43 protein-coding genes, 2 tRNA genes, 2 rRNA genes, 1 riboswitch and 1 other annotated feature (2 of these 49 only partly in view) are annotated in these 57,671 nt (G+C 39.7%); of the genes, 33 read left to right on the top strand and 14 right to left on the bottom strand.

Annotated elements, in window-relative coordinates; genetic code table 11:
• From BN6559_RS09330 to mqnE, 8 genes are all read left to right on the top strand, one after another.
• Positions 1–691: the 3' portion of a DUF871 domain-containing protein gene (locus tag BN6559_RS09330; protein ID WP_199883891.1), read on the top strand. It extends 473 nt beyond the left edge of the window; 691 of the gene's 1,164 nt are visible here — the last part of the coding sequence; the start codon falls outside the window, past its left edge; it ends in the stop codon at positions 689–691.
• On the top strand, positions 669–1,577 hold the full coding sequence (locus BN6559_RS09325; RefSeq protein ID WP_110954459.1) for an N-acetylglucosamine kinase: 909 nt from the start codon (positions 669–671) through the stop codon (positions 1,575–1,577). Before BN6559_RS09330 ends, BN6559_RS09325 begins: the two co-directional genes overlap by 23 nt.
• A 27-nt stretch (positions 1,578–1,604) precedes the next feature.
• A complete protein-coding gene (murQ, locus tag BN6559_RS09320; RefSeq protein ID WP_199883890.1) occupies positions 1,605–2,525 on the top strand; it encodes an N-acetylmuramic acid 6-phosphate etherase in 921 nt (306 codons plus the stop codon).
• 637 nt (positions 2,526–3,162) lie between these two features.
• A 16S ribosomal RNA gene (locus BN6559_RS19860) occupies positions 3,163–4,828 on the top strand.
• Positions 4,154–6,265 (top strand) — a sequence feature (mutual gap in cmsearch alignment for this rRNA model is longer than 100). (Overlaps the previous rRNA gene by 675 nt.)
• Positions 5,076–5,152: transfer RNA gene (locus tag BN6559_RS19245), tRNA-Ile, on the top strand. Its footprint overlaps the feature before it by 77 nt.
• Positions 5,187–5,262: transfer RNA gene (locus BN6559_RS19240), tRNA-Ala, on the top strand. It lies within the feature at positions 4,154–6,265.
• A gap of 104 nt (positions 6,266–6,369) precedes the next feature.
• Positions 6,370–6,486: ribosomal RNA gene (gene rrf, locus BN6559_RS09305) — 5S ribosomal RNA — on the top strand.
• Between the two features lie 192 nt (positions 6,487–6,678).
• Positions 6,679–7,764 carry an aminofutalosine synthase MqnE gene (mqnE, locus tag BN6559_RS09300; protein ID WP_110954458.1) on the top strand — a complete coding sequence of 362 codons (1,086 nt, stop codon included), beginning with the start codon at positions 6,679–6,681 and terminating at the stop codon, positions 7,762–7,764.
• Positions 7,765–7,918: 154 nt separating this feature from the next.
• On the opposite strand, the gene BN6559_RS09295 is transcribed toward mqnE, so the two are convergent.
• Entirely contained in the window at positions 7,919–8,986 is a 1,068-nt protein-coding gene (locus BN6559_RS09295; protein ID WP_267886726.1) for an IS4 family transposase, read from the bottom strand.
• Between the two features lie 189 nt (positions 8,987–9,175).
• Between BN6559_RS09295 and BN6559_RS09290 the strand changes: the two genes are divergently transcribed.
• A complete protein-coding gene (locus BN6559_RS09290) occupies positions 9,176–9,457 on the top strand; it encodes a hypothetical protein (RefSeq protein WP_110954456.1) in 282 nt (93 codons plus the stop codon).
• Position 9,458: 1 nt separating this feature from the next.
• A complete protein-coding gene (locus BN6559_RS09285; RefSeq protein ID WP_110954455.1) occupies positions 9,459–9,956 on the top strand; it encodes a DUF2076 domain-containing protein in 498 nt (165 codons plus the stop codon).
• 200 nt (positions 9,957–10,156) lie between these two features.
• Here BN6559_RS09285 and BN6559_RS09280 read toward each other — a convergent pair whose 3' ends face one another.
• From BN6559_RS09280 to ilvA, 3 genes are all read right to left on the bottom strand, one after another.
• Entirely contained in the window at positions 10,157–10,915 is a 759-nt protein-coding gene (locus BN6559_RS09280) for a C40 family peptidase (RefSeq protein WP_199883889.1), read from the bottom strand.
• 12 nt (positions 10,916–10,927) lie between these two features.
• Entirely contained in the window at positions 10,928–11,233 is a 306-nt protein-coding gene (locus tag BN6559_RS09275) for an ArsR/SmtB family transcription factor (protein ID WP_199884208.1), read from the bottom strand.
• Between the two features lie 397 nt (positions 11,234–11,630).
• Entirely contained in the window at positions 11,631–12,875 is a 1,245-nt protein-coding gene (ilvA, locus tag BN6559_RS09270) for a threonine ammonia-lyase (RefSeq protein WP_110954453.1), read from the bottom strand.
• Between the two features lie 375 nt (positions 12,876–13,250).
• On the opposite strand from ilvA, the gene BN6559_RS09265 reads away from it, so the two are divergent.
• From BN6559_RS09265 to BN6559_RS09255, 3 genes are all read left to right on the top strand, one after another.
• Positions 13,251–13,688 carry a universal stress protein gene (locus tag BN6559_RS09265; RefSeq protein WP_110954452.1) on the top strand — a complete coding sequence of 146 codons (438 nt, stop codon included), beginning with the start codon at positions 13,251–13,253 and terminating at the stop codon, positions 13,686–13,688.
• A gap of 41 nt (positions 13,689–13,729) precedes the next feature.
• Positions 13,730–14,152: a universal stress protein gene (locus tag BN6559_RS09260; protein WP_110954451.1), complete on the top strand. Its 423-nt coding sequence runs from the start codon at positions 13,730–13,732 to the stop codon at positions 14,150–14,152.
• Positions 14,153–14,232: 80 nt separating this feature from the next.
• The gene (locus BN6559_RS09255) at positions 14,233–14,532 is read left to right on the top strand and encodes a putative quinol monooxygenase (RefSeq protein WP_110954450.1); all 300 of its coding nucleotides are present in this window, start codon (positions 14,233–14,235) and stop codon (positions 14,530–14,532) included.
• Between the two features lie 67 nt (positions 14,533–14,599).
• Here BN6559_RS09255 and nrdG read toward each other — a convergent pair whose 3' ends face one another.
• The 3 genes from nrdG to BN6559_RS09240 all read right to left on the bottom strand — a co-directional run bounded on the left by nrdG (position 14,600) and on the right by BN6559_RS09240 (position 18,709).
• A complete protein-coding gene (nrdG, locus tag BN6559_RS09250) occupies positions 14,600–15,109 on the bottom strand; it encodes an anaerobic ribonucleoside-triphosphate reductase activating protein (protein ID WP_110954449.1) in 510 nt (169 codons plus the stop codon).
• A complete protein-coding gene (locus tag BN6559_RS09245) occupies positions 15,093–17,432 on the bottom strand; it encodes an anaerobic ribonucleoside triphosphate reductase (RefSeq protein ID WP_110954448.1) in 2,340 nt (779 codons plus the stop codon). Before BN6559_RS09245 ends, nrdG begins: the two co-directional genes overlap by 17 nt.
• Before the next feature lie 224 nt (positions 17,433–17,656).
• On the bottom strand, positions 17,657–18,709 hold the full coding sequence (locus BN6559_RS09240) for a mechanosensitive ion channel family protein (RefSeq protein ID WP_110954447.1): 1,053 nt from the start codon (positions 18,707–18,709) through the stop codon (positions 17,657–17,659).
• Between the two features lie 198 nt (positions 18,710–18,907).
• Here BN6559_RS09240 and BN6559_RS09235 point away from each other — a divergent pair, with 198 nt between their 5' ends.
• Together BN6559_RS09235 and BN6559_RS09230 are read left to right on the top strand one after the other, a co-directional pair.
• Positions 18,908–19,426 (top strand): GNAT family N-acetyltransferase, encoded by a 519-nt coding sequence (locus tag BN6559_RS09235; protein WP_110954446.1) that lies wholly within the window; start codon positions 18,908–18,910, stop codon positions 19,424–19,426.
• A gap of 22 nt (positions 19,427–19,448) precedes the next feature.
• On the top strand, positions 19,449–20,759 hold the full coding sequence (locus BN6559_RS09230; protein ID WP_110954445.1) for a helix-turn-helix domain-containing protein: 1,311 nt from the start codon (positions 19,449–19,451) through the stop codon (positions 20,757–20,759).
• A gap of 49 nt (positions 20,760–20,808) precedes the next feature.
• On the opposite strand, the gene BN6559_RS09225 is transcribed toward BN6559_RS09230, so the two are convergent.
• The 3 genes from BN6559_RS09225 to dcuC form a co-directional block, all read right to left on the bottom strand.
• Positions 20,809–22,068: an S-layer homology domain-containing protein gene (locus BN6559_RS09225; protein ID WP_199883888.1), complete on the bottom strand. Its 1,260-nt coding sequence runs from the start codon at positions 22,066–22,068 to the stop codon at positions 20,809–20,811.
• A 92-nt stretch (positions 22,069–22,160) separates the two neighbouring features.
• Positions 22,161–23,465 (bottom strand): amidohydrolase, encoded by a 1,305-nt coding sequence (locus tag BN6559_RS09220; protein ID WP_110954443.1) that lies wholly within the window; start codon positions 23,463–23,465, stop codon positions 22,161–22,163.
• A gap of 56 nt (positions 23,466–23,521) precedes the next feature.
• On the bottom strand, positions 23,522–24,778 hold the full coding sequence (gene dcuC, locus BN6559_RS09215; protein WP_110954442.1) for a C4-dicarboxylate transporter DcuC: 1,257 nt from the start codon (positions 24,776–24,778) through the stop codon (positions 23,522–23,524).
• A gap of 376 nt (positions 24,779–25,154) precedes the next feature.
• Between dcuC and BN6559_RS09210 the strand changes: the two genes are divergently transcribed.
• From BN6559_RS09210 to malQ, 8 genes are all read left to right on the top strand, one after another.
• Positions 25,155–25,787: a CYTH domain-containing protein gene (locus BN6559_RS09210; RefSeq protein ID WP_199883887.1), complete on the top strand. Its 633-nt coding sequence runs from the start codon at positions 25,155–25,157 to the stop codon at positions 25,785–25,787.
• A gap of 122 nt (positions 25,788–25,909) precedes the next feature.
• Positions 25,910–26,965, top strand: a complete 1,056-nt coding sequence (locus tag BN6559_RS09205; protein WP_199883886.1) for a M48 family metallopeptidase — start codon at positions 25,910–25,912, stop codon at positions 26,963–26,965.
• A gap of 246 nt (positions 26,966–27,211) precedes the next feature.
• Positions 27,212–28,372, top strand: coding sequence for a glucose-1-phosphate adenylyltransferase (locus tag BN6559_RS09200; RefSeq protein ID WP_110954440.1), 1,161 nt, complete (start codon positions 27,212–27,214; stop codon positions 28,370–28,372).
• Between the two features lie 36 nt (positions 28,373–28,408).
• The gene (gene glgD / locus BN6559_RS09195) at positions 28,409–29,515 is read left to right on the top strand and encodes a glucose-1-phosphate adenylyltransferase subunit GlgD (RefSeq protein ID WP_110954439.1); all 1,107 of its coding nucleotides are present in this window, start codon (positions 28,409–28,411) and stop codon (positions 29,513–29,515) included.
• 89 nt (positions 29,516–29,604) lie between these two features.
• A complete protein-coding gene (locus BN6559_RS09190) occupies positions 29,605–32,028 on the top strand; it encodes a glycogen/starch/alpha-glucan phosphorylase (protein ID WP_110954438.1) in 2,424 nt (807 codons plus the stop codon).
• Positions 32,029–32,104: 76 nt separating this feature from the next.
• Positions 32,105–34,024, top strand: a complete 1,920-nt coding sequence (gene glgB, locus BN6559_RS09185) for a 1,4-alpha-glucan branching protein GlgB (protein ID WP_110954437.1) — start codon at positions 32,105–32,107, stop codon at positions 34,022–34,024.
• A gap of 3 nt (positions 34,025–34,027) precedes the next feature.
• Positions 34,028–35,467 carry a glycogen synthase GlgA gene (gene glgA / locus BN6559_RS09180; protein WP_110954436.1) on the top strand — a complete coding sequence of 480 codons (1,440 nt, stop codon included), beginning with the start codon at positions 34,028–34,030 and terminating at the stop codon, positions 35,465–35,467.
• A gap of 42 nt (positions 35,468–35,509) precedes the next feature.
• Complete coding sequence (malQ, locus tag BN6559_RS09175) at positions 35,510–38,959, top strand: 4-alpha-glucanotransferase (protein ID WP_110954435.1); 3,450 nt, start codon at positions 35,510–35,512, stop codon at positions 38,957–38,959.
• A gap of 181 nt (positions 38,960–39,140) precedes the next feature.
• Here the strand turns inward: malQ and BN6559_RS09170 are convergent, their stop codons facing one another.
• From BN6559_RS09170 to BN6559_RS09160, 3 genes are all read right to left on the bottom strand, one after another.
• Complete coding sequence (locus BN6559_RS09170; protein WP_110954434.1) at positions 39,141–41,240, bottom strand: diguanylate cyclase; 2,100 nt, start codon at positions 41,238–41,240, stop codon at positions 39,141–39,143.
• A gap of 453 nt (positions 41,241–41,693) precedes the next feature.
• Positions 41,694–43,121 (bottom strand): DHA2 family efflux MFS transporter permease subunit, encoded by a 1,428-nt coding sequence (locus BN6559_RS09165; protein ID WP_407656772.1) that lies wholly within the window; start codon positions 43,119–43,121, stop codon positions 41,694–41,696.
• 89 nt (positions 43,122–43,210) lie between these two features.
• Positions 43,211–43,723 (bottom strand): MarR family winged helix-turn-helix transcriptional regulator, encoded by a 513-nt coding sequence (locus BN6559_RS09160; protein ID WP_110954432.1) that lies wholly within the window; start codon positions 43,721–43,723, stop codon positions 43,211–43,213.
• Between the two features lie 610 nt (positions 43,724–44,333).
• Positions 44,334–44,460, top strand: a riboswitch (FMN riboswitch).
• A 115-nt stretch (positions 44,461–44,575) separates the two neighbouring features.
• On the opposite strand from BN6559_RS09160, the gene BN6559_RS09155 reads away from it, so the two are divergent.
• Together BN6559_RS09155 and BN6559_RS09150 are read left to right on the top strand one after the other, a co-directional pair.
• Positions 44,576–45,163, top strand: coding sequence for an ECF transporter S component (locus BN6559_RS09155; RefSeq protein ID WP_110954431.1), 588 nt, complete (start codon positions 44,576–44,578; stop codon positions 45,161–45,163).
• 476 nt (positions 45,164–45,639) lie between these two features.
• Positions 45,640–47,622: a methyl-accepting chemotaxis protein gene (locus BN6559_RS09150; protein WP_110956351.1), complete on the top strand. Its 1,983-nt coding sequence runs from the start codon at positions 45,640–45,642 to the stop codon at positions 47,620–47,622.
• A 388-nt stretch (positions 47,623–48,010) separates the two neighbouring features.
• Here BN6559_RS09150 and BN6559_RS09145 read toward each other — a convergent pair whose 3' ends face one another.
• Entirely contained in the window at positions 48,011–49,183 is a 1,173-nt protein-coding gene (locus tag BN6559_RS09145) for an MFS transporter (RefSeq protein WP_110954430.1), read from the bottom strand.
• Positions 49,184–49,371: 188 nt separating this feature from the next.
• On the opposite strand from BN6559_RS09145, the gene BN6559_RS09140 reads away from it, so the two are divergent.
• From BN6559_RS09140 to BN6559_RS09105, 8 genes are all read left to right on the top strand, one after another.
• Positions 49,372–49,962, top strand: coding sequence for a TetR/AcrR family transcriptional regulator (locus BN6559_RS09140; protein ID WP_110954429.1), 591 nt, complete (start codon positions 49,372–49,374; stop codon positions 49,960–49,962).
• 375 nt (positions 49,963–50,337) lie between these two features.
• A complete protein-coding gene (gene dcuS / locus BN6559_RS09135; protein ID WP_199883884.1) occupies positions 50,338–52,029 on the top strand; it encodes a DcuS/MalK family sensor histidine kinase in 1,692 nt (563 codons plus the stop codon).
• Positions 52,022–52,726 (top strand): response regulator, encoded by a 705-nt coding sequence (locus BN6559_RS09130; RefSeq protein WP_110954428.1) that lies wholly within the window; start codon positions 52,022–52,024, stop codon positions 52,724–52,726. The genes dcuS and BN6559_RS09130 overlap by 8 nt, the downstream gene beginning before the upstream one ends.
• 466 nt (positions 52,727–53,192) lie before the next feature.
• Positions 53,193–54,692 carry a methylmalonyl-CoA decarboxylase subunit alpha gene (gene mmdA / locus BN6559_RS09125; protein WP_407656771.1) on the top strand — a complete coding sequence of 500 codons (1,500 nt, stop codon included), beginning with the start codon at positions 53,193–53,195 and terminating at the stop codon, positions 54,690–54,692.
• A 47-nt stretch (positions 54,693–54,739) separates the two neighbouring features.
• The gene (locus BN6559_RS09120) at positions 54,740–55,123 is read left to right on the top strand and encodes an OadG family transporter subunit (RefSeq protein WP_110954426.1); all 384 of its coding nucleotides are present in this window, start codon (positions 54,740–54,742) and stop codon (positions 55,121–55,123) included.
• 35 nt (positions 55,124–55,158) lie between these two features.
• Positions 55,159–55,548, top strand: a complete 390-nt coding sequence (locus tag BN6559_RS09115) for a biotin/lipoyl-containing protein (RefSeq protein ID WP_110954425.1) — start codon at positions 55,159–55,161, stop codon at positions 55,546–55,548.
• A gap of 35 nt (positions 55,549–55,583) precedes the next feature.
• On the top strand, positions 55,584–56,714 hold the full coding sequence (locus BN6559_RS09110) for a sodium ion-translocating decarboxylase subunit beta (RefSeq protein WP_110954424.1): 1,131 nt from the start codon (positions 55,584–55,586) through the stop codon (positions 56,712–56,714).
• A 67-nt stretch (positions 56,715–56,781) separates the two neighbouring features.
• Positions 56,782–57,671: the 5' portion of an SLC13 family permease gene (locus tag BN6559_RS09105; RefSeq protein WP_110954423.1), read on the top strand. The gene runs 394 nt beyond the window's last position; only the first 890 of its 1,284 coding nucleotides appear in the window; it begins with the start codon at positions 56,782–56,784; its stop codon lies off the right edge, out of view.

The raw sequence follows: 57,671 nt of genomic DNA, 5'->3' as shown, positions 1-57,671 counted from the left end.
CAACTATTATCCTCGTCCGGAAACCGGATTGTCGTACCGCCTTTTTGCCGAGCGGTCACAGCTTTTTCGCAGTTATGGTATACCGGTAGCGGCTTTTATTGCTTCACATAGCAATCCTCGGGGGCCGATCTATGAGGGGGTACCGTCTTTGGAGCAACATCGACATATGAATCCGGTCACTGCCGCAAAACATTTATTTGCCAGTAAACTGGTTGATGCAGTAATTTTCGGTGATCCGTTTGCAGCCCTTGAAGAGCTGTCCGGCGTGGCTGCCTTGGATGAAAGCTGTATTGAACTCGCGGTTGAAATCAAACCTGACATCAGCAGCATGGAAAGAGCGATACTTTTAGGTAGACATACCAATCGTAATGATCCGGGTGAACATGTTATCCGTTCCCAAGAAGCTCGAAGTTTATGTTATGAGACTATTAGGAAACAGTCACCTTTACCCAGGCCTTGTGGTGCGGTCACGATTGATAATGTCGAGTATCTTCGTTACATGGGTGAATTGCAAGTGGTATGTCATGAATTGCCGATTGACGCGAGAATAAATGTAGTGGCTCAAGTAATCAAGGAGGAATTATTTCTGTTGGAGTATATTCAGCCTGGCCGCTCATTTTGCTTTAAGGAGAAATGCGCAACGATAGGACAGGAGGGATTTATAAACCATGGAATGGGTATTAGGGATTGATGGAGGCGGCAGCAAGACCCACGGTTGGGCTGCGGATCGGCATGGGAATATCCTGGCGAAAGTGGAAAGAGGTGCCTCGAACCATCATGTGATTGGTATAGCCAAATTTGGTCAACTGATCAGCGACATGCTGGATGAATTTGCGACCATTGGTTTGGAACGTAGTGATTTACGGTTCATTTCTTTAGGTTTGGCAGGTGTCGACCGACAGCAGGATAAGGTGAGTATTGGCACGACTCTGGATGATTTGGGGTTAAAAGGACGTTATGGCCTCTACAATGATGCGGAGATTGCTTTGGTTGCCGGAGCTGGTACAATGGAAGGTATTGTGGCTATTTCTGGTACAGGTTCTATTGCCTATGGAGTAAATGCACAAGGTGAATGCTTTCGGGCTGGTGGCTGGGGGCATGTAGTCAGCGATGAAGGAAGTGGCTACGACATTGCTCGACAAGCCTTGGTGCGAGGTATTAAAGCAGCAGAGGGTATGGAGCAGCCTACCGTATTGTTAGATAACATCCTGAATTTCTTACAGTTGGTATCCTTTGATGATTTAATTACTTTCATATATGATCCCAAGACAACTAAAAAGCAGGTAGCCGTACTCAGCGAAGTAGTGGTTAACGCCGCAACGAATGGAGACGCGGTGGCTATTGCTATTTTAAAGGATGCAGCGGATGAAATAATAGCTTTGATCGAGGCTGTTGTTGCCAGAGGTTTTGCTGCTGCTCCAAAGATAAAGGTTGTATTATTGGGCAGTATTCTGCGAAAGATCCCCCAGGTAAGAGAGCGAGTTATTGCGAAGCTGCAAGACAAGGTGGATATCAGATGTTCTGAGGTTGAACCTGTAGCAGGTGCGGTAATACTGGCATTGCAAGCATTGAAGTGAATGGATCGTAGGTAAGGAATACGAAATATGAATGAGGTGAATCGTTTGACAGTAAATATAGAGAGTTTGTTGACGGAACAAAGAAATTCTAAAACGGGAAATATTGATCAGTTAAATACTGTGGAAATGTTACAGTTGCTTAACGATGAAGACAAGACAGTGGCATATGCTGTGGAGAAGGAGTTACCCAATGTTGCATTAGCTGTCGATAAAGTAGTTGAAGCACTGCGGCAGGGAGGGCGGCTGGTGTATATAGGTGCAGGGACAAGCGGCCGGCTAGGCGTGTTGGATGCTTCTGAATGCCCGCCAACCTTTGGAGTTGATGACAATGTGGTTGTCGGTTTGATTGCCGGTGGTGACCTTGCTTTGCGTAATGCTATCGAAGGTGCTGAAGATGACGAGGATGAAGCGGTTAGACAATTGCAAAATATCGGTTTGTCAGCGGCCGATGTTTTAATCGGCATTGCCGCCAGTGGGCGCACGCCTTACGTTATGGGGGGGCTAAAGTATGCGAATAGATTGGGTGTGACTACCGTAGCGATTAGTTGTTCGCCAGATTCAGCCATTGGCGATATCGCTGGAATTGCCATTACGCCAGTGGTCGGTCCGGAAGCCATATCCGGCTCTACCCGCTTAAAATCTGGCACAGCGCAAAAGATGGTACTGAATATGATTACAACCGGTGCGATGATCAAGATAGGTAAAGTGTACGGAAATTTGATGGTGGACGTGAATGCAAGTAATGTGAAACTTATAGAACGAGCAAAAAGAATTGTAACCCAGGCTACCGGAGTTTCCATAGAACAAGCTAAGGAAGTTTTGGAACAGGTTAACTATAATCCTAAACTGGCAATCGTTATGCTAAAAAAAGCATGTACGCCGGAAGAAGCTAAAATTCAGTTAGAAAAAGCCCATGGGGTTATTCGTAAGGTATTAAGCATCGAATAACCTTAATGTTGGACAGATAGGCCGCGGGGCAGGGATAAGCACACATCTGCGTCGCTACAGTAAGGTGCTGCTCGTCGACGTACGAAAGTACGACTCCATCACAGCCGCCCCTTACTGTACCTAGCATATGAGCACTTTTCACCAATCGGCAGCATAGCTTCGTACTAGCTTATAAGTGGAGCAGATGTCGATATTTTTTAATCATCGACACAAATATTTTGTTTTGTCTACAGCTCGCAGCAAGTATTGATATATTTCACAAAGTCTTTAATTCATTCAATATTGATAAGCTATTTTAAAAAATTACAGAAATCAAATAATTATTTTCAAAAACATATTGACATAACGGAACAAAGCGTGTAACATAATACAAGTCGCTGATGAGACATCGTCGCGATGAATGAAATTCTTCTAAAAAAGATTTAAAAAATATATTGACAACAACTTTTTGATTGTGTTAATATAAATGAGCTGATATTGCAGATGTCAGTCAAGTGTTCTCTGAAAACTAAACAATGTAGATGTAATAAATGCCAGATGTGCGGTGTCTATCGTAAGATAAACACAAAACAAAAACAATTTCTTTTAAAAAGAAACAAGATATTAATTGAGCCTTTTAGGCTTTCTAATAATAAATTTATTGGAGAGTTTGATCCTGGCTCAGGACGAACGCTGGCGGCGTGCCTAACACATGCAAGTCGAACGGAATTACGCTTAACACCGATTTCTTAATAAAAGGTTGGATGTTAAGTCGCTTATGCGGTGAATGAACGAAGTGAATTCACCACGCATAAAAAGTGCCAACCCCATAAGAATTGGGTGTTGAGCGTAATTTAGTGGCGAACGGGTGAGTAACGCGTAGACAACCTACCCTTAAGATGGGGACAACAGATCGAAAGGTCTGCTAATACCGAATATTATAGAAGAAACGCATGTTTCTTCTATAAAAGATGGCCTCTATATATAAGCTATCGCTAAAGGATGGGTCTGCGTCTGATTAGCTAGTTGGTGAGATAAAAGCTCACCAAGGCAACGATCAGTAGCCGGTCTGAGAGGATGAACGGCCACACTGGGACTGAGACACGGCCCAGACTCCTACGGGAGGCAGCAGTGGGGAATCTTCCGCAATGGACGAAAGTCTGACGGAGCAACGCCGCGTGAGTGAAGAAGGTTTTCGGATCGTAAAGCTCTGTTGTTAAGGACGAATGTATAGATTGTAAATAATGATTTATAATGACGGTACTTAACGAGAAAGCCACGGCTAACTACGTGCCAGCAGCCGCGGTAATACGTAGGTGGCAAGCGTTGTCCGGAATTATTGGGCGTAAAGGGAGCGCAGGTGGGAATGTAAGTCAATCTTAAAAGTGCGGGGCTCAACCCCGTGATGGGATAGAAACTACATTTCTTGAGTGCAGGAGAGGAAAGTGGAATTCCTAGTGTAGCGGTGAAATGCGTAGATATTAGGAGGAACACCAGTGGCGAAGGCGACTTTCTGGACTGTAACTGACACTGAGGCTCGAAAGCTAGGGGAGCGAACGGGATTAGATACCCCGGTAGTCCTAGCCGTAAACGATGGGTACTAGGTGTAGGAGGTATCGACCCCTTCTGTGCCGGAGTTAACGCNCATAAGTCAAGCTACTAAGGGCATACGGCGGATGCCTAGGCGCCAAGAGCCGAAGAAGGACGCGATAAGCTGCGAAAAGTCATGGGGAGCCGCAAGTAGGCATTGATCCATGAATATCCGAATGGGGGAACCCAGCAGTCGTAATGGACTGTTACCCATGCCTGAGAGCATGAGGAGGTAGACCCGGGGAACTGAAACATCTAAGTACCCGGAGGAAAAGTAATCAATTGAGATTCCCTAAGTAGCGGCGAGCGAACGGGGAAGAGCCCAAACCAGCCAACTTCGGTTGACTGGGGTTGAGGACTGACATAAATCAGAAATGGCTTAGCTGAACGATCTGGGAAGGNCGATGGACAACTGGCAAAAATTCCAGTACCACCAATAATTGTTTGAGTGATGGAGTGACACAGAAGGAAGTTCGAGCATACTGATGGAATAGTATGTCTAAGCTTGTAGGGTGAGAGACAGGTAAATCCGTCTCTTGAATACCTGAGGAGTGATGGGTATCTAAGGCTTTGGCCGAGNCTTGTACACACCGCCCGTCACACCACGAAAGTCAGTCACACCCAAAGCCGGTGGGGTAACCGTAAGGAGCCAGCCGTCTAAGGTGGGGCCGATGATTGGGGTGAAGTCGTAACAAGGTAGCCGTATCGGAAGGTGCGGCTGGATCACCTCCTTTCTAAGGAGACAAGAAAGTTTAAATGTACTTTCGTAATCCAAGGTCGACACATTTGGCACTACATTGTCTAGTTTTGAGGGAATACTCTTTTATGTCCATATAACGAGGAATTGTGTTAACAGGTTGCAAAGTTCACAATTGATGTTTGTTGAAATTTGAGAGTGCTAAATATTCCCGTAAGAGAGTCGTCATAACGAGTATCGCTCAGCAACACGGCGAGGATGAGTTGTAGGAACGACTTGAAGATGGGCCTATAGCTCAGCTGGTTAGAGCGCACGCCTGATAAGCGTGAGGTCAGTGGTTCAAGTCCACTTAGGCCCACCATTTTATTTTTGCAAATAAATATCTGTTCTCATATGGGGGCGTAGCTCAGCTGGGAGAGCACCTGCCTTGCAAGCAGGGGGTCAGCGGTTCGATCCCGCTCGTCTCCACCATAAAATATCTTAAACAGATAATTATGAAAAGCGGAGCTTTTTAGTCTCTGCGGATGTTCTTTGAAAACTACACAGAAGAAAATAAAATGTATGAAAACCTCTCTATATTTTAGAGAGTGAATTAACGAGCATTTTAGGATTCAAAAAAGATTAAATTAAGCATTTAAGTATAAACTTAATGGCTAAATTGATTTANTTGAATTTTGGTAAATGATGTACAGGATAGGTGGGAGACTGAGAATATAGAACGCAAGTTTTGTAGGAGTCATTGTTGGGATACCACCCTTCATTTACTGGAATTCTAACTGTAAGAGTAACGAAATTCAAGACAGTGTCAGGCGGGCAGTTTGACTGGGGCGGTCGCCTCCGAAAGAGTAACGGAGGCGCCCAAAGGTTCCCTCAGCGCGGACAGAAATCGCGCGAAGAGTGCAAAGGCAGAAGGGAGCTTGACTGCGAGACGGACAGGTCGAGCAGGGACGAAAGTCGGGCTTAGTGATCCGGTGGTACCGAGTGGAAGGGCCATCGCTCAACGGATAAAAGCTACCCTGGGGATAACAGGCTAATCTCTCCCAAGAGTCCATATCGACGGGGAGGTTTGGCACCTCGATGTCGGCTCATCACATCCTGGGGCTGAAGTAGGTCCCAAGGGTTGGGCTGTTCGCCCATTAAAGTGGTACGTGAGCTGGGTTCAGAACGTCGTGAGACAGTTCGGTCCCTATCCATCGCGGGCGTAAGAAACTTGAAGGGAGCTGCTCCTAGTACGAGAGGACCGGAGTGGACGAACCAATGGTGTACCAATTATTCCGCCAGGAGTACAGTTGGGTAGCTACGTTCGGAAAGGATAAACGCTGAAAGCATCTAAGCGTGAAACCAGCCTTAAGATGAGGTTTCTCATAGAGTAATCTAGTAAGACCCCTTGAAGAAGACAAGGTTGATAGGCCAGGAGTGTAAGTACAGTAATGTGTTCAGCTGACTGGTACTAATAGGTCGAGGGCTTGACTTAAAAAAAGCCAGACACCAGAAGGTGTCTAGAGAAGAAGAACTAAAATGCAAGAATCATACAAAAATAAAACTTCTGTATAGTTTTCAGAGAATAACTCTGAAGAATCTGGTGACGACAGCTATAGGGATCCACCTGTTCCCATACCGAACACAGTAGTTAAGCCTATAAACGCCGAAAGTACTTGGGTGGAAACGCCCTGGGAGGATAGGTAGTTGCCGGTTAAGATGGAAAGCACTCACAAACGTGAGTGCTTTTTTGTTATATAAAATTTAAAAAAATAAATCTTTTGAAAAACAATTATAAATACTATTTATTAACATTTCTTTTTATTATATTGGTAGCGGTTGTTTGTTTGTAAAAAATAAGGTAGAATAATGTAGTTGACGTTTATTGTATACAAAGGAAGTGGCATTTTGACTATAAATTTGAAACAGATTGAGAATAAGATATTGACTGGTAAGCGTCTTACCCGTGAAGATGGATTAGCATTATATGAATGCAATGATTTAGCTTGGCTAGGATATATGGCGGATACAGTTCGTAAAAGAATAAGCGGTGATTACGTTTATTATAATGTCAATCGTCATGTAAATCTTACGAATATATGTACTTCACGATGTAAATTTTGCGCCTTTGGGTGTGATCGTGACAGCAAGAATGCTTATGCAATGGATAAGGAAAGGGTTTTAGATTTAGTAGCGAATGCAGCGAAAGATCCAGATTTAAAAAGCCTTCACATTGTGAGTGGGCTTCATCCGGATTGGCCTTTTGAATATTATGTTGATATGATTCAAACAATTAAAGAGAAGTTTCCTGAATTGCATTTAAAAGGCTTTACAGGTGTTGAAATTACACATTTCGCGAAAATATCCGGGAAATCTATTCGTGAAGTTTTAAAAGCGTTAATCGATGCAGGGCTAGAGGCCATGCCTGGTGGCGGTGCAGAGATTCTATCAGATCGAGTGAGAAATGAATTATGTCCGAATAAGGCGACGGCTGCTGAATGGTTAGAAGTTGCTAGGACTGCACATGAGCTTGGAATTAAGACGAATGCAAGCATGCTATATGGACATATTGAGACGATTGAAGAGAGAATCGATCATTTGCTAGCTTTACGGACTTTGCAGGATGAAACTAGTGGATTCCAAACTTTTATTTGTTTTCCTTTTCATCCTGATCATACAGAGTTGGCAGGACAAATCAAACGAACAACTTTGTGGGATGATTTAAAAACGATGGCAATTTCGCGGTTGATGCTTGATAATATTAATAATATAAAAGCATATTGGGTGATGCTCACGTTACCAGTTGCGCAATTGGCTTTAGGGTTTGGTGCCAATGATATCGATGGTACAATTCAGGAAGAAAAAATTATGCATGCAGCTGGTGCTAAATCTAGTACGGCATTAACCAAAGAAAAATTGGTAGAGACAATAAAAGAAACTGGGCGTACCGCTGTTGAGTGTGATTGTAATTTTAATATTATTAAGATTTTATAAGGGATACAAGGAATTTGTATATTTTCAGTAGAATATATATAATATATAGAAAATAAATTATTTTGAATAGTAGTGAAGGCAATCTTTGTAACGAATATATATCCAAAATATTTTAACACGCGTGTTGATTAACCAATAATATACAAATAATTAACTAAAGCAAAAGCAACGTATGACAAAATTGCTGAATGTAAAAGTGCCATTCAAGCGGAAGGGTATTTTCTAGCAATCGTCTTGTAAATCCCAATAAGGAAAGTGGTTTATCAATGATTTTTTTAGTAATTGTTGTATAAGTAAATTTCAGTATTATGTATGCCAATAGTGCTGAATAAAGCTGATTGTAGACTGCATTTTTCGTGGTTCCAAACAATCTTGGGACATTAAGATTTTGCTTTATCCAGCGAAAAAATAGTTCTACTCCCCAGCGAGCCTTATATATATTTGCTACCATTTCTGCTGATACATGATATAAATTAGTAACCACTCGAATTAATTTACTTTCATAATCAGTAAATTCAACAATTCGATGTCTACGTACAGAGCGTTTTTGCGCCGTTCCCAATTGACAAGTGTAGTCATTGATAACGTTAGAATTGCTATTAAAAGTGCGTTTTAAGGTTTTCTTTTTTGAAATTTCAACATTTGTTTTTAATCGAATTACAAAATGTTGTTTCTCTTCTAAGAATGTATCGGAACGATCAATTTGAAAGTACGCTCGGTCAGCAACAATAATGCATGTATTATCAAGGAGCTCATCAAGAACAGGGCTATCATGTTGTAAACCGGTCGTTTCTACAACTTTTTTGGGGATTCCAGTAGCTAAGTTCAAAGCTGTGTGAAGTTTAACTCCTGCACGTTCACCATGATAAGGTGCCCATAGCAAACGCGTTTTGCCAACAGTTATGGTGGTTGAATCAACTAACAGCAATTCTTTCGGAAAGTTTAATTTACGTCGGATGTTTCTATTACAGCGAGAGCAGGCAAGAGCAAATAAATCTTTAAAAATCTCAAAAGGAACATCTTTAGCTTTTTTTGAAATAGTAGAATAATCGCTAATTCGCAATCCAAAATCAGAGGCAACATCAGCACCATGTCGGAAACTTTTCCATTGGTTAACGGCTGCATTGGTGAAAAAATCTAGTAATGCCGATACTGTGAATTTACGTGCTATATCAATATACTCATGCTTTTTGAGTAAGTTATCAATATCTTCATCTGTAATAAGTTGTTTAAAAATGTTTAGAAAGATGGTAGACTGTTTTATAAAGGACGCCTCTTTTCTGTTCGTTTGTTTCGCAACTACGATTTTACAGGAAATGCGTCCTTTTGTATTTACTTTTCTTGGTTAATCAACACGCGTGATATTTTAATGTATTTTGTTATATAGCTAAATTTATTTTTGGAGGTTAAAATGTCAGAAAGATTGAATTTGCAAGATGTTCTTAGAGACTATGGCGTTCCTTTGATCAAATTGGACGTACATGCAAATCGCGAAGAGTGCTTGGCGCTGCGTGAACGATTGATGGCAATCAGGAATGTTAGTCAAGGTAAAGAACAAGGCTATTTAGAGGTTGATTGTACATTTTATGTTGATGTGCATGATATTGATCGCTATTTGTCAGGTGAACTTGATACTTTAAGCGAAATTTATGCTTTTCCAGAAGATGTAAAAGCAGCTCAGGAGGAAGAATAATTTGATGAAAATAAAAAAAATATTTGCAATTGCGTTGGTATGTTTCTTTGCAATGTATTCAGTTAGTTTTGCGGCGATTGGTGGAGGAAAAGCAAAATTTTCAGCGCCAAAACCTTCTACTTCGCAGTCTGCACCGAAAGCAGCGGATACAGCTAAAAGTGGTTACAAATCTTCTGCTCCGGCGAAAAATTATAGTGATAAAGCGCCAGAGGCAAATAGTAAAGCAAATGTACAACAACAGGCTGGGGCTAAAGCGCAGTCAGGTTCCTTTATGGGAAGCGCAATGCGTAATATTGGTTTATTGGCTGGCGGGATGATGTTAGGCAGTTTACTTGGAAGTATGTTTGGTATGGGAACAGGCTTATTTGCAGATATCTTAGGATTGGTAGCAAATATTTTTATCTTTGGTGCAATTTTTATGCTAGGCAGTATTCTTTGGAGTAAATATAAGAATAGAAATAATGATAGAGATCGTTATGAGCGTAATAATCGCAACTGATTGTAACTATGATGAAGATCTTAAATTTATACGATAAATCGTTATTCTGGGTAGCGGATCGTATGTGATTTTCCTGGGAAATGTTGCAGTATGAATATACCAGCGTATATGTTTTGCTGGATTTACAAACGATTTTGTGTACTTAGACTCAAAAGAGATAGATGAATGAATTTCATCTATCTCTTTTTATATGTAATGCTTTATTTTAGAATTCGTTTTGCACCAGCAAAACGTGTTTTCCAATAAGAATTATTTAATTCATCAATACGGACGCCTTTGCTAGAGGAGGCATGAATGAATTTTCCATTGCCTATATATAATCCACAGTGAGAAATCTCTTTCGTGTCCGTGGTGAAGAAAACAAGATCTCCGGCAATAAGTTTATTTCGTGCGATTGTTGTTCCAATTTTATATTGCTCATCAGCGGCACGGGGTATTTTTATGCCATGCTGGGCAAATATGTATTGTAAGTAACCTGAACAATCGAAACCCTTGGGGGTTGTGCCTCCAAAAACATAGGGAGTTCCAGTATATTTTTGAGCAGTACGGATGATGGTGGCAGCGGTTGGTGAGGTTTTTTGATTTAATTCAATGGATGGGATTGGATCTGGAGCATGCTTTTTTGGAGCATCTTTTTTATTGGTTTTATTTAAAGAAGGTTGCTGGTTTTTGATCGAATTCCACGTTTTTGTATCTACAATACCTGTTGGTCTAAGCTGGTTGTCACGTTGAAAGGCAATAACGGCACGATGTGTTTCTATGCCGAATACTCCATCGATTGTGGTAATGTAATTTAAAGCGGTTAAACGCTGTTGAAGCGTAGTTACAGAACTGCCTTTTGCATTCATTTTAAGCAAAACTGCGGCATGGGTAGTATTCATTGTAGTAAGAAGCGTGATAAAAGTAGTTAAGATTAAGAAGAGAATAAATTTACGTAATCTTATAGGTTGGGAATTCATTTGCATCATCCTTTAGCTGTGATTTATGTGTTCTAGCCCTTGGTTGATCAGGGAAACGACGTGTTCGTCATCAAGTGAATACCAGGCAGCTTTGCCGTCCTTACGAAATTTGACTAGTCTAGCACTTCTTAATACCCTGAGTTGATGTGAAATAGCAGATTGTCCCATTTGTAACGTCTCGGCAATATCACAGACGCACATTTCATTATCAATGAGTAAACTTAAAATTTTTATACGTGTCTGATCTCCTAAAATTTTAAAAGTATCAGAAAGGCTTTGGGTAACTTCATTAGGCAGAAGGTGTAATTTCGCATTCATAATTTTATCAGTATGTTTAATATATGCATCACAGGTATCATCACAAGTATCTTCATTTTTTAGAATTTTCATAGTAGCCTCCATTTAGAGATAAATAACCTATTCTAAGTATAAACAAAAATTGAAATTTTGAAAATATAAATACGAATAAAATTAAAATTTTGTTTATAAATTATTATATTAGCAAATCGTTGAATGACGAATTCATATATTGAAAAATTTTTAATAAGTTATCCCCATAGAAGTCTACATTGTACAGAATTTTGGGGATATATACAATAGGAATATTGTTAAAGCGTGATACAAGAATTAAAATTAGGTGAGCATCTTAAACGCAACAGTCAATATTAGAAAATAAAAGAAAAAAGTTCGTAGACAATACTGCCTACGAACTTTTTTAATATATTTTTTGAATATGAAACCCATTGGCTTCTAATGCATGTGCTACACGGTTTACATGGTCTTGTCCGTGAGTTTCTACGGTTACTTCGAGTTGTACTTGCTTAAAGCTGTCTGTTACTTTAGCTTGGTTATGGTCCAGTTTAATTACATTCGCATTTTCGCTGGCCAAAATTTCTGCGACTTTCAGAAGCTGGCCTGGTTTATCTGGTAAATTCACCGCGAAGCAGAAGACACGACCGCGTGCGATTAATGCTTTATTAATGAGTGCGGAGATTGTTGAGATATCGATGTTTCCGCCGCTGACGATGGCTACAACTTTTTTATCTTTGAACTTTAATTGATTTAGAGCAGCTAGGGAGAGAACTCCAGCACCTTCGGCAATGAGTTTATGTTTTTCGATCAAGGATAATAGTGCAGACATTATTTCGAATTCAGAAACCGTAATTACTTCGTCGACATATTTTTTTATAAATTCAAAGGTTAATTTTCCCGGTGTTTTAACGGCTGTACCTTCAGCGACTGTATCAATTTTGGAGAGTGAGCTGACTTTGCCTTTCTCCAGAGAGTGTTTGATACAAGCAGCACCTGCAGGTTCGATGCCAATGACTTTGACGTTAGGATTAATAAATTTACTTGCAAGGGCAACCCCGCTTGCGAATCCACCACCGCCAATTGGGACTAATATGGCATCTACATCCTTTAATTCATCGTATATTTCTAATGCGGTAGTACCTTGTCCAAGTAAGACTTCGAGGTCGTCGAAAGGGTGTATGAAGACGTAACCATGTTCTTTCTGAAGCTCGACTGCCTTGCTGTAGGCATCATCATAGCTGTCGCCGTGTAAAACAACTTCAGCACCATAGCTGCGGGTTGCTTCAACTTTAATAATTGGTGTGGTTGCAGGCATGGCAATCACTGCTTTTACGTTAAGCTGCTGTGCAGCATAAGCAACGCCTTGTGCATGATTACCAGCGGAGGCTGCAATGACGCCTTTTGCTTTTTCTTCTTCGGAAAGTTGACTGATTTTATTGTAAGCACCGCGTAGTTTAAATGAACCGGTATTTTGGAGATTTTCTGGTTTAATGAAAACTTTGTTACCAGAATTTAAGCTAAAATATGGACTATAAATCAATTCAGTTTTTTTGGTAATACCAGCTAGTTGTTTTGCGGCTCGGTAAACATCGGCAATCGATGTGTTTTCAATGATTGATGAAAAATCTGTTTTGGCTTTGTCTGTCATATAAGATATCCTCCTATTTATAAACATGAGATCCTACCAAGCAATAAAAATTAAAATAAACTCGCTCTTGGAAAAGCAAGAACGAGTACGATAAATTAATTATCTTCATTTATACAATATCGCTTAAAAATTTAAAAGTAATTTTAGAAAAGATTCTATTTACAATTATGCACGAAAACAAGTCGATTATTGCACATAAATGTTTAATAAATTTTAGCACCTAAGCAGTTAAGATGTCAAGATATAATCTGTGTTTGAATTTTGCTGGATATATTTATGCGAATCTAAAGGAATCTTTAGGATTATAGCGAAGTAAATACATAAAATAGAAAATGCTGTTTTTACTATGGTTTGGCAAGGAATGGGGGGATTTACATGATCGAGTTGAAGCGTATTTTGGTTCCAGTAGATGGTTCAGAAAGTTCGGATAAGGCTGTGGTGAAGGCTGTAGAATTGGCAGAACTTTGTAATGCAGAAATTGATTTTATTTATGTATCCCATCTTTCAGATGAAACAGATAGTAAATCTGCACACATTTTATGGCTGCCGGAATCTGTAGCGGGATCGGTTAAAAAGATCAGTCAAGCGATTTTAAGTAATGCAGTGCGTCAAGTTCCAGAGGGAGTACGCTACCAGACTTATACGAAATATGGGATTCCAGCAGAAGCTATTTTGGCTTTTTCGGAGGAAGTTAAGAGTGATCTGATCGTGTTAGGCGCCAGAGGTCTTGGCTTCTTAGATGGTTTTTTACTTGGCAGCGTGAGTAAATTTTTGCTTGAACATGCGCGATGCCCAGTCATGGTGTTGAAGTGAGTTTGTTACGCATATTAACATATAAATAGGAGGTTTTTCTTATGACACAGTTCAAACGTATTTTAGTTCCTGTAGATGGTTCGGATAGTGCAGAAAGAGCGATTGATCAGGCGATTTATTTGGCAGAAATCTGCGAGGCGAAGCTTCATTTTATTTATGTAGCCAATATTAATCAATTGGCTATTAATGCTTGCCTCTCTGATGCGATTTTAGAAGCGGTGACAAAGGCAGGCAATGTGATACTGGACAGAGCACTTGAAAAAGTTCCTTCTAATCTTAAAGCAGAGGGAATTTCTGAGACCGGCTCACCAGCGGCTGTGATTTTAGATTTTGCTACAAGTGAAAATATCGATTTAATTGTAATGGGCAGTCGGGGGCTGGGGGTTGTAAAAGGTGTGTTGCTTGGCAGTGTAAGTCAGCATTTGGTTGAACAGGCAAAATGCCCAGTGATGGTAGTGAAATAATATAGGATCATACACAAAGAGTATTGATAAATACAGGTTATATTTTATTATAATAAGAATACGTAAAGAGAGGGATATGTATGGTTGTATTGACAGCAATAATTCAAGCGAAACCTGGAAAAGAAAATGAGTTAGAAGAACTTCTTACGTCTCTGGTTTCCAAAGTAAAACAGGAGGAGGGGGTAATAGAGTATAAGCTGCACGCAGCGAAATCGTCTCCGGGAAAATTTTTCTTTTACGAAAAATATAAAGACCAGAAAACGCTGGACCATCATTCGAGTACTCCATATTTCCAAGATACATTTAAAAAAATGGATGGTTTGGTTAGTGGAGAACATCAAATAGAATTTTATGAAGAAATTGCTTCTATTGCTGAATAGGACTGCATTGCAAAGTTTAAATATAAATAAAATAACCACGAGAATGTCACGCATTCTCGTGGTTATTTTATTTGTCGACGGCTAATTCTGTAATTTTGCCAGTTTCACGCGTCGCGTGCATATCAATGACACGTTGATTGTGGCTGCCGCGGAAGGTTAGGGTAAGATCGCGTTGGGCAGCTATGAATTTGCCGTCGATTAAAATATCGGTTTGCGACAGCAATTCATCAATCAACGGATTATTTTTTGCTTGGAGATCTTCAAGTGTATACCCAGTATACGTTGTGATATTGAGTTTACGTGTATGAATTAGTTTTGCGAGTTCAATGAGCGGTTTTGGCTGACAAAAGGGTTCGCCACCACTGAATGTGACGCCTTTTAAGAGCGGATTTTCGCATATCTCTGCAAAAAGATTTTGAATATCTACTTCTTTTCCTGCAGAGAAATCATGGGTTTGGGGATTATGACAACCTTCGCAGGCATGAGGGCAACCTTGGGTGAAGATTGTATAACGGATACCGGGGCCGTCGACAATCGATTCGTCGACGACTCCAGATATTTTAAGCTTGCAGGCCATGTTTTACTCTATCCTTTTCTTCTGCACGTTTGGCATTGTTCCAGCGATCTGTTGTGCCAACAAGATAACCAGTAATACGACGAATGCGTTCAAATCTTGGTTCAGTTTGGTCTTCTCTGCGGTGACATTTTGGGCATTCATTGTCAATAATGCCATTAAAACCACAGACTGGATCTCGATCTACAGGATGATTGATAGAACCATAGCCGATGCCTTGTTCTTTCATGCAGCGAATAACGGATTCAAAAGCATCAAGATTCTTGCAAGTATCGCCGTCGAGTTCAACATAGCTGATATGACCAGCATTCGTAAAGTTGTGATAAGGTGCCTCGATGGCGATCTTTTTGTGCGCTTTGATTGGGTAATAAACTGGAACGTGGAAGGAGTTTGTATAATAGTCGCGATCGGTTACGCCAGGAATTGATCCATAACGTTTCTTGTCAAATTTCACAAATCTGCCGCTTAATCCTTCTGCTGGAGTAGCGAGTAAAGTAAAGTTTAGCCCGGTCTTTTGCGATTCATCATCCATACGTTTACGCATATAGCCAATAATTTCAAGACCAAGTTTTTGACTTTCTTCGCTTTCGCCATGGTGTTTGCCAGTTAGGCGTTTCAGTGTTTCCGCAAGACCGATAAAGCCCATGCTTAAAGTACCATGTTTTAATACGTCGGCAACACTGTCGTCTGGACCGATGTCATCAGAACCAATCCAAATGTTTTGTCCCATTAGGAATGGATAATTGCGACCAATTTTTGAACATTGAACTTTAAAACGATGTAGAAGTTGACGGATGACAAGTTCAATAAATTGATCTAGATTTTCATAGAATTTTTTAACATCACCGTTTGCTTCAATTGCTAAACGTGGCAAATTAATGGTAGTAAAACTTAAATTGCCTCTACCGCAAGTTGTTTCGTGTTCAGGGTCATGCACATTTCCCATGACGCGTGTACGGCAGCCCATATAAGCAATTTCGGTATCATAATTTCCTTCTTTATAATATTGAAGGTTAAATGGCGCATCAATAAAGCTAAAATTAGGGAATAAGCGTTTTGCCGAAGTATGCATTGCCATTTTGAATAAATCGTAATTTGGCTCGCCTTCGTTGTAATTGATGCCTTCTTTTACTTTGAAAATCTGTACTGGGAAGATTGGTGTTTCGCCGCTGCCCAGACCTGCTTCGGTTGCAAGTAAAAGATTTTTAACGAGCATTCTTGCTTCTGGGGATGTATCGGTACCATAGTTGATAGAGCTAAATGGAACTTGAGCTCCGGCACGGGAATTCATCGTATTTAAATTATGGATGAAAGCTTCCATTGACTGGTAAGTTGCACGGTCGGTTTCATTAAATGCAGTTTTGACCGCATACGTATGTGCTTTCGTGGTTTGCTGTGCACTGATTGGCTGGAATCCGTGTTCTTGTTGATGGTTTGGCAGATAGTCAATGAGTGCTTTACCGTATGCATCAACACTGTTCATTGTAATTGAGCATGCAATATCGCCATCAATCGTTTTGGTTAATGCGGATGCATCTTCTTTTGCCATGTCGAGGGTAATTATGAAATAATTTGTTAAGGCTTCAAAGTATTCTTTTTTGAAGGTTTTTGCAACGCCGGGTGCCATAGAATAATCAAAGTTAGGAACGGCCTGTCCACCATGCATTTCATTTTGGTTTGCTTGGATTGCGATACAAGCTAAAGCGGAGTAACTTTGGATACTATTTGGTTCGCGCAAGTAACCATGGCCGGTGGAAAAACCATGTTTAAATAATTTTAACAGATCAATCTGGCAACAGGTTTCTGTTAACATGTAGAAATCTTTATCATGAATATGAATATCTCCATTCATGTGTGCAGCTGCAATGTCTTTTGGCAAAATATAATTGTCAATGAAATATTTTGAGCCTTCGGACCCGTATTTTAACATCGTTCCCATAGCAGTATCGGCATCAATGTTCGCATTTTCTCGTTTGATATCGGCATCTTTCGCATTTTTAAAAGTAAGTTCGTTATAAATATCCATTAGATCTGCTTCAGATTGACGAATTTTTGCGTGTTCAGCACGATATAGTATGTAAGCTTTTGCCGTACTTGCATAATTTGCGGCAATTAATGTTTTTTCAACGATATCTTGAATTTGTTCAACGGAAGGCATACCTTTATCGTCAAAAGTTTTAATGACTTTATTCGCCAGTGCACTGAGTTGTCTTTGCGTCATCGTTTCATCTGTAGATTCCATATTTGCTTTATGAATTGCTTCTTTAATTTTGGTGATGTCGAAAGGTACGATGTCACCGTTACGTTTTTTTATATTTTCAATCATATTCACATCTTCTTTTCTTTAGATTTGGTTTAAATTAAAAAATACTTCTCGAAGATTGTACTATATATGCTTAGTTTTAGTCAATAGGACACAAGATATAGTATTTTGTCTAAAATTCATATAATTTGTAGAATTTCAATAAATTGTTTTGTTTTTATTAAGTAAAGAGGCTTGTTTTATTTCTATTTTAACGATAAAGGGATTAATTTTGAAAAAAAATAATATTAAGCTTCGTCTTTTTTTATAATTGTGTGGACCGGATACGGAATTTCAATACCCTCTTCCCGATACCGTTTAGTGAGTGCTTTAATAAATTCATGTTTCAAGGGAAATTGATTGAGAAATTGATTGGAATGCAGGGATACATTAAAATTAATGCTGGATTCACCAAATGTATGAAATCTGACGGCTGCTTTTAAAGCGTGCGCGTGATCAAACTTTTGCATGATTTCATCAGCTACTTCAAGCGTTACGCGTTCAACATGGTCAAGGTCACTGTCATAGCTGACACCGATGGGAATGCTGATGGAAACATCTTGTTTTGGCATACTATAGTTTGTTAAAATGGCTGACGCGATTTTTTGATTTGGAACAACTACGACATTATTTGATAACCCCTGAATCATTGTGAAACGCCAGGTGATATCAGTTACGCAGCCTTCTTCACCGGAGCTGAGTTTGATATAGTCGCCAAGACGAATTTGTTTTGATAAAATTAAGTGCAGCCCAGAAAAGATATTGGCAAGTGTTTCTTGTAAGCCGAGAGCCACTGCAGCACCACCGACGCCTAATGCAGTAATAATCGGAGTAATGGATATCCCATAAGATTGCATGATGATGAGAATACCGATTACATAGATTGCGATGTTTACAATATTGGTAAGTAAAGAGGTTTTTGGCAGGTTACTGCCGTTTTTTTGGGTATGCATATCAATCATGCCGACTAAAGTGCGTGCTGCTACACGGGTAATGGTAAACAAAATAACGCCTAGTAAGATATTTGATAAAAAATCTAATAGCCGTTCAGGCATTTGAATCGTTGTAATGGTCATGTATAATCCAACACCAATAGACCAGGAGATCGGCAGGCCTTTGATTGCATTGGTAAATACATAGGACAGGGATTCTGGATCGCTGCCGTATTTCTCCTGAAGTCTTCGGTTAATGAAACGGTTCAACAACACCCCAGCGGTCAAACAACTCAGTAAAATGCAAGCTGGAATCCACAAAAATTCGATTGTTGAAACAAAATTAATATTAAAATAATGTAGTACCATATGCCCTCCCCAAAAAATTTTTTGCACTTCATCATTATACTACAAAATAGATTTAGAGATGAAAAAAATATATAGAAAATGAAGAAAAATATGGATATTTGTAATAGCAGGATTTTCATATTTTTGGTCAAAATAGAGAAAATAAGGGATAGTTATAAAAAACAAAAAATTTAATCCTTTAGAAAGAGGTTGTAGAGGATGTTAGAGATTATAAAAAAATCAGATAGACTTAGATTTCGTCAAGCTGCTGAAGCAGATTTAGACTATATTATGAAGGTGGAGCATACACCTGAAAATGCAAAATTCGTGATTCCTTATCCAGTTGAGCAACACAGAAAGACTTTACATGCAAAAAATGCAATTCATTTAATTGTTGAAACTGTAGATGGCGCAGAAAAAGTTGGATTTTTGATGATTGCGGGACTTGATAATCCGTTTAAAGAAATTGAATTTACGCGAATTATTATGGATGTGAAAGGTCAAGGTTATGGCAGAGAAACTTTAAAAATGCTTAAATCTTGGGCTTTTGAAGATCTAAAATATCATAGAGCATGGTTGGATTGTAAAGAACACAATGCAAGGGCGCTACATCTTTATGAATCCGAAGGATTTATTAGGGAAGGCTTAATTAGAGAAACGATTCTAGGTTCAGATGGTGCGTATGAATCGTTGGTGATTTTAGGTATATTAGATCGTGAGTATTTTGCGGCTAAATAGTGTAGGATAAAGGAGTAGAATTGTGCAAAAAATTGGAGTTGTGAGTTCATCGATTGATACGATTGAACACATTATAAATGTCGCGAAAGACATGAAGGAAACAAAACTGGCTGAATTTATTCCTTTCCCCTATATTGAAATTGAAGAGGTTCCTAATATTTTAATTGAAAATAACCCTAAGATTGATGGATGGCTTTTTTCTGGGCCAAATCCTTATACAGCGGCAAAAGAACATCTTGGCAATGAAGAAAATTCGGCTTTTGGCTTGATTACAGGGAATGAGATTTTTAAATGTATTTTAGAACTGGCTTGTGAAAAACGATCTACGTCCTTGCGTATTTCTGTAGATTGTCCGGAATCGGATGCCGGAGCAGTACGTGAATCAATAAAAGAGTCAAATGTACCACAAAATATGGTTGTTTTCCATAAATATGGGATACCGTTTGTTTTTGAAGATATTATTAAAAAACATTTAGATCTTTGGGAATCTGGCAAGATTGATGGTGTAGGAACGACTTTATATAAGGTGCAGAAGGAGTTGGAAAGACGGAAAATACCAGTTCGACGATTGCTGGCGAGTACAACTTCAATCCGTCAAGCGGTCAGCGTATTGATGGAAAAGCTTAATGGTTTGTATTTTAAGAATAGTCAAGTTGGTTTAGAGATTATTGAAATCAGTAATTTTGAAAAAACCATTGAAAAAGCTGGTGATTCTTATAAATTACAGTTGTTAGAACTGAAAATTAAGGAAAGACTGCTGAAACTTTGTCAAGGTGTGAATGGATATTTGTCGGAAAAAGGGAATGGCAGATATGAAATTTTTAGTTCTAGAGGACTTCTTGAACAGCAAGTGCAGGTTCTGAGAGAAACTATTGATGAAATTAGCTTGGCCTTAGATACCGATATTGTTGCAGGAATTGGTTTTGGTACAACGGTATTTACAGCGCAATTAAATGCATGCCGGGCGGTTCGCCAAGGGAGGGAAAAGGGCAACCGAGGTATTGTCATTGTTGCTGATGATGGAGAAATTATTGAATCCGCAGGGCAGGGACAAGAACTTACCTATCGTGCTTTTAGCGAGGATAAAGCACTGTTAGCATGTTTGACTATTGCGAATGTCGGCATTAAAACATATCAAAAAATCTATGCAATTGTACATAAAATGAATTGGGAGAGCTTCACTGCCGCCGCCTTGGCTACGCAGCTGGGGGTGACAGATCGTAATGTGCGACGGATTCTTACGGGGTTGTTAAATGCAGGATTGGTTGAGTGTGTGGGTGAAGAAGCGTTTGCAAATCGTGGCAGACCAACCAGGGTTTATCGATTAAATTAAATGAAGTAAGACGCCCGCAATCCACATAAAGTGAGATTGCGGGCGTTTTTTAGAAGAACATTCTTACTTCGGCACGTACCAGATCTTTTGTTTTATTGCTGTCATCGACGTTTTTACCATGATAATATCTGAGGTGTCCGCGCATGTTTGGTGTCAGCATATAAAAGCTGCCAAGTTCAAAGCCTTTGTAATCTTTGAAGTGTCCGACATCCATAGAGATTTGTGTAAGTTCAGGGATATTGGCATATTTCAAATAAAGTCCCCAAGTATCTGCTTGTCCTAATTTAGGGCCTTTATATTCCAGTGCGGAATAATAGCCGGTATCTTTAACTGTTTTATTGTCTTTCTGGTCACTACTGGATTTTAAATAATAACTTGTCAGTTTTAGATCTTTATTTAAAGCTGTGGAGAAGCCGAGCGTATAAATCTTTGGATCGGTGTCACCACGTCTGACAGCGAAGGATTCATCACTTAAATGATAATAACCAGCGTTAATTTTTGTTGATTTATTTGCGGCATAAGCAAATTCAACTGCTTGATAATCGAAAGAATTTCCTTCAGTACCTGCTTTGAGGACGGAGGTATTATTGATACGTCCAAACGTTAAGGTTGTTTTCAAGCGATTTCCAAACGTAAATTCGCCGCCGTTAACACTGTAATGTAAGACGAGTCCGCCATCACCGCTGTATTGATCAAAGCGTCCGAGACGTGTTGTGAATGTATCATACTTTCCTTGGGCAAATATACCCGTTGTATCAGTAGCAGATTCACCACCATTTTTTAAGTCGGTGGCAATTGTAGTTTCTAAAACAGCATTCCAATTATCGTTGACTTTTCCGGTCGTAAATAAATCTAGAAAAGAGCGAGAAACAGTAGGCGATTTAGTTTTTTCACCAGTAGTTTTGTTTTTAGTTTCCTGAGATTGTGTCCTTAAGTACATATAACCGCTGAATTTCACATTATCAGTTTTTTCTTCAAGTGCAGTTACGCGTACGCCAAGATTATGTAATTCAGACGCATATTCGGCAGATAATTTATCGATGGTGGCTTTATCGGCAGATTTGACATCTGATTTTGCCATTGCTTTTGCAACCATTTGTGCCATTTCATACCGAGTTATATGTACGTCACCGCGAAACGTGCGATCACCATAGCCTTCAATCACACCGTCTTTTGCTAATTGTGTTACAGCTTGTCTTGACCAGTGGTCGGTTGGTACATCGACAAACGGATTTTCTGCGGCAAAGGCAGGGATCGTCGTAGAGATAAGTAAAGCGGTAATTGTTGTAGCTAACTGTTTATTCATCATATATACACTCCAATATACAGAATTTTCTAACTTTTTGTATCGGCTTTTGCAATAGAGCAAGGAAGTGATTTTCATTGCTCTATTGCATGTATTTATTTTGCCAATAAGTCGCTGACGATGGTAGAAAGCAGTTGTGCTTCCATTGTCAAAGCATGTTCATCAAAATCAAAGTAAAGATTATGATTGACAGCAGTTAAGGAAGCCCCAATCACTAGATAAGCCGCTTGCCCGCCATTTTTTTGTACAATATCCATAAAGTAAGAACAGTCTTCGCTGCCACCGATATTAGAACTGTCTGCATATTCGTTAAAAATCCCGAGTCGTCTAGCGATTTGTCCGATTTGTGCAGAGAATTCCGGAGAATTATTTGCGCCGACGGCACCCCCCATTTGTTTGATTTCTACTGTATTGTCATACATTGCTGCTGTGTGATTGATAATTTTTTCAGCACAATCGTAAATATAGTTGTTAATTTCGCTTGTTGCTCCCCTTGTTTCTACTTTGATTAAGGCATTGGCAGGGATAACATTGCGCCCGGTGCCTGCATTGAGTACACCTACGTTAACACGGGAGACCCCATCGCTGTGACGAGGAATCGCTTGCAGATTAATTGCAGCATTTGCAGCGGCTAAAAGTGAATTTTTACCGACTTGTGGTGCTGCACCAGCATGAGCGGGAACACCAGTGAAGATTGCATCAAATTTACTGGTTGCAAGAAATCCTTGTACATCATAGGCTAGATAGCCTGTTTTTGGCATCATAAGATGTGCGCCTAAGAGGAAATCGACATTATCTACGATACCTTTGGCTGCCATTGCTTTGGCTCCGCGAACCCCTTCTTCTGCCGGCTGAAAAATCAATTTAATTGTTCCGGAAAGTTGTTCTTTTAAGTTCATTAAAATTTCAGCGGTTGCCAGTCCGGCAGAAGTATGCCCATCGTGACCGCAGGCATGCATACAGCCAGGATTGATAGAAGCGAATCCTTCTTTAAAAGGCCGGTGTTTTTCATCCATAGCTTCACTGACATCGTTACAATCCATATCAAAACGAAGTGCAACTGTTGGTCCGGGATTCTTACATTTTAATATGCCGACAACACCTGTTTTACCACCGGTCATTTTTGCAACCAAATCAGGATTGGCCCCTTGTGAGATGGCTCTTTTCATGTGTTCTTCAAGAATATCTGCACTTGGTACACCCATCATATTGCTTTCATCAATGACCTCATCTCCGAATTTTACATCGTAGCCAAGTTTCGTTAGTGTATCAATTACGATGGAAGCTGTACGAAATTCTGTCCAGCCTGTTTCAGGGTGATGATGTAAGTCACGACGACGCGCAATCGTTTTTCCTTCAATTGATTTTGCGAGTTCAGCAATTTTGGAATCTAAATTCATGATAAAAGTCTCCTTAATTAAAGTTATTCATATTGATAAAGGGCAGTTAACCTACACTAAAGTAAGATGAATAGAGCAACCAGACTGATGATTAATCCAGGTGCGGTACGTTTGGCGATTTCAATTGGATTTACACCAGCTAAAGTTGCGCAAATGATTGTGCCACCGGCAACCGGGCTCATTGCTCTACCGAGTGTTCCTGAAAGTGTGGAAAGTGAACCTAAATCTGTAATTGTCATGCCAAATTGCGCGGCATGCGGTGTAACAGCACCGTTAAAAGCGAGCGCTGCAGCATCTCCGGACCCACTGATTACAGCAATCAATGCAGGGCCGATACAAGCCGCGTATTTTGCTAGATCTTGGCTGTTTTTCATTAGATCAACCAATGCAGAGGTAAGTCCAATACTTCCCATGCCGTAGGTAAATACACCCGCTGCGATTATGATACCGATGATGTTACTATAGGCATTGCCTAAACCGTTAAAAAATTCTTTGGTGATATCTTGTGGATTTTTGCGATGCACAATGAAGCCTAACAATGTACCAATAATCATTGCCTGAGGAATTGATATTTTAGGCAGTACACCGACCTGTGGAGTTGCAAGTACTAAAATAATGAGTGGAATCACAGGGATGGATGCTTTAATCAGACTGATTTTCATTTCACTGGTATTGGACTCCACATTTGCTGCTTGTGCACGCAGAGGATCTACGCCTTCTTTCCGCACAACAGACTGTATTGTCATCACAGATAAAACGATAGCAGAAACGATAAGTAATGGCAATGTATAACCATAAATCACTTCCATTACATCTACGTTTGCCAAATTAGCCACAAAAATTGCATGTGGAAAGCCCGGATTGAGGGGGTTGGAAATACAAGCCGTTAAAATGCAGGCGCCTGCCATCGCAGGATGTACACCGGAACGAATCATCGTCGGAATCAGTACGGCGCCAACAGCGGCACAAGTTCCGGCAGTGCTGGATAATGCGATATTTAATACCCAAGTAATCAGTACAGCCCCCGGAACTAAGATAAATTTGCATTTATCTAAGCCGTTTGCTAGTAATTGTACTAAATTTGCATCACATTTGGTGTATTTCATAACGAAAGAAAAACCCATAACGGAACAAATCGTCGTGACTAGACCAGAGTTCACCATAGTTTTTTCGAAAGCGGTCATTGCACCAAGCGGATTTCCACCGATGATTGCCATTAGAAAACCAGCTGCGAATAAAACCATGCGTGTTTCATAGCGTTTAGCAATCGCAATTAAAGTAAGAATAACAATGATAGCACCAGATAAAACCATAAAACATTCTCCTTTACCTTTTATTTGAATTTTCGCTAAATTAATAATGGAATAATAAAAGAAATATTCCGTTATTAAGTCGTATTATAACGAAAAAGAATAAACAATGCAATAAAAATTTTTTATTTTATGATAAATATATTGTACACAAAAAGCATAAATATAAAGATTTTAAAAATATGTGCATGATTTCTTTGAAAATAGCAGAATTTAGTAGTTAAAAGTAGCAGGAATTTAAAAAAATTCCGCTAACATATCTAGGGTGTATACCAATTTGTGGACAGATAGGCATCAGAGCGGAAACACGCACTTAGATGCATTACTACAGCAAAGTAATTTATATAGTTGCTTTCGTATCTTTGGAGGATTTTGTTTCGTGAATAAAAAAAATAGGGAAATAGAATTGAAATTACAAGTAACAGAAGAGGCTGCATGGGAGTCTTTAAAGAATCAAATAAAAACTATGCCTGGAGCGGGCGGTTATGAAAAAATTTCTCTTGCAGCAAACTATTTCGATACGGAGGATGGTTTTTTACATAAAGAACATCTGGCGTATCGAACGCGTAAAGAGGGTGCGCAATGGGTAGCAACGATCAAAGGTGGCGGTTCAGTATGCAATGGACTGCATAAACGTGCAGAATGGAATCTTTGTGTCGATGATGGGCGTCCAGATCTTCGTGTGTTCTTGCAAACGGATGTCGATCAGGCAATTCTGCGTGAGCTTGGCAATAAAGAACTCATCTCCATCGTACAAACTGAGTTTATTCGTGAAGTCGTTATTTTACATATAGACGGTAGTGAAATTGAAATTGCAATGGATCGGGGCAGCATCATGGCAGGAAAAAATACGGCACCGATCTTGGAAATTGAGCTGGAGTTAAAAGCTGGGCACGAAGATGCGGTACTGAAATTGGGGGATTATTTTATGACACAATTTCCTGTTAAACGATCAGATAAAAGTAAATTTTTACGAGGTTTAGAACTTAAAAATCAATCAGTGAAATTGTAACCTTAAAGGAATCTTGGACGTATTTCCTCGAAAGATGGGCGCGAGTAAAAACTTGTGTGTGTTTAGCGGGGAAAAAAGTTTTTTTGTGGAATGTTATCACATATAAGAGAGGAAGACAGTGGTTGTTGAAAATAAAGCAAATAACAAGTATATTTATTACGTTATGTCTGGTTCAGTTATGGATATTGCCGATTGCAAATGCCGGAATCATTAGTACGAAACAGGAAATTTCCATCGGCGAAGGCGTAGCAAAGCAAATAGAGCAAACCTATAAATTGTTGGATGATCCTGAATTGCAAGAGCGCGTTGATAGGATTGGTAAACGCATTGTCAGTGTCAGTGATCGTAAAGATTTGCCTTATAGTTTTAAGGTGTTGGATGTCGATGAGGTAAACGCGATGGCGGCACCGGGCGGTTATGTTTATGTTTTTAAAGGGTTAATAGAGTTAATGCCAACGGATGATGAGCTGGCAGGTATTATCGGTCATGAAGTAGGACACGTCGTAAAGCGGCATTCTATGGGCCAGCTTGAAAAATCTTTGGGAATGACTTTACTTATGGGGGCTGCGTTTGGCACTAAAGGTATGGAGCTTCAGGCGGTTGCACTCAATGCAATTACAGCTGGTTATAGCAGAAAAGATGAACGTGAAGCGGATAAACTGGGATATGAGTTGTCTGTCAAAGCGGGCTATAATCAATATGGAATGCTGATGGGATTAACGAAGTTATATGAATTAAATCCGAAGCAAAAAAATGATCTATTTTCTGATCATCCTGAGGCCGCACAAAGAATAAAATTGGCGAAAAAATATTTGAGCGAGCAAGGCGTAAGACCTACCGCTGTTGAAACCGCTACCGAGAATGGTAAGACCGCTAAAGTGGTCGATGGAGACTGGTCTCTTCCGGAATTTAGGGTAGCGATAGGAAATACAGGCCCTTTATATCGTGCTTATTTGGTGGCGGGAAGATTATATAATATCACGAAAAAAACAGAGTATTCTACGAGTAAATATATTTTGGATGGTGATGGGACAAATGTTACAATTTACTATGATGATCAAATTATTATTACCATTACGCCAGAAGACGCCGCTGCTTGTGGTGTAACGTTAGAAGACTTAACAAGGGAATATTTAGATGCATTAAAAAAATGGCAGGTGAAAAACAAGGCGGCATAGGCTAGCCTTGTTTTTTTATATATAAATATAGGCGTACAATCAAAAAACAGAATATTCAAAAATTAAAATTGATCGAGGGAACAGGTAATATTTCATTCTGTATAAGCATATATATTTGATTATGTGAATTTGTTACAACATATAGGTCATAGTATTGCTTGTAATGAAAAAGACTTCTTTCAATGAACGATTACAGCAATTGTGATATGTGCAGTTGATACAAAAACAATAGCAGGGGGTATTTGTATGAGAAGAACAGAATGCTTAGCAATGATATTAGCTGGCGGACAAGGCAGTAGATTGGGCGCTCTTACAAAAAAAATAGCAAAACCGGCTGTTCCTTTTGGAGGAAAATATCGCATTATTGATTTTCCGTTGAGTAATTGCCGTAATTCGGGGATTCATACTGTAGGAATTTTAACGCAGTATCAGCCATTAGCTTTACATAACTATATTGGGAATGGGGGGGCTTGGGACTTAGATCGAAAAGATGGAGGCGTGTTTATTTTACCCCCTTATGCAAGGGAAAAAGGTGCTGAATGGTATAAAGGAACGGCAGACGCAATTTATCAAAATTTAGATTTTATCGGGATGATGGATCCAGAATATGTACTTATTTTGTCTGGTGACCATATTTATACGATGGATTATTCTTGGATGATTGAATACCACAAGATGAAGAAGGCAGAGGCAACGATTGGGGTAATTGAAGTTCCATGGGAAGAGGCTTCTCGTTTTGGCATCATGAATACCGCGGCAAACGGACGAATTACAGAGTTTCAGGAAAAACCAGCGAATCCGATGAGCAATCTTGCCTCTATGGGGATTTATGTATTTAATTTGGCTTTCTTAAAGTCATATTTAGAAGAGGATGCAAAAGATAGTTTGTCTAACCATGATTTCGGCAAAAATATCATTCCTAAAATGCTGCATGCAGATGCAAAAATGTTTGCTTACGCATTTGAAGGGTATTGGAAAGACGTAGGAACGATTCGTAGTTTATGGGAAGCCAATATGGATTTGCTGCGGGATAAACCTGCGCTTGATTTATATGATCCCGATTGGCGGATTTTTGCCGTGAATCCTTCTATGCCGCCGCATTTTGTAGATCAAGATGCAAAAATAAGCGGGTCTCTCATTAGTGAAGGGGCGATGATCTTTGGGGAAGTAGAAAATTCAGTGATTTTTTCTGGGGTAAAAATTGAAAAAGGTGCAAAAGTGGAAAATTCAGTAATTATGCCATTTACGACAGTTGGTGCGAATGCGTATGTAAATCGGGCTGTAGTTGGGCAGAATTGTGAAATTTGCGCAGAAGCCAAATTGGGAATAGAAAATGATACGATTACTGTGGTACCTGAAGGTGAAGTGGTTGCAGCACAGACCGCAACAGGGAAACAAGTCGTTTGAAGGATGATTTAGATTTTATCGGGAGGGTAATATACGTTGAAAACAGTAATGGGAATGATAAATCTTCAAGAGAATGAAAGTTTAATACAAGAAATCACGAGTGATCGTCCAATTGCCGCAATTCCTTTTGCCGGCAGGTATAGACTGATTGATTTTTCCTTATCCAGCATGGTAAATTCAAAAATTCAGAATGTAGGTATTTTGTTGCCAAAAAAATCTCGTTCGATTATGGATCATTTACGTTCGGGCAAGGATTGGGATCTGGCACGCAAGCAGGATGGGTTATGTTATTTACCTCCGGCAGAAAGTAAAAACGATTTGAGAAATGGCGATGTGCAAAGTTTTCATTATCATTTGGACTATATTGAACACAGTGCACAACAGTATATATTAATTACCGGCAGCCATGTTATTTACAATATGAATTATGAAAAGGTTCTGCGTTTTCATCAAAACACAGGTGCAGACATTACGATGGTTTACCATATGAGAGAAAAGAATGACTTATCAAGTGGTGCTGTTTTAGAGACTGCCGATAACGGCCTTTTAACGGATCTTGCCATCATGCCGGCAACGAAACCACAGGCAAAAGTTTTTATGGGGATTTTCTTAATGGAAAAAAATCTGTTTATGGACATGATTCGCAAAACTTATGCTAGGGGCGGAACAGACTTTTTTATTGACGGTATCATGAAACATATGGATCAATATACGATTTATGGTTATCAACATCAGGGCTATGTGGCTAGGGTAACTTCGATTTCTAGTTATTATCAGGCGAGTATGGAACTGCTGGAATCGAAAAATTGGCAGGAGCTATTCTTGGATGGTGGTTTAATTTATACAAAGATCAAAGACGAGGCGCCTGTAAAATATAAACAGAGTGCAGTTGTATCAAAATCAATGGTGGCAAATGGATGTATTGTTGAAGGGACCGTGGAAAACAGTATTTTGTTTAGGGGTGTACGTATCGGTAAAGGGGTACATGTGAAAAACAGTATTATTATGCAAAAATGTGAATTGGAAGACGAGGCCTCTGTAGAAAATGTGATTTGTGATAAAAATGTAGTGATTACAAAAGGGAAGTGGTTGAAAGGAGCGCCGAATTATCCTTTAATCGTTGAAAAAGGTGTTGTGATTTAAAAAAGGTTTTATACTCTAATGGAAAATACTTAGACGATCATAGCTGTTTCATAAGGTGCGCAACGGTAAAGTTTGAAGGAGGTCTGAATTTGTTTACAGATAAAGAAAAATTTAAAAGCAGATTTATTCATAAAGTTCATGCGATGTGGGGGAAAGAATTAGAAGATTTATCGGAAAATGAGATTTATCAGTCTTTCGCCGGAATTATTCGCGAACATATTAGTGAGAACTGGATTAAAACCAATAAAACTTACAGAGATCATCAAGTCAAACAGGTCTATTATTTTTCCATTGAGTTTTTATTAGGAAAGCTACTGGAATGCAATTTGATTAATTCTGACATTAAGGCTTTTTGTACAGAGGCCTTAGCTGATTTGGGCATTGATATAGAGGCTGTTTTAAAGGAAGAACCCGATGCAGGGCTTGGAAATGGGGGCCTTGGCCGATTGGCAGCTTGCTTCATCGATTCGATTGCGGCATTGGGACTGCCGGGACACGGTTGTGGAATCCGTTATAAATACGGATTGTTTGAACAAAAAATTATTCATAACTATCAGGTAGAATTACCGGATAATTGGCTTAAGGATGGTTTTGTATGGGAGTTCAGAAAGGCCGATAAAGCCGTAGAAGTCAAATTTGGCGGGAACGCGTATATGGCTGAAGTAAATGGAAAGTTAAAGTGTATTCATGAAGATTATGTAAGTGTAAACGCGGTTCCGTATGATGTGCCGATTGTTGGCTACAAGAACAATACCGTCAATACGCTTCGTCTATGGAATGCAGAGTTTACACGGGATGTTGACTCTTTGGCACTGAGTTATGATGCATATAAGGAAAGAATGCGGTATAAACATGCGGTACAGAGGATTACAAAAATTTTATATCCTGAGGATAGTACCTATGAGGGCCGGTTACTGCGTTTAACACAGGAGTATTTCTTTGTATCGGCGGGGGTACAGAGTATTGTCCGGCATTATAAAAAATTGGGAGCACGTTTAACTGATTTGCCTAATAAAGTTGCCATTCATATTAATGATACGCATCCGGCGATTGCAGTGCCTGAACTTATGCGCGTACTGATGGATGAAGAGGGATTGGGCTGGGAGCAGGCATGGAGGATTACGACACATACGATTGCTTATACAAACCACACAATTATGCCGGAAGCTTTAGAAAAGTGGCCAATTGATATGTTTAAAGATCATCTGCCGCGTATTTATATGATTATTGAGGAAATAAATCGGCGATTGCGAGCAAAAATTTGGGCGTGCTATCACGATGATCATAAAGTTGGTGAATTGGCGATTCTTTGGGATGGGCAAGTTCATATGGCCAGGCTTGCTGTGGTTGGCAGTTATAGTGTAAATGGGGTTGCTGAGATCCATTCCAACATTTTAAAAAATCATTCCATGGCACCATTTCATCAATATTACCCGGGTAAGTTTAATAATAAAACGAATGGAATTACACATAGACGTTGGTTAATGAAAGCCAATCCAGAGCTTACAAACTTGATCAATCAGTCTATTTCAACACAGTGGCAAAAAGATCCCGAGAATTTAATTGAATTACTAAAATTTGCACAAGACAAGAGTTTTAAAGACGAATTTAGAAAAATTAAGATGCGGCGTAAAGAAATTTTAGCGAAGTATATAAAAGAAAAAAATCATATTCTTGTGAACCCGGCATCTATTTTTGATGTACAAATTAAACGAATTCATTCTTATAAGCGGCAGATTCTAAATATTTTGCATGTAATGTATCTCTATAACCACTTGAAAGCGAATCCAAATTTAAATATCGTACCGCGTACCTTTATTTTCGCTGGGAAAGCGGCGCCTGGTTATCGTATCGCAAAAATTACAATAAAACTCATTAATACAGTAGCTGAATTTATCAATCAGGATAAAACAATGCAAGATCGCTTAAAAGTTGTATTTTTAGAAAATTACAGTGTGTCTCTTGGTGAACTGGTATTTCCTGCCGCGAATGTCAGCGAACAGATTTCAACTGCAAGCAAGGAAGCTTCTGGCACGGGAAATATGAAATTTATGATGAATGGTGCGATTACACTCGGTACTTTAGATGGTGCAAATGTGGAAATACGCAATGCTGTGGGTGATGAAAACTGCGTAATCTTTGGATTAAAGGCGGAAGAGGTACTGGCACATTACAAAGATCGTACATATTCTGCATGGGATGTCTACAATAGTGATATTCGAATAAAGACTGTTTTAGAACAATTAGTCAATGGATTTTTTCCGGAAGATAGAGAAGAATTTAGACCGTTATATGATCATCTATTGTACGATAACGATGAGTTTTTTGTTTTGAAAGATTTCGCTGCGTATGCCGATGCGCAGGTAAAGATTGATGAAAAATACAAAAATGAACAAGCATGGTTAACCTCAAGTGTTAAGAATATTGCGCACTCTGGGATATTTTCAAGTGATCGGACAATTGAAGAGTATGCAAAAGAAATTTGGAAGATAAAACCGATTATTGTTCCTTAAGTGTCTCGCCTAGCACAAACAGATTTTATAACATTCATGGTACAAGGTATGCATATACTTTGATAGGAGGTTTATTGTGGAAGTATCAATGTTGAGCGATTATGATTTATATTTATATCATCAAGGAACGAACTATCGCAGTTATCAAATGTTTGGTGCACATATTGTAGTGGAAGATGGACAAAAAGGCGTACGGTTTTGTGTGTGGGCACCGAATGCAGAAGCAGTAAGTGTGGTGGGTGATTTTAATCGTTGGCAGCAAGATGTACATAAAATGAAAAGAACGGCTGATACCCAAGTTTGGAGTGTCTTTATTCCTGCGCTAAACGAAGGTGAAATCTATAAATATGCGATTACTTCTGCGGGGCAGACGTCTTTCAAAGCAGATCCGTATGGATTTTATGCGGAGCGTAGACCTAAAACTGCATCTATTGTTTACGATTTAGACAAGTTTGTATGGTCAGACCAAGCTTGGTGCGAAGAAAAAACGAAGCATACAGTGTATGAAAGGCCGATGCTTACGTATGAAGTTCATATTGGTTCATGGCGGCGTAATGCGGAAGGGGAATTTTTAACCTATCGTCAAACGGCAGATGCACTTATTGCATATGTAAAAGAGATGCATTATACCCATATTGAATTGATGCCGCTTTGTGAGTATCCTTTTGACGGTTCATGGGGGTATCAGACAACTGGATATTATGCTGTAACGAGTCGTTATGGTCAGCCGGTCGATTTTATGTATTTGGTTAATTTGTGTCATGAGAATGGGATTGGCGTTATTTTAGATTGGGTACCGGGGCATTTTTGCCGAGACGAACAGGGACTAAGACTTTTTGACGGTACACCGCTTTATGAATCCGATGATCCAAAACGGGCGGAAAACTATGCGTGGGGTACGACCAATTTTGATTATGGCCGCATGGAAGTACAAAGTTTTTTGATTTCAAATGCGTTGTTTTGGTTTGAAATGTATCATATTGATGGACTTAGAATCGATGCTGTAGCAAATATGTTGTATTTAAACTATGGGCGTAAAGAGAATGAATGGGAGCCAAATCAACATGGTGGTAATGGCAATTTAGAGGCGATGGATTTTTTGCGTAAATTAAATCAAGCGGTATTTCAATATTATCCGACGGCTTTGATGATTGCAGAGGAATCGACTGCATGGCCAATGATTTCAAAACCTGTGTATATGGGCGGAATGGGCTTCAATTTCAAATGGAATATGGGATGGATGAACGATATGTTTCGGTATATGAGCATGGATCCTATTTTTCGGCAGTATCATCATAATCTCGTAACTTTTTCGTTTATGTATGCATTTTCAGAGAATTTTGTTCTGCCATTATCACATGATGAGGTTGTACATGGTAAATGTTCGCTGCTTAGTAAAATGCCCGGAGACTATTGGCAGAAGTTCGCAAATTTAAGAGCGTTTTATGGATATTGGCTCGCCCATCCGGGCAAGAAGTTGTTCTTCATGGGCGGAGAATTTGGACAGTTCATCGAGTGGAAATATGATGATAGCTTAGATTGGCATCTGCTTGCATATCCAATGCATCGTAATTTGCATCATTATGTAAAGTCAGCAAATCAATTGTATCTTGCACAAGCAGCTTTTTGGCAAATTGATTGTGCGTGGCAGGGGTTTGAATGGATCGATTGCAACGATCATCAAAACAGCGTGATTTCTTTTATTCGTAAAGGCGAAGATCCCAAGGAGTTTGTGCTTGTTTTATGTAATTTTACACCGACTGTTCAGCGTGATTATCGGGTTGGTGTACCTGTTGATGGCACATACATAGAAGTTTTTAATAGTGATTGTGAGAGCTTTGGCGGATCCAATGTGATCAATGAGGGAGATTTTGTTCCAGAACATTTGCCGTGGCATGGTAAACCGCAGTCAATTCGAATTACGATGCCACCACTCGCGACGATTTATTTAAAATTAAAAAATAAAATACAAGTAAAGAAAGGGAAGGTGAAGTAAACGATGCTAAAAGTTCTCTTTGTAGCTGCAGAAGCTGTTCCGTTTATTAAAACAGGTGGATTGGCAGATGTCGCCGGTTCGCTGCCTAAGGCCCTGAAAAAGCAGGGCGTTGATGTAAGAGTCGTTATTCCTAAATACAGCGGTATTCCGGATTCTGATAAAAGTCAGATGCAGCATCTTTTCAGCCAGACTGTCAATGTTGCATGGCGTCAGCAATATTGCGGAATTTCCTATTTAGAGCATAATGGCATCAAAACTTATTTTGTTGACAATGAACAATATTTCAAACGAGATCGTTTGTATGGTTATGAAGACGATGCAGAACGTTTTTCATTTTTTTGCCGTGCAGTAATAGAAATGCTGCCTAAAATTGATTTTATACCCGATGTGATCCATTGCAATGACTGGCACTGTGGATTGATTAGTATCCTTTTAAAAGCAGAATATGCACAACAGGAATTGTATGCAAAAATTCGTACGCTTTATACTATACATAATTTAAAATACCAAGGCATTTTTGGGAAAGAAATCATGGATGACGTACTTGGACTTGATTGGAAATATTATCATGACGGCGGTTTGGAATTTGATGGTTGTGTGAATTTTATGAAGAGTGGAATTGTATATTCAGACTATATCTCAACGGTAAGTGAGACCTATGCCAAGGAGATACAATATGCATATTTTGGTGAAAGGCTGGAGCACTTGCTGCAGGCGCGCAGTCATACATTGCAGGGAATCGTCAATGGAATTGATGACAAGCTTTATAACCCCAAAACAGATGCCAAGATTTATGTTAAGTATGATGCAGAATCGGTAGAGAAAAAAGCAGAGAATAAGGTCAGACTGCAGCAAGAGCTGGGGCTGCCGATACGGCGGGACAGTCCGATGCTGGCGATTGTTTCGCGGCTTGTGGCAGAAAAGGGATTGGATTTGGTTGCACATATCATTGATGAATTAATGCAAAATGAGGATATACAACTTGTTGTTTTAGGAACTGGAGATAAACAATATGAGGAGCTGTTTAAAACGCTTGCTTGGCGCTATCCTACGAAGGTATCGGCAAATATTATATTCAGCAATGATTTGGCGCATCGAGTTTATGCAGCGTCGGATATCTTTTTAATGCCATCTCAATATGAACCGTGTGGAATTGGTCAGCTAATTGCATTACATTATGGAGCAATTCCAATTGTGCGTGAAACAGGTGGCTTGAAAGATACGGTACGCTCGTATAATAAATATGAGAATGTTGGAAACGGATTTACGTTTGCAAATTATAATGCGCATGATTTGTTGTTTACAGTGAAACGTGCATTAGGTTATTACGCAGATTCTTCTATATGGGAAAAGATTATACATAATGCCATGTCGAGTGATTATAGCTGGAAGCAGTCGGCTAAGCAATATAAAAAACTTTATAGCGACTTAAAAACGAAGTAGGGGTGCAAGGCTTTTTCTAATTTGATATAAAAGGGTGATAAAATGCCTGCAAGTAAAATCTTACATCATTCTCATTGCGAAAATTTTCGCAGTCCGTTTGGGGCGGTTCCTGCGGGCAGTCAGGTGGCGTTAAGCATTGATATCGATCAGCAGTATCCGGTTTCTTCTGTCTCGCTCAGGTTGTGGCAGGACACGAAAGGAGAAACTTTGCTGAAAATGGAGCAAAAAGACGCAGACCAAGATCGCATAAAATACACTGCAGTGATCACAATGCCGGAACATGGCTGTCTCATATGGTATTACTTTTTGATTACTACGGAGCGTGAGCAGATCGTATTTTATGGGAATAATCCTGACCAACTTGGGGGTGAAGGTGCGCTTTACACGTCGCCCCCACCGTCTTTTCAAATTACTGTTTATCAACGCGGTGCAAAAACACCTGCATGGCTTAAGAATGCTGTCATGTATCAGATCTTTCCAGATCGTTTTCATCGGGAGGATGCAACTGTTCTCAGCAGCAAAAAAGATGCGGTGATTCACTCCAGTTGGGACAATACACCTTCCTATTTTAAAGATCCCGATACCAAAGAAATCATCGCCTATGATTTTTTCGGGGGGACATTAACGGGAATTATAAAAAAATTACCGTATTTAAAAGAACTCGGAATCAGCGTAATTTATTTGAATCCGATTTTTGAGGCGCAGAGCAATCATCGTTATGATACCGGCGATTATCATAAAGTCGATCCGATGCTTGGCACAAATGAAGATGTTGCATTGCTGTGTGCAAAGGCAAAGGAATTGGACATTCGCATAATTCTCGATGGTGTGTTCAGTCATACAGGCAGTGACAGTAAATATTTTAATCGTGAAGGGCATTATGACAGCATAGGGGCATATCAATCCAAAGATTCTCCGTATTACGAATGGTATGATTTTATCAACCATCCAGAGGTCTATAAAAGTTGGTGGGGGTTTGATACACTGCCAAATGTGAAAGAAACAACGAAGTCATATCTTGATTTTATGATTTATCAGGAAGACAGTGTGCTGAAATATTGGCTTAAAAAAGGCATTAGCGGCTGGCGGCTTGATGTCATTGATGAATTGCCGCCGGAATTTTCTAAACCGTTTTATAAAACGCTGAAGGGTATGGACCCGGATGCCGTCATCATTGGTGAAGTGTGGGAAGACGCATCAAATAAAATCAGTTACGATGTAAATCGGCAGTATCTATGCGGACGAGAAATGGATGCGGCGATGAATTATCCCCTGCGGCAGATTATATTGCAGTATATATTTGGCGATAGAAGCGGTGAAGCTACAAATCGTGCCGTCATGAGCTTGTATGAAAATTATCCGAAGGAAAATTTTTATGCGATGATGAATCTAGTTGGCAGTCATGATGTGGAAAGAATTCTTACCTTGCTTGGCGAAGCGCCCAACGGTGGAGAAATGCCAGCGATTGCACAGTCGCAATATCGATTGAATGAAGTGCAATACCAGCTGGCATTGGAAAGACTAAAGCTTGTCTCGCTATGGCAGATGACTTTCCCGGGAATGCCATCCATATATTATGGTGACGAAGCCGGCATGCAGGGATATAAAGATCCATATAATCGCGGTGCTTACATTTGGGGGAAAGAAGATCGGGCCCTGCAAGACTGGTATAAAAAAATCATTGCGCTAAGAAATTCTTACCAAGCGTTAAGAACAGGTACATGGATTCCGATCATTGCCCAGGACGATATCTATGGATATGTGCGGCAGATTGTCGGAGGAAAAGATGTGTTTGGGCAAGATGCAGAAGATGAGACTTTTCTTATCGTTTTCAATCGCAGTAAAATTGAAACACATAAGGTTATGATACCTGTTCGAGGGATTTGTCACGGAATGCTCACGAGCATGCTGGAAGATGGAAAGCCTATGCAAGTCCGGCAGGGGAAAATAGAACTTGAGCTGGCTCCTTTGCAAGCCATTTTATATAAACAGGTAAAAGAAGTAAAACTTGATCGGGGTGCGGGGGTGCTCTTGCATTTGACATCATTGCCATCTAAATATGGAATTGGCGATTTAGGCAGGAGTGCTTATGAATTTGTCAATTTTCTGCAGCAAGGACAACAAAAGTATTGGCAGATTCTTCCCCTAAACCCGGTTGGATATGGCTTCTCTCCTTATCAGTCACTTTCCGCCTTCGCCGGCAATCCGATGCTGATCTGTCTAGGAAAAATCGTAACGGATTTTTTGCTTGCTCCTAAAGATGTAAAAGTGCCGTACAACGTAGCTTCTGATAAAGTTGATTTTGAGCAAACCTGGGCGTTTAAGGAAAAATGCTTACGGCTGGCATATAAAAATTTTAGTCAGCACTCACCTGGACATGGGTATAAAGATTTTTGTGAAAAGCAATCCTATTGGCTGGAATCGTATGCTTTGTTCATGGCACTAAAAAAACATTTTGGTGAGATGAGCTGGGATGCGTGGCCGGCAGAAATTGCGAAACATCAGGAAGCGGCTGTTGTAAAATATCAAAAACTTCTTGCAGAAGAAATTGCCTATCAAAAATTTTTGCAGTATTTATTTTTCAAGCAATGGAAGGAACTGAAACAGTATGCCAATATAAGAGGCGTAAAAATCATCGGCGATATGCCAATTTTTATCGCCCATGACAGTGCAGATGTCTGGTCGAATCAAAACTTGTTTTGTTTAGATGCGCAAGGCAGGGCGGCGAAAGTTGCCGGTGTACCGCCAGACTATTTTAGTGAGACAGGACAGCTTTGGGGAAATCCACATTATGCATGGAATCACATGAAAGAAGATGCGTATGCGTGGTGGCGGAATCGATTTTCAACGTTGTTAAAACTGGTAGATGTAATTCGCGTGGATCATTTTCGTGGTTTTGCAGCGTATTGGGAAGTTGATGGTAAGGCTGAAACTGCAATAGAAGGAAAATGGGTGGAAGGTCCGGGTGAAGCATTTTTTAAAACGCTGGAGACCTATTTTGATAAATTGCCATTAATTGCCGAAGATTTAGGGGTTATTACAGATGAAGTTAGGGATTTAAAAGAACAATTCGCGTATTCTGGGATGAAGGTGTTGCACTTTGAACTTTTGTCCGATGAAAATAGAAAAACCACATTTAGCTGTGAAGAAAATTGTGTTGTTTATACCGGGACACATGATAACAATACAACGGTCGGATGGTATCAGGAAGATTTGTCTGATGCAGAATTAGAAGCCGTTGGCGAAGTATTGCAAGTCAATAATATCGATGTCATGGAAGCCTGCTGGGAATTGATCCGCTATGCTTACGCCAGCAACGCCTCCGCAGTGATTATCCCAATGCAGGATTTACTCACTTTAGGCAGTGAAGCACGGATGAATCTACCGGGAACAGTCGGTCATGATAATTGGAAATGGGCGGCATTGCCTAACGTACTCAGCCAAGACCTTGCCAATAAATTGTCTGATTTTTGTAAACTGTATAAAAGATAAAAAATTTGTAGTCAAAAATACGAATATAAAAATTATCTTACAATACACAGTGCTTTAGTCCTGTGTATTGTAAGATAAAGAAATTTATAAAAACCTATAATTAATACAATTCATAAATAACTTAACTTTATTTGTAAAGTTAGGTAGATGGAGAATGTATTTATATTATAGGTTTTTAACGTTATTTTTTTGTATAAGGAAAGAAAAGTATATCCTCTTTTACGGTATGCTCTAAAATAATATCATCAAAAATGAATAAAATGAACGCTGAGGCACCGCTCTCATTCTTTAAGCATTTCTCATGCAATTCTGCCGCTTTTAATAATAAATCTTCATGCATTGTCTGATGCTCATGCACATGCGGATAGCCAAACTGCCGCAGCACCTGCATCTCCGCATCAAAGTGTTCTTTAATTTTCTCCAGAATCGCATCTATTTTCACCAAGGTATGCGCCTGTTCCGAAGGAAAAAGCTCTGTCAATTCAACCAGTTCTTTTGTTTTTTCGAACAATTCCCGGTGTTGATGATCAATCTCCGGATGACCGCTCTCCCATTCCGATCTCCAAATCACTTGCCGCACGGCGTCGACTGATCCCACTACACGGTTTCGCCCATATTTTTTTGCACGATATAAATTTTCATCTGCCCGTTTATAAAAAAGTTGAAAACATTCCTCCCGCCGTCTTTCAGCGATTCCTATACTGACTGTGACCTGACCAGCTTCCGGATACGCAACTTGTGCCAGCACGATTCTCAGATTTTCAGCTGCGTCTGCAGCTGCAGCAAGCGCAACTCCCGGCATCAAGATGATAAACTCCTCTCCGCCGAACCGGAAAAAATAATCTTCTTTACAGATGTGGGCTTCCACAGTCCGCACCATACGCTTTAAAACCTGATCGCCAACTGCATGGCCCCATGAATCGTTGACTTTTTTAAAATTATCAAGATCCAGTGCTGCCATAGAAATTGGTTCACTACAGAGGTCTGCTCGTGCCAAAATAGCCTTTATTTCCCGTTTAAACATATGCCGGTTATAGATGCCGGTCAAACTATCGGTATTTGCTAAAACTTCATTTTTCAGATTGAGCTCCTGCTCTTTCTTCATTTTCGACTGCAGAACCAAAACACCGCGTGCCAGCCAGCCAATTTCATCCTTCCGCTGCTTATCCAGATGCAAATCAGCATCTGCATGTCCTTGGGCAATGCTTTGTATTACAGCTATAATCCGCTGCAACGGACGAAATAGGGAACTCATAAAATATCCATAAATAAAAACAATACCCACGACCATCAGGAAAACAGCCTCATACGCCCATCTCAACTCTGCCGCGGCTTTCGCCTTGATTTCATTGATATAGTCACAATTCTCAAGATCGGCTGCTGATACCAGATCAAAAATCGCATCCATTGCAGGTGCAGATATTTCTACAAGCTGCTTCACCTTTTCTTCTGCTACCGGTTTTTGTACCACCTGATGCGCAAACTCATTCTGATAAGGCCTATAGATACCATAGTATTCGTGAAATACCTTTTCTTTTTTTTGCCGCAGTATCGAATTATGTGAAACCTCTAACTGTCTGTCAATATGCGACCACAGGTAATCGACCTTGCCCCGGGATTCAATAAACGATTGATATTGTTCATTTGGAATCGTTTTTCCCTGACTTGCCGCAGCGATCAGAAGGCTGCCGTTCTCTCCGGCAAATACTCTGAAATAAATGCAATCCAACTGGAAATGATAATTAAAATAAAATAAATCCGGTGCATGATTTCTATGCCCAATTATTTCTAGAGCATTGATGAGTTCAGAAATAAAAACAGTTGATTGCACAAACCACTCTTTGGGAAAATCAGGATCTCGTAAGGCAGGCGGCAACACAGCCTGCTGATCTGCTCTGTCGCGTAATGACAGAAAATTCGTATACGCCAGCTGCAGTTGTTCCGTCAGAACAGGATCTACTTCACGCAATCGTGCCAAACCCACCTCCATATTCTGCCCTGCCTGCATACGCCGTTCTTTTATAATTGCAAGATGAGTCTTCATATCCATCCAATCATTAGATAAAATAATATAGGTTCGACCTCTCTCAAAACTCAGTGCTTCCACAGCAGCAAAAAACGGTTTACTGCACGAATTAATTGTCGATATATATTGTGCTCGTTCATTGTTTCTTGAAGCCTCCCAAACAATCGGCACTGAGAAAAGCAGCAGCAGCACACTCATGATCATAATGCAAACCAACAATCTTGTTTGTAAAGAACTAAACCAACTTTGGATCACTTCATCATCTTCCTTTGCGCTTATCCATAATTTTATTACGGGATCATTCGTTTGCTATCGAATCCATCCGATTTTGCACAAAAAATCAACATTTTCTCAATGTCTGCATTGAGAAGCTATCTGAATTCATATAAATGTGCATGTAATAAATTTTAACATATTTCACAGGGAAATGAAGTATCAATCATTTACAATAATTATCGTTGAAAGATTATTGATAATGTGACCAACCAACATAGTGCGCTTTGGAGGTCGAAGGGACGCGTCTTCACCTTTGCTTTATAAAGAATGAAAGGATATATAGCATCTTCGTAAGCGTTTTGTCAGGGGACGGGGTACGCTTCTTGTCATATAGCAGTATTCTTATAATAGAGGGTATATGCTTTTTGCCAAATACGATTGCAGTGGAGTGTCTTGAAAGTTTTCGGTTGTGCAAAAGCCCACGGATAAAACTTATAGTTTGACGCGTTTAAGCAACAAGGCAAAGAGTACACCAATAATCGTAATAGCGAGGACGAATAAAAAAGCGGTTTGTGATCCGGCAATCAGGCTTTTTGCGATAATGACCGGGTCAGAAACGTTGGCTGCAGTAGCTAAATAGTTCTTCTGTCCCACGGATAGAAAGCACATCGCAAGTGCGGTACCGATGGCACCGGCGATTTGCTGCAGGGTAGTCATAATGGCGGTTCCATCCGGGTACAGTGGACGTGGCAGCTGATTGAGTGCATTCGTCTGTACGGAGGTCATAATCATTGCTGTACCAAGCATCAGCCCTGAATGCAGCAGAATAACCAAAAAAATTGTTGAAGACTGCGTCAGCGTGGAGAAAAGCCACATGACGAGCGTTGTAATGAAAAAACCGATCAGAACAAGAAGTTTGGGACCTGTTCGATCAAACAGCCGCCCGGATACCTGAGACATAATTCCATTGATCAGACCGCCCGGTAGCATGATAAGACCGGCAAGAGACATGGATATGCCAAGACCGCCTTGTAGGTAGATCGGTAAAATAATGACCGAAGCCAGGATGATCATCATAACAATCATCACCAGAAAGACACCAAGAGAAAACATGGGGTACATAAAAGCGCGCAGATTGAGAATTGGTTGATCTAACGATAACTGCCGGACGGTAAACATGACAAGCGATATAGTTCCTAAGCCAAGGGAAATGTATACTTCAGGTGTATTTAAGCCCCTGACATCTCCGGCATTGCTAAAGCCGAAGACGATGCTGCCAAAGCCGAGCGTGGATAATCCTATGGAGAGTAAATCGATGGGCGGTCTTGTAATGGTCGATAGATTCTGCATATATTTGATGCCAAAAAGCAGGGAAACAAGTAAAAGGGGCAGTGAGCACCAAAAGATCCAATGCCAACTGAGATGTTCAGTCAACAGGCCGGCCAAGGTAGGTCCGATTGCTGGCGCAGATAAAATAACCAGGCCAACGATGCCCATGGCGGTACCTCTTTTTTGGGGTGGAAAAATAATCAAAACGGTATTAAAGATAAGTGGGAGCAACAGTCCGCTTCCGATCGCCTGCAAAATACGTGAAATTAATAAAATAGAAAAGCTGGGGGCAAGTGCCGCCATAAAAAAGCCGAGGATTGAAAAGCAAAGGGATGTGATGAACAGTTGTCTTGTTGTAAACCATTTAATTAGGAAGCCTGAAACGGGAACTAAAATGCCAAGTGTTAATAAGTAAATGGTTGTCAGCCATTGTATGGTTGCCGGGGTAATGTCAAAAAGATGCATTAAATCATTGATTGCAATATTTAATGCCGTTTCACTGAACATGCCAATGAAGCCACTAATGAGAAGTGCAGTCATGATCGGCAGAACTTTAAATTCATGCGTTTCTTTGCATTCGGATGCATGCATTTCTGGTTTCATGTGTTTAACTCCTTTTCTATTATATATGTAAAAATAATTAGCCGACTAATTATGTGCGTGGAAAATTGCCGCTGCACTTATTTGCTGGCAGCGGCAATACCATTTCTGATTTTTTGTAATAATGTATCCAATTGCATACGATCATGCTCAGTTAAACCACGCATCAATTTAGCCGTATGCATAAAATGTAAAGGCAGGATCTTATCCAGCATTTTTATACCTTTTTGGCTTAGTTTTACGTACGTCATGCGTTTATCCTGCAGGTCGTTTTTTCGTTCCACGATGCCATCGCGTTCCAGTCTGGTCAGCAGGCCTGTTACGGTAGCACGGCTGACGCCGGCTTTTTGTGCGAGGACGGATGGGTTTAAGCCATTTTCTTTATCCTCTGAATACATGATGATTAATATGGTAAATTTGCCTTTGGACAGGCCGAATTTTTCCAGCATATCATACGTAAAGTGGTGCATTTCATAGGCAGTTCGCAAAAATTTAAGGTTGGATTCTACAGCGGATACATCTAATTCGGGAAAGTCTGTCGATAATTCCTGCAGCTTTTTGCGTGCCGGCAGGTCGATTAAATCAAAATCCATACAGTCCACCTTTCATCAAGTTTTATCTATCCATCGTCATATAATTAGCAGGCTAATTATATGACGATGGAGCTTGTTTTGTCAATAGGTAGAAAATTCGGTTGTTTGTCAATTCTGCTGCCATTTCTCGCAATCCTGCTATGATACCCCCATATCCTGTTATCCTCGTGTAAAAGATGCAGTGAAAATGTACCGATTTGTGACGCAGTTGTGTAGGTCCACTTGCTGACGGCAGGCGTGACAAAAAGTATTGGCGTCTGTATGCTGCTTAACAGTCCTATTTATAGGAGAACTTGATAAAAATTTTTTTAAAGCATTTCGCATCTCCTTCTCTTTTATGCCTAGGGTGTGTATGAAAACTAGTGGAATGGTCAATGGCGAGTGATTTTTGTGTCAGTCCTTACCGCTTAAATTGGAATTTAATTTTTAATAAAAATTAATGCTTTTTACAGTTTAAAATGGACAACAGAGACAGGTTTAGTGTCCTGTAGATGGAAAATGGCAGACTTAAGCCTCTGTCGCTTAGTTGCAGAGCCGGAGACTTTTTGTTACAATGAAGTTGAATTTAACGTTTGTTAATTGTATTCTTTAATAAAAACTAAATAAATTGAAATATCTTCAGGGCAGGGTTCAATTCCCGACCGGTGGTAAGCAGCGTTCTGCAAGCCCACGAGCCGCAAGGCAGACTTGGTGTGATTCCAAGGCCGACAGTATAGTCTGGATGTAAGAAGAGAAAGCAATACATATATGAGTCATTTGTATATGTATTGCATTTTTAGTCAATAGATTCCCGAAGAGATTTCGGGAGTTTTTTTATTTTTAAGGTAAGAATATTCATAGGAGGAATGAAAAATGGTTTCTGCCAAGACACAATATATTACGAAGCTTGGAATTTTATCGGCAATTGCTGTGATTTTAATGTTTTTTGAAGTTCCTTTGCCAATGATGCCTGTTTTTTTGAAATTAGATGCGAGTGAACTGCCAGCGATTATTGGGGCTTTTGCGTTCGGACCGATGGCGGGGGTGATCATTGAACTGATAAAAAATGTGCTGCATGCCGCGAATACGCAAACTATGGGAATTGGGGAGGTCGCAAATTTTCTGGTTGGTGTAGCATTTGTTTTGCCGGCTGGTTATTTATATCAGCGTTATCATAGCCAAAGGGGTGCCGTGATTGCACTTGTTGCAGGGACTTTTTCGATGATGTTTTTAGCATCTTTGATGAATTATTTTATTTTGCTGCCCATATATCAAGCCGTACTAAATTTTCCTTTAGACCAAATTATCTATATGGGAACAATTGCAAATCCGCAGATCGTTGATTTGAAAACTTTTATTGCATTAGGAATTGCGCCGTTTAACATGATAAAAGGTATTGTAATGTCTCTTTTGACTTTGATGATTTATAGAAAACTATTTCATGTCTTGTGTGAACGATGAGTTGGACTTTAGTCCTGAATGGAGCGGTTGATGATAGCAGATGATGAATGAATTTCTAGTATTGCAGGATTCGGTTCTTGAATTTTGCCTTTTAAACCATCAATGTTCATGAAAATAATAGTCGTAAAGCAGCGGAATAGAGAATTTTTATTCCGCTGCTTTGCATAAATATAAGTATTGTGTTTGTGCTTAAAAATGAGTGGAAAGTTGCTTGATATGTAGTTTTCAAGCAACTTGAAGGCTTATATTATAGAGATTTTATTAGAAAATGAAAGACTTTGTTTTTTACAATGGTCAGTTAAACAAGTTAATATATTACTTTATAATTATACTGATTTATGGGTCGTGTGTATAATGTATACAATATTTTGACAATAAATGACGAAATATGATATGATTATTTCCAGTTATGTTTTGTGAATTTGGGGAGTACTACTTTTTTAAGGAAAAATAAAGGAGGCAGCAAGGTGCTCAAAATGAAATTGAATCAAATTGGTACCAAGATTATTTTAGTTGCAGTATCGATACTTGTGGTATCATTATCAATTGTAGCGTGTCTGAATTATAACAATGCAAAAAATGCGTTGATTGATTTGGCAGAAACGGATTTAGTTTCACGTACTGAGGTTTATGCAAAAGAGATCGGTATGTGGTTGGATTGGCGTAAAGATGAGGTAACAATTTTAGCAAATCAGCCGCAAGTTCGTAATGGCGACCAAGCAGTAGCTTTGCAGACTCTACAAGAAGAAGTAAAACGCAATCCGATATTTTCTAGGTTCTGGCTAGTGGATGCCAAAGGACAATCTATACATACAAATGGTAGTCAGACGAATATTGCAGATAGAACTTATTTTAAAGAAGTTATGTCTACAGGAAAGACTGTCATTACGAATCCGATTATTTCTAAAGCAGATGGCAAGATGGTTTTATCTGTAGTTGCACCAATTAAAAAGGACAATCAAATTATTGGTGCATTGGGCGGGACTGTTTCAATCGATAGCTTGATTAAGCGGATTAGTGAAATTAAAGTTGCCGACACAGGTTATGCATCGGTCGTACAGGGGAATGGGATGACGATCATTCATCCAAATACGGACCTTATTATGAAACAGAATCCATTAAAAGATGAGAATACGGATAAAGCATTAAAAGAAATTGTTGAGAAGATGACAAAAGGTGAGACTGGGATAGGAGAATATCAAGCTGCTGGGAAAGAGCAGTATGTAATATATGCACCGATTCCAGGCGCAACATGGAGCATGAGTTTAACAGTTCCTTCGGAAGAAGTTTTATCTAGATTAGCAGTACTGCGTAATGCCTCTATTGCGACTAGTTTCATTATTTTAGTGTTAGTTATCTTGCTAGTTTTGTACCTAGTACGACGAATTGTAAAACCGATTGAAGCGTTAAATTCAGCAATGAATCATATTTCTACCGGTGATTTGAGTATTAAAACAGTAAATATTTATTCTAATGATGAACTCGGACGAATGGGCGAATCGTATACGACGATGAATGCTTACTTACGGGAAATGATTTCGAAATTGAAGAATGTTTCGACGAATGTTGCAGCTTCTGCGGAGCAATTAACAGATAATGCACAGCAGTCCGCGCAAATGGTGCAGCAGGTTGCAGAAGCAATTAGTGATGTAGCCAGCGGTACAGAAAATCAAGTGAACGCAGTGCAGAGCACCGTAAAAGCTACAGAAGATATGGCGAATCATACACATCACTTAGCGGCAAACTCAGAAACAATTGCAGTGACATCTTCAAAAGCTTCAACAGCGGCGAAAACCGGTGGTGAAAGCATACATGCTGTTATTGAACAAATGAACAGCATTGAAAGTACAGTAGGAAGTTCGGCTGAATTGATTACGAAATTAGGACAACGTTCGCAAGAAATAGGAAAAATCGTGGATACGATTGCCGGTATTGCGAGTCAAACGAATTTACTTGCTTTAAATGCGGCAATTGAAGCTGCTCGAGCAGGTGAGCAAGGTCGTGGTTTTGCTGTAGTTGCTGAAGAAGTTCGGAAATTGGCCGAACAATCGGAAGATGCAGCGAAACAAATCGCTGGCTTAATTGGTCAAGTGCAAGCAGATACTGATCAGGCAGTTATTGCAATGAACCAAGGAACGAAGGAAGCAAATATTGGAACGACGGTTGTAAATGATGCCGGAAAAGCTTTCCAAGAAATTTATGGTTTGGTTGATCAGGTAACAACGCAAATTAATGATGCAATTGGTGCGATTCAAGCAATTGACCAAGGTAGTAAAAAAATTGCTGAATCCGTAAAACATGTAGACAAGGTAAATAATGATATTGCCGGACAGACACAATCTGTTTCAGCTACAACGGAAGAACAGGCAGCATCAACAGAAGAAATTGCTGCATCTAGTAATGCGCTGGCGAAACTTGCAGAAGACATTAAGAGTATTGTTGATAAGTTTCGGTTGTAAGATGTATAAGAAGACAGGGCTGTCATGAAAGTAAAGTGCCTCCGTTGGTTAGAAATTTATCTAACCAACGGGGGCACTTATTATATAAATAAATTTACATTAGAGTCTTCGGCGGCATTAAGATAAGAACCAACGCCGCCGATAATTAAAATCTTTTTCGACATAATAAATCAAGACGTATTCATAAAGCAAATAATAATTACTGAAAAGAATCAATGGAACTAGCAGCAGCTTTAAAAATTTAGAAAATTCAAAGCAAATAGAGAAAATCATGAATGATATTCTCCATTTCAGCTCTAATAAATTTAAATGTGGATATTGAAGTAGGAATGTTTGAGGGGCAACGCATTTTTAAAGAGGGAGCTATGCCATATTGTATGTATAATATCTATACCTCAGTAAAGTAATATAGCAGTGCAACGATAGGAAACCCGATCCCGATCATCGAAGCCAGCTGCCAACTGCCATAGGCATATGCCCAACCGCCTAACGCAGAACCGACAGCTCCGCCGACAAAGAAAACAGCCATAAAAACTCCGTTTACGCGACCTCGTATTTCACTGCCTAAAGAATAAATTATACGCTGGCTAAGAACAAGATTGCCGGATACAGACATATCCAAAGTAATTGCGGCAATGACAAACATTGTCAAGGATCCTGTGTAATGATCAAATATATGAGGAAGTAAAAAAGAGAGGGCGGCGATGATAATGGCTATACCAGTCAAACGTTTAGACCAGCCTTTATCGGCTAATCTGCCGGCGATCGGAGCAGCTATAGCACCAGATACACCCGCTAGTGCGAATAAGGCAATTTCCTGCTGTGACAAATGAAAATGGTGTGCTAACCATAACGGGCTTACTGTCCAAAATAGGCTAAAAGCACCAAATAAGCAGGCTTGATAAAATGCGCGGCGGCGTAATATTTTTTTTGTTTTTAAGAGTGAGAATAAAGAGCCGATTAATCTTACATAATGCATTGTAGGTATAGGTTGACGTTTAGGGAGTATATAGCTTAGCAAGGCAGTCAATATGGTTGTAATGACAGCAGAAAGAAGAAAGACTGCTTGCCAGCCCCACGCATTTGTAATGAAACTAGCTATTGGCCGTGCAAGCATAATGCCGAGCAAAAGTCCACTCATCACATTGCCTACGACTTGACCACGATTTTCCTCTGCTGATAAGTATGTTGCATAAGGAATCAATATTTGTGTCGCGACTGAGCCCAGTCCGATAAAAAAAGATATGGCTAGAAACAATACTGCATTGTGAATGAAGAAGGCTCCTAGTAATGCTAAAATTACAATACCTAATGTAAACAGGATCAACTTTTTATTTTCAATGAGATCACAAAGTGGCACGATAAATAGTAAACCTATAACGTAACCAAGTTGTGTTAGCGTTACAATGAATCCTGCCGAGGATAAAGGTAATCCGGTGTCCATGCTTATAGGTCCGATCAATGGCTGCGCATAATAGAGATTGGCTACGATTATGCCGCACGAGATAGCCAGTAACAATATAATCCAGTCTGGAACCTGTGAAATAGTTTTGTTTTGCATAGTAAAATCTCGCTTTCGAAGTATTTACATTTAGTAAGTTTATTTCAAATACTAAACGTATAGTTTTAATATAAATAAATTATAAACTAAACGTTTAGTATTTGTAAAGATATATTTTATTTCTTTATGTAAAAATATTTAGTATAATGTACGTATCGTTTCGTTTGTTAATAAAAGGAGGTTTTCTTTTGGAAAAGAAAAAAGGGCGCCCACGTAATGTTGAGACTGAAAAGGCAATTCTGGAGGCCGCATATGATTTGTTGTTGGAGTGTGGTTTTGCAGTAGTGACTGTTGAAAAAATTGCTGAAAGGGCCAAGGTGAGTAAAGCTACAATCTATAAGTGGTGGCCCAATAAGGCAGCGGTAGTTATGGACGGTTTTTTATCTGCTGCTATGTCTAGACTGCCAGTTCCTAATACAGGCTCTGTTAGAGAAGATATAATAACTCAGATTGAGAATTTGGCTGATTTTTTGATGAGTCGAGAGGGTAAAGTCATCAATGAACTTATTGCAGAGGGACAATTTAACACAAAAATTGCAGAAGAATATCGATTAAGATATTTTAATCCGCGAAGGTTGGATTCGAGGCGTATCTTAGAACGAGGCGTAGAGAGAGGAGAACTACGGAAAGAGCTTGATGTAGAATTATGTATAGATTTAATTTATGGACCACTTTTTTATCGCTTGTTGATAACTGGAGAGAAAGTGGATCGTTCATTTATAGAGTGTACGGTCAGTTATATTTTTCGAGGAATCCAGCCATTGGATTCTGCTATATAAAAGGGTATTATAAGGTCAGAATTAGATAAAACCTTGATTGATTAGCGAAAAATAATTATGCCCTACAATTCAAATGTAAGAATTGTAGGGCATTGATTTTGTCTTAAATTGATCATTCCACTAGTTTTCAGACACACCCTAGTTTAAAATATTTACTTTATTCAATCGATTAATTGCAGGAATTTTTCTCTCCATCCAGAATATGTATTTGTTAGAAGGTATTTTGTTTTTTATTTAGGAATTACTTTCTTCTCACCAAGATTCATTTGTCTGAATTTAAAAATTAAAAATGGGGTTTTCTTTTGGAGGAGTCTGTCACAACGGACTCCTTTTGTTTATTTTTAAGCGGTATTTTAAATAAAATATGAGTAAGAAGTGATAGTTGTATTTTTGGCAATTGGCTGCGTATCAAATGCAAAAAGAGTGCAGTACTTATTTGGAGAAAAGGGGTTCTCGATGCGTGCAAATAAATCATTTTTTTCATTACAAAATAATTTTGTCATACTTACTTTTCTAGTAATTTTAGTGTCGTTGCTCGTAACGGATTTCTTAATCAGTGATAAGATCGGAAGCTCGACTTATGAACAACTAAATTTAAAAGCTGTTCAAATTGCAAATGTTATGGCAAACACACCTGTTGTAGTCGATGGACTTATAAATCAAAAAGATGAGGATGAAATTCAGACATTCTCTGAAAAAATTCGTGAAATCAGCGATGTACACTTTATTGTTGTTATGGATATGAATCGTATTAGAAAATCACATCCGGACAGAAGCAAAATAGGCACTTATTATGAAACTGATGATGCAGATGAAGCTTTCGCTGGAAAAAGTCAAACCTCTGTCGCACATGGATCTTTAGGTGAATCTTTAAGAGTTTTTTCTCCAGTATATACGGAGGAAGGAAACCAGATTGGCGTAGTTTTAGTGGGAATTATGATTGATGAAGTATCTAATACAGTGAGTCAGAGTAGATACAGTGTTCTTTTTGGCAGCATTTGCGGACTTTTAATTGGTATGGTGGGCGCTTTTTTATTAGCTAGGCATATTAAGAAAATGACATTTGGTCTGGAACCATTTGTGATTGCAAAAATGCTTGAGGAGCGTAATGCGATTCTTGCATCTGTGCGGGAAGGAATTTTTGCTGTAGATAGGAATTCACGCATTACCGTTATCAATACGGAGGCGTTGCGATTGTTTCATAAAGCCGGAATCAATGATGAGGCGGTCGGCAAAGATGTAGAGGCATTTGTTCCAAATACAAGAATGCAGAATGTTCTAAAAACTGGTGTTGCTGAGTTGGACCAGGAGCAAGAATTGGAGGGCGTAACTTTGTTGACGAATCGCGTGCCGATTTGTGTGAATGGAGAAATTGTCGGTGTAGTTGCGACTTTCCGTGATAAAACTGAAATGCGCAAATTGGCTGAGAAATTAGTAGATCTTAAAATTTATGCCGAAGCGCTTCGTGCACAAACTCATGAATTTATGAATAAACTGCATGTCATTATCGGGATGCTGCATATGCAGTCCTATGATGAATTAAAAGAGTATGTGATGAAAATCTCACATCAATATCAGCTGGAAATTGGGACGGTCGTAAAAAAGATTAAAGATCCTATTGTTGCAGGTTTTTTATTAGGTAAATTAAGCTGGGCACGTGAGGCTGGCATAGAAATGGAATTGTCAGAATCATGTTTTCTTCCGGATATGGCGGATTCTGAACTGGTCAACGACTTAATTGTGATTATGGGAAATTTAATAGATAATGCGGTTGATGCAGTGGCAAAAGAAGAAATCAAAAAAATAGATATTAGTATTGTGCAAATCTGTAATGAGCTCAAGCTGGAGGTTCGTGATACGGGCGGGGGAATTTCACAAGAAGCGTATGAGAATATTTATAAAAATGGTTTTTCTACAAAAGGTGAAAATCGAGGCGTTGGATTGTACATCCTAAAACGCAGTATAAAACGGCTGCGGGGGAGGATATCTTTTATCTCGGAGGTGGGAAAGGGAACTACTTTTTATGTAAATTTGCCGTACAGGAGTGAGGAGCGATTTTTTGATTAGAGTAATTATTGTTGATGATGATCCTATGGTGGCAGAATTAAATAAGCGATATATTGAATTAGTGGATGGATTTGAGGTTATTGCAGTGGCTCGCTGTGCAGATATGGCATTGGAAATGATGGAAAGCTACGAAGTAGATCTTATTTTATTGGACATATTTATGCCGGGGATGAATGGGATTGAACTCTTGATGAAGATTAGGAAGGCCGGTAAAGGTGTAGATGTTATTGTAGTAACAGCAGCCTGCGACCAGCAGACCATTCGAACGGCATTGCGGTTTGGTGCAGTTGATTATATTATTAAGCCCTTTGAATTTGAAAGGCTCAGTGAAGCTTTGGTAAACTATAAAGAATTGGTTCATATGATGACAGAGCAAAAAATCATGAATCAGTCCGATTTAGATAATTATGTTCTGGGAAAAGAGCGGTTGAATAATAGTTCTACTCCAAAAGGAATTGATAAAAATACGCTTAAAATGGTATGGAAAAATGTACAGAACTTTAAACAAATTGCATTTTCAACGGAAGAAATGGCAGAATCAGTAGGCGTGTCTCGCGTGTCTATGCGTAAGTATTTAGAGTTTATGAAACAGTTGGGGATTTTGAAGTTAGAACTGATTTATGGAACTGTTGGGAGACCGGTGTATAAATATCGCTGTGTTTGTTTTGAAACGCAGCGAATTGCACGTTATTTTTAGTTATACGCTAACTTTACTTTAGGTGATAAATCTTGCATTCATTTAGATGTTAAACGGATATAGCAATTTTAAAAATTTATGAATTTAATATTACATTTCGTCGACCGTGTGAATGGGCTGTCGGACTGAAATAGATTCCTAAGAAGGAAAAACACCGACTTGTGTTACGAGAGCTGTTTATTTGAAAAAAATTACAGATGTTGGCAGGTCGGTTTTTTATTTATAATTTCATTAATAACTTTAATTACAAAATTGTTTGAAAAGTTGCAAAATATCGACGAGATTGAAAAAAAGATATATGTTAAGGATAAGAAATGCCTATAAATTATTTTACGAAGTTTGCGTACTTCTTGTGGTGACAAAAGGGGGATCGTTCATAAATGCAAGCCATAAGAGCCGTATATCGCAGGAATTCAGATTTTTGGAGGTGTTAGTTTTGGGATCAACGTTTGATAAGATTGAGGATATGAATAAGCGAACAGAAAAAATTATGGCAGGCGGGGGAGAGAAACGCGTACAGAAACAGCATGCAGCTGGAAAAATGACTGCACGTGAACGTATTTTAAAGCTTCTGGATGCAGGTACTTTTGTTGAATTGGATCGTTTTGTTACACACCGATGCACCAATTTTGGAATGGAAAAGCAAGAAGCTCCTGGTGAAGGTGTAGTAACGGGGTATGGAACGATTGATGGGCGTTTAGTTTATGTATATGCCCAAGATTTTACGGTTGTTGGTGGATCTCTGGGAGAAATGCATGCCGCAAAAATTTGTAAGGTATTGGACATGGCGATGAAAATGGGTGCACCGGTAATTGGAATCAATGATTCCGGCGGAGCACGCATACAAGAGGCCGTTGATGCTTTGTCCGGCTATGGAAAAATCTTTTATCGTAATACATTGGCTTCCGGGGTCATACCACAAATTTCAGCCATTATGGGACCATGTGCTGGCGGTGCCGTTTATTCACCGGCTTTGACCGATTTCATCTATATGGTAGAAAATACGAGTCAAATGTTTATTACAGGGCCACAAGTAATTAAAACTGTAACAGGGGAAGAAGTCAGTGCAGAGCAATTGGGTGGTGCCATGACACATAACTCCATCTCCGGGGTTGCTCATTTCGTGGCGGCCGATGATGCGGATTGTTTAGCCCAGATTCGCAGACTTATCAGTTATATTCCAAGCAATAATTTGGAAAATCCGCCGGTCTTTTCAAGTGACGATGATCCGGCACGTACGGATGTATCCTTAAATTCTATCATTCCAGATAACTCGAATCAGGCCTATGATGTCAAAGATATTATCACGAAAATTGTAGATGATCAGGATTACTATGAAGTACAGCCATATTATGCGCCCAATATTGTGACAGCTTTTGCTCGGCTTGATGGGCAGACAGTGGGAATTATTGCGAATCAGCCTAAGGTGATGGCAGGATCGTTGGATATTAATGCCTCTGATAAGGCGTCCCGATTTATTCGTTTTTGTGACGGATTTAATATTCAAATTCTTAACATCGTGGATGTTCCCGGATTTTTGCCTGGTACAAATCAAGAATATGGCGGAATTATTCGACATGGGGCAAAACTATTGTATGCTTATTCAGAAGCTACAGTGCCTAAAGTTACGTTGGTTGTGCGCAAAGCTTATGGAGGTTCATATTTGGCAATGTGTTCGCGCGATTTAGGCGCCGACCAGGTCATTGCTTGGCCGACTGCGGAAATTGCGGTTATGGGCCCTGCCGGTGCAGCTAATATCATCTTTAAAAAAGATCCGGATATTGCGGCAAAAACTGAAGAGTATGTAAAAAACTTTGCGACTCCATATCAGGCAGCGAAGCGTGGTTTTGTTGATATGGTAATAGAGCCAAAAGAAACAAGACCAGTGATTATCAATGCATTCAATATGCTTGCGTCTAAACGAGAAAGCCGTCCATCTAAACGGCACGGTAATATTCCACTATAACGAAAATACATATTTAAAGGCAGCCAAACGAAAATGAGGTGAGTAAAATGGATCAACCAGTGACTACCAATCCAATTATCATCATGATGATTAATATGACAATCGTTTTTGCGGTATTATGGGGATTGAGTTTGATCGTTCGTTTCATTCATATCATTGATCCGACGAGAAAACGTGAAGACAAAAATACTCCTTTAGATCAAAAAAAAAATTTGAGCAATTTTGAAAACGGTGGAAAAAAGGAACAAGCAGCGACGCATTTTGAAAAAACAAATCGAACGGACGAAGAAACCTTTATATTAATTGCGGCTGCGATCGCTGCTTATGGGTATCATCCATCAGAAATTGTTTCGATTCGCCCTGTCGGTGGTAAGGTATGGACACAGACGGCACGAATTGAGGCAGTACAATCGAGAAATCAGATGTTTTAAAAATAAAGAATTCTAAATCGAGGAGGAAATATGAGATGGAAAAATTCAGAATTACTTTAGATGGGGTAACACATGAAGTTGAAGTTGAAAGAATGAGCGGTTCAGCTTCAAGTGCCAAAGTGCCGACAGCACCAGTACAAACAACAACAGCGGCACCAGCAGCACCAAGACCGGCAGCACCTGCGCCTAAAGTAAATGTAGCGGCGGCCGGGGCAAAGGTAGTTTCTGCACCAATGCCAGGCAAAGTGTTGTCGGTGAATGCCACGGTAGGTCAAGCGGTCAAACGCGGAGAAGTATTGCTTGTACTTGAGGCGATGAAAATGGCAAATGAAATTATGGCACCGGCAGATGCCAAGGTAAAAGAGTTGAATGTTTCCGCTGGACAGACGGTGGGAACTGGAGAGGCATTGATTGTACTAGAATGATCTTAGTAAGTGAATAATTTTAGGAGGGAAAAGATATGGAGGTATTTAGTGCATTTTCAGTAGCTTTGCAGTCTGTTTGGGCGGATAGTGGTTTTGCTGCCTTTTCTATAGGCAATGCAATTATGATTTTTGTTGGACTGATTCTGTTATATCTAGCCTTTGCGAAGGGGTTTGAGCCATTGTTGCTTTCCCCGATTGCGTTTGGCTGTATTTTAGCAAATTTCCCCAAAACGGGTTTTTTTGAAGATCCTGGTGTTATGCAGGCTATTATGTATGGAATTAACAATGAGATTTTTCCACCGCTTATTTTTCTCGGTGTCGGTGCAATGACCGATTTTGGCCCGCTGATCGCGAATCCTTCCACGCTGCTTTTAGGCGCGGCAGCCCAATTCGGCGTATTCATTTCTTTGGCTGGGGCAATGATGTTAGGCTTTAATGTCCAAGAAGCTGCGGCAATTGGTATTATTGGCGGAGCAGATGGTCCGACCGCAATCTATTTGTCAATAAAATTGGCTCCACATCTTCTAGGCGCGATTGCTGTTGCCGCCTATTCTTATATGTCATTGGTACCTTTGATTCAGCCGCCAGTGATGAAGCTTCTTACGACGCAAAAAGAACGTGAAATTGTAATGGATCAATTGCGTCCGGTATCTAAATTTGAAAAACTGGTTTTCCCGGTAATATCAACAATTATCATTAGCTTGTTATTACCACCAATTGCATCGCTAATGGGAATGCTGATGTTAGGAAATCTTTTCCGTGAATCGGGGGTAACCGATCGTTTATCGGATACCGCGCAAAATGCATTGATTAACATTGTAACCATTTTTTTGGCTACAGGAACGGGACTTACGATGTCAGCGGAGAATTTTCTTAATATAAAAACAATTCAAATTATTGCTCTTGGCTTATGTGCCTTTATTGGCGGTACTGCTAGTGGCGTATTGCTTGGTAAACTTCAATGTTATTTATCCGGAGGTAAGATAAATCCTCTTATTGGTTCGGCTGGTGTATCCGCAGTTCCAATGGCGGCACGTGTCAGTCAGATTGTCGGGCAAAAAGCCAATCCAGCGAATTTTCTATTAATGCATGCGATGGGGCCGAATGTAGCCGGAGTTATCGGTACTGCCGTCGCTGCGGGGACGATGCTGGCGATGTTAAAATAAGCAATTTAGAACTCTGTAAATATACATTTTTATGATTTTTATCATTAAAATAAAGGAGGCAAATCCTATGACACCTGCTATAGTGACCTTGATTGTTTTAGCGATTGTAGCGTTGTTATTTGTCACGGAAGTTGTTCCGCTAGCAGTAACGGCTATGGGGGGCGCGATTGTTTTAGGCATTCTGGGGATTATCCCCATGACAGAGGTTTTTTCAGGGTTGTCGAATTCTACGGTTGTTTTATTTGCAGGTATGTTTGTTATTGGGGCATCTATGTTTCATACGGGACTTGCGCAGAAGTTGGGTGAAACTGTGGTTCGCGTTGTCGGGAAAAGCGAAAATGGCTTAATGGCAGGTACAATGATTATTGCCGCGGCTATTTCCTCAGTATCGTCTAATACGGGAACAACAGCTGCTTTGATGCCGGTCATCATTGGAATTTGTGCTGTGGCTAAAATTCCAGCATCGCGTCAATTGATGCCGTTGGCTTTTGGTGCTGGTTTAGGTGGTATTATTACTTTGGTTGGCACACCACCAAATATCATTGCTGCTGGGACGTTAAAGACAGCAGGTCTTGCGCCTTTTGGATTTTTTGAGTTCGCTTGGATCGGAATACCGCTTACGATTGCCGGCATTGTTTACATGATGTTTGTTGGCAAATATCTTTTACCAAAGGCTATGCTGTCGGCTGAAGATATCGAAATTGATGAAGAAGCAGCAAAAGAAGCTGCAGCGGGAACAACCGATCAGTCCAAAATGTGGATTACTGCGGTTACTCTTCTCGGTGTTGTTGTTGCAATGGCACTTGATATAAAGCAATTTCCGTTGGAAGTGGCGGCGATTACGGGAGCAATTATTCTTGTACTAACAAAATGTTTGAGTGAGAAACAAGCATATACAGGCATAGACTGGGTGACGATATTCCTGTTTGCCGGAATGATGCCAATTGCATCTGCTAT

Origin of the sequence: Massilibacillus massiliensis, from assembly GCF_900086705.1 — a bacterium.
GTDB lineage: Bacteria > Bacillota > Negativicutes > FLKF01 > FLKF01 > Massilibacillus > Massilibacillus massiliensis.
This window is presented reverse-complemented; position numbering and strand designations above follow the sequence as displayed.

What these genes read in the sequence shown, in the direction of transcription:
- BN6559_RS09280 (WP_199883889.1), bottom strand. Translation starts at nt 10,915, where the DNA reads ATGAATTCCCAACCTATAAGATTACGTAAATTTATTCTCTTCTTAATC.
- BN6559_RS09110 (WP_110954424.1), top strand. Translation starts at nt 55,584, where the DNA reads ATGGAGGTATTTAGTGCATTTTCAGTAGCTTTGCAGTCTGTTTGGGCG.
- BN6559_RS09200 (WP_110954440.1), top strand. Translation starts at nt 27,212, where the DNA reads ATGAGAAGAACAGAATGCTTAGCAATGATATTAGCTGGCGGACAAGGC.
- BN6559_RS09220 (WP_110954443.1), bottom strand. Translation starts at nt 23,465, where the DNA reads ATGAATTTAGATTCCAAAATTGCTGAACTCGCAAAATCAATTGAAGGA.
- BN6559_RS09160 (WP_110954432.1), bottom strand. Translation starts at nt 43,723, where the DNA reads ATGGATTTTGATTTAATCGACCTGCCGGCACGCAAAAAGCTGCAGGAA.
- BN6559_RS09120 (WP_110954426.1), top strand. Translation starts at nt 54,740, where the DNA reads ATGGATCAACCAGTGACTACCAATCCAATTATCATCATGATGATTAAT.
- BN6559_RS09235 (WP_110954446.1), top strand. Translation starts at nt 18,908, where the DNA reads ATGTTAGAGATTATAAAAAAATCAGATAGACTTAGATTTCGTCAAGCT.
- nrdG (WP_110954449.1), bottom strand. Translation starts at nt 15,109, where the DNA reads ATGGCCTGCAAGCTTAAAATATCTGGAGTCGTCGACGAATCGATTGTC.
- murQ (WP_199883890.1), top strand. Translation starts at nt 1,605, where the DNA reads ATGAATGAGGTGAATCGTTTGACAGTAAATATAGAGAGTTTGTTGACG.
- BN6559_RS09225 (WP_199883888.1), bottom strand. Translation starts at nt 22,068, where the DNA reads ATGATGAATAAACAGTTAGCTACAACAATTACCGCTTTACTTATCTCT.
- BN6559_RS09265 (WP_110954452.1), top strand. Translation starts at nt 13,251, where the DNA reads ATGATCGAGTTGAAGCGTATTTTGGTTCCAGTAGATGGTTCAGAAAGT.
- BN6559_RS09165 (WP_407656772.1), bottom strand. Translation starts at nt 43,121, where the DNA reads ATGCATGCATCCGAATGCAAAGAAACGCATGAATTTAAAGTTCTGCCG.
- ilvA (WP_110954453.1), bottom strand. Translation starts at nt 12,875, where the DNA reads ATGACAGACAAAGCCAAAACAGATTTTTCATCAATCATTGAAAACACA.
- BN6559_RS09145 (WP_110954430.1), bottom strand. Translation starts at nt 49,183, where the DNA reads ATGCAAAACAAAACTATTTCACAGGTTCCAGACTGGATTATATTGTTA.
- BN6559_RS09245 (WP_110954448.1), bottom strand. Translation starts at nt 17,432, where the DNA reads ATGATTGAAAATATAAAAAAACGTAACGGTGACATCGTACCTTTCGAC.
- BN6559_RS09275 (WP_199884208.1), bottom strand. Translation starts at nt 11,233, where the DNA reads ATGAATGCGAAATTACACCTTCTGCCTAATGAAGTTACCCAAAGCCTT.
- BN6559_RS09155 (WP_110954431.1), top strand. Translation starts at nt 44,576, where the DNA reads ATGGTTTCTGCCAAGACACAATATATTACGAAGCTTGGAATTTTATCG.
- BN6559_RS09240 (WP_110954447.1), bottom strand. Translation starts at nt 18,709, where the DNA reads ATGGTACTACATTATTTTAATATTAATTTTGTTTCAACAATCGAATTT.
- mmdA (WP_407656771.1), top strand. Translation starts at nt 53,193, where the DNA reads ATGAATAAGCGAACAGAAAAAATTATGGCAGGCGGGGGAGAGAAACGC.
- BN6559_RS09260 (WP_110954451.1), top strand. Translation starts at nt 13,730, where the DNA reads ATGACACAGTTCAAACGTATTTTAGTTCCTGTAGATGGTTCGGATAGT.
- BN6559_RS09150 (WP_110956351.1), top strand. Translation starts at nt 45,640, where the DNA reads ATGAAATTGAATCAAATTGGTACCAAGATTATTTTAGTTGCAGTATCG.
- BN6559_RS09325 (WP_110954459.1), top strand. Translation starts at nt 669, where the DNA reads ATGGAATGGGTATTAGGGATTGATGGAGGCGGCAGCAAGACCCACGGT.
- glgA (WP_110954436.1), top strand. Translation starts at nt 34,028, where the DNA reads ATGCTAAAAGTTCTCTTTGTAGCTGCAGAAGCTGTTCCGTTTATTAAA.
- BN6559_RS09255 (WP_110954450.1), top strand. Translation starts at nt 14,233, where the DNA reads ATGGTTGTATTGACAGCAATAATTCAAGCGAAACCTGGAAAAGAAAAT.
- malQ (WP_110954435.1), top strand. Translation starts at nt 35,510, where the DNA reads ATGCCTGCAAGTAAAATCTTACATCATTCTCATTGCGAAAATTTTCGC.
- BN6559_RS09290 (WP_110954456.1), top strand. Translation starts at nt 9,176, where the DNA reads ATGTCAGAAAGATTGAATTTGCAAGATGTTCTTAGAGACTATGGCGTT.
- dcuC (WP_110954442.1), bottom strand. Translation starts at nt 24,778, where the DNA reads ATGGTTTTATCTGGTGCTATCATTGTTATTCTTACTTTAATTGCGATT.
- BN6559_RS09115 (WP_110954425.1), top strand. Translation starts at nt 55,159, where the DNA reads ATGGAAAAATTCAGAATTACTTTAGATGGGGTAACACATGAAGTTGAA.